The organism is Nocardia sp. NPDC055165, assembly GCF_053606985.1.
Genome location: NZ_JBSGSS010000005.1, coordinates 224,848 through 280,412, shown reverse-complemented (window position 1 = coordinate 280,412; position 55,565 = coordinate 224,848). Strand labels below are relative to the sequence as shown.

Sequence of the window (55,565 nt, the reverse complement as noted above, 5' to 3'; positions counted from 1 at the left end):
CCTGGTAGTAGGTGGCGCTGGTGTCGGGCCCGGCCATCGTGTGTACCGGCGTCCAGGAGAACCCGTCGACATCGGTCGGCACGATGAGCATCGTGATGCCCTTGTGCTTCTTGGCGGCCGGATCGGTGCGCACAGCCAGCCAGATGTAGTCGGCGTAGGCGATGAGGCTGGTCCACATCTTCTGGCCGTTGATGACGAAGTCGTCGCCGTCGCGCACCGCGGTGGTCCGCAGCGAGGCCAGGTCGGTACCGGCGCCCGGCTCGGAGTAGCCGATGGCGAAGTGCAGCTCACCGGAGGCGATCTTGGGCAGGAAGAACTTCTTCTGCTCCTCGGTGCCGTACTGCATGATCGTCGGCGCCACGGAATTGAGCGTCAGGAAGGGAACCGGCGCGCCCGCGATGGCCGCTTCCTCGACGAAGATCAGCTGATCCATCGTGGTGCGGTCCTGGCCGCCGTACTCCTTGGGCCAGCTCAGGGTGAGCCAGCCGTCGCGGCCCATGTCGCGCACGACCTCGCGGTACACGTTGCCGGAGCCGTATTCGCCGGTCGTCATGCTCAGCGCCGCGCGACGTTCCGGTGTCATCAGCTTCGCGAAATATTCGCGCAGCTCGGCGCGCAATTCTTCCTGCTGCGGCGTATACGCGACGCGCATGCTTCCTACCTCGGTGTCGAGCTGAAAGGGCGGGTGGCGGGGCGCAGGGGGTGAGCCCCGCCGAAACCGATCATTGCATATGAACTGGAACATGTTCCAGTATTGATGGTGATTCGGTGCCTGTTCCGCTTCGGGGACCAGGCTGTCTGGGTTAGTGTCGCGAAGACCGTGTGGAAGGAAGTTCTCATGAAGATCATCGTCGATTTCGACCGATGTGAAGCGAACGGCGTCTGTGTAGGAATCGCCCCTGACATGTTCGAACTTGATGACGACGACATGTTGACCGTCGCCGAGGGCGATGTCGCGCCCGATCGCCTCGCCGATGCGGAGGAGGCTGTGGCGCAGTGCCCCAAGGCCGCGCTGAGGTTGGCGTGATCCGCTCTTGTCGGATGGTGGAACACGTTCTAGAGTCGGCCGAATGAGTGTGACGCAGATTTCATTGGAGGGCCGGGTCGCCATCGTGACCGGTGCGGGCGCGGGGCTCGGCAGGGCCGAAGCTCTCGCGCTGGCGTCGGCCGGTGCGGCGGTGGTCGTCAATGACCTGACCGAGGACGCGGCGGCCGAGACCATCGCCGCCATCCGCGAGCTCGGTGGCAAGGCGGAATTCGTCGGCGGCTCCATCGCCGAGCGCTCGACGGCCGACGCGCTCGTCTCGACCGCGCAGGAATCGCTGGGCGGGCTCGACATCGTCGTCAACAACGCGGGCATCACCCGCGACCGCATGCTGTTCAACATGTCCGACGAGGACTGGGACGCGGTGATCGCGGTGCATCTACGCGGACACTTCCTGCTCACCCGCAACGCGGCCGCCTACTGGCGCGCGGCATCCAAGGCGGCGGGCGAGCCGGTCTACGGCCGGCTGGTCAACACCTCCTCGGAGGCGGGCCTGCTCGGACCGGAAGGCCAGGCGAACTACGGTGCGGCCAAGGCCGGCATCACCGCCCTCACGCTCACCGCGTCGCGCGTGCTGTCCAGGTACGGCGTGCGCGCCAACGCGATCTGCCCCCGGGCCAGGACCGCGATGACCGAGGCGGTCTTCGCCGACGCGCCCGAAGGCGCGGTCGACCCGCTGGCGCCCGAACATGTGGCCAAGCTCGTGGCCTACCTCGCCTCGCCCGCGGCCGATGCCGTGAACGGTCAGGTCTTCGTCGTCTACGGACCGATGGTGGCGCTGATGGCGGCGCCGACGGTCGAGCGGCGATTCGATGCCGCGGGTGCCGAATGGTCCGAGGCCGACCTGGCCGCCACCCTCGGTGGCTACTTCGCAGAGCGCCCTGCGGATCACACCTTTTCGGCGCGCGACCTCCGCGATCTGGGCTGAGCAGTCCAGTCCACGGTTTGCCTGATGTTGGCTGACCGCATACCCCGCCGGATTTGTCTCGCCTGTCGTGTTGATCACCAGTCCAGGTATTGGTAGACATGACCGTCGGGGTGTGTGCCGCCTCACAGGAAGGTCGCCGAATTGAATAAGTATCCGTTTCAGTTTTGACAGCGTTTTACGAGAAAAAGTCCTGCTCTGAGTCTACGAATATGGCAGACATTAGTAGGAACATGTTCTAGTCTTTGGGCAGTCTTCAGATCGGGGTGGCGGTGAAGTACGGGTACGCGGACACATCGGTCCGCCCGTCGAAAGAGGAGGATTCGGTATGAACAACCTCCTTGCTGTCCCGTTGCGGGCGGTCGGCGGATTCTTCGAACTTGGCGCGGAAGTGGCACGCGCCACCGTCCGTAAGCCATTTCAATGGCGCGAATTCATCGACCAGGCCTGGTTCGTGGCTCGCGTCTCGATCGTGCCGACGCTGTTGGTCGCCATCCCGTTCACGGTGCTGGTGGTCTTCACGCTCAACATCCTGCTGCGCGAGATCGGCGCCGCCGACCTCAGCGGCGCGGCCGCCGCGTTCGGCGCCGTCACCCAGGTGGGACCGATCGTCACGGTGCTGATCGTGGCGGGCGCGGGCGCCACCGCGATCTGCGCCGACCTGGGCGCACGCACGATTCGCGAAGAGATCGACGCGATGAAGGTGCTCGGCATCGACCCGGTCAGCCGACTGGTCGTGCCGCGCGTGTTCGCCTCGATGTTCGTGGCACTGATGCTCAACAGCCTGGTGTGCACCATCGGCATCGCCGGCGGCTTCGTGTTCTCGGTCTTCCTCCAGGGCGTGAACCCCGGCGCGTTCGTCAACGGGATTCCGCTGCTGACGAATCTGTCCGAGCTGATCATCTCCGAAATCAAGGCGGGCCTGTTCGGCTTGATCGCCGGAATGGTCGCCTGTTATCTCGGGCTCCAGGTCAAAGGCGGACCCAAGAGCGTCGGTGACGCGGTGAACCAAACAGTGGTATTCGCGTTCATGGCGCTGTTCGTGGTGAATGTCGTTGTCACCGCGATCGGCCTGAAATTCACGGTGCGGTGACCACGATGGCATTCATAGTTCGCAGTAAGTTCCCGCGCACGGTCCGCCGTTTCGACCGAATGTCGAAATCGGTGGATTCCCTGGGCGATCAGGCCATCTTCTACATCAAGGCGCTCGGCTCGGTGCCGCGCGCGCTGGTGCACTACCGCACCGAGACCATCCGCCTCATCGCCGAGATCAGCATGGGCAGCGGCGCTTTGGCCGTGATCGGCGGCACCGTGGTGATCGTCGGCTTCCTGACTCTCATGGCAGGCGGCACCATCGCGGTGCAGGGCTACAGCTCGCTCGGCAATATCGGTGTCGAGGCCCTGACCGGCTTCTTCGCCGCCCTCATCAATGTGCGCATCGCGGCACCGGTGATCTCCGGCATCGGTCTGGCCGCCACGATCGGCGCCGGCGCGACAGCGCAGCTGGGCGCGATGCGTGTGGCCGAGGAGATCGACGCGCTGGAATCCATGGCGATCCGGCCGATTCCGTTCCTGGTCGGTACCAGGGTGCTGGCGGGCATGATCGCGATCGTGCCGCTCTACGCGCTCGCGGTGATCGCCTCGTTCATCGCCAGCCGGTTCGCGACCGTCGTGATCTACGGGCAGTCGGCAGGCGTCTACGACCACTACTTCTCGACCTTCCTCATCCCGAGCGACATCCTGTGGTCGTTCGCGCAGGCGATCGTGATGGCACTGGCCGTGATGCTCATCCACACCTACTACGGTTTCCACGCCGCGGGTGGTCCGGTCGGCGTCGGCATCGCGGTCGGTAACGCGGTGCGGTCGTCGCTGATCGCTGTCGTCACAGTGACGCTGCTGATCTCACTGGCGATCTACGGCACCTCCGGCAACTTCCACCTCTCGGGATAGCGTGATGGACACTTCACGGATCGTTGCCGCATTGCAGGGCGGGCTCGGGCGCAAGCTCGCCGCGCTCACGATGGTCGGCTTGCTCGTCGGGCTCGCGGCCTTCGCGTTCGCCCTCTTCCAAGGCGCGTTCACCACCACCGCCAAGGTGCTGGTCGACGCTCCCCGCTCGGGCCTCGTGCTCGACCCCGACGCCAAGGTGAAGGTGCGCGGCGTCGAGATCGGCCGGGTCGCCGAGATCAACCTGCGCGACGACGGCGCGCAGATCCTGCTCGAGGTCGACCCCGAACAGCTGAAGCTGGTGCCGTCGAACGCGGGCGTCGACATTCGCTCGACCACGGTGTTCGGCGCCAAGTACGTGAACTTCGTTGTCCCCGAACAGCCGTCGTCCAGCCCGCTGAAGCCGGGCAGCACGGTCGCGGCGACGTCGGTGACGGTGGAGTTCAACACGCTGTTCCAGCACCTGTCCGATGTGCTCGCCCAGGTGGAACCGGAGAAGCTCAACGCCACGCTGACCGCGCTCGGCACCGCACTGCAGGGCCGCGGCGACAAGTTCGGCGACCTGCTCGTCCGCTCGGATCGCTATCTGCGCGAGATCAACCCCTATCTGCCCACGCTGCAACAGGATCTGGACAAGACGGCCCAGGTGACCAATATCTACGCCGATGCCTCCGGCGCGCTGCTGCGCACCGTGGACAACGCCACGGTCACCGCGAAGACGCTGTCGGAGATGCAAGCCGAGCTCGACAATGTGCTGGTGAACGTGATCGGGCTGTCCGATACCACCGGTTCGGTGCTGCGGGAGAACGAATCCGACCTCGTCACCGCGCTCGACCTGCTGCGGCCGACGACCAACCTGCTGTTCGAGTACGCCCCTGCGCTGAGCTGCATCATCAACGGCCTCGGTCCGCTGATGCCGTTGGCCGAGGAGGTATTCGGCGGCGTGCTGCCCGGCGTCGGTATGAACGCCTCGCTCATGCCCGGCTCCAAGCCCTACACCTACCCCAAGGACCTGCCCAAGGTGAACGCCACCGGCGGACCGCATTGTGAGGGCGTGGTCACCCGCGCACCGGACAGCCACTCGAACTATGTGGTGACCGATACCAGTCAGGGCACGGTGTACACACCCAGTACCGCGCCGCTCGCGTTGAACGACAGCGCACCAAAGGTTTTCCAGCTCTTGCTGGAAGGACTGCCGGGAGTGACACGGTGAGAAACACGGCGACGACAGTCAAGCTCGCGATCTTCACCGTGGTGATGACGCTGGTGTTCGCCGGCTTGGCGATCGTGCTGAGTCAGGCACGGTTCTCCAGCGAGAACGGGTACAAGGCGGTGTTCACCAACTCCTCGGGCATGCTGCCGGGGTCGAAGGTGCGGATCGCGGGTGTGCCGGTCGGCTCGGTGACCTCGGTGAAGGTCGGCGACGACGATCTCGCCCATGTCGAGTTCGACGTGGACACCAAGTACTCGGTGCTCTCCAGCACCCGACTGGCGATCAAGTACGAGAACCTGGTCGGTGACCGGTACCTGGAGCTGAAGGAAGGCCCGGGCTCGGCCCGCGAGCTGCCCGCCGGCGCCACCATCGGCAAGGAGCAGACCACGCCCGCACTGGATCTGGACCTGCTGCTCGGCGGCTTCAAGCCGCTGCTGCGTGGGCTCGATCCCGGTCAGGTCAACGACCTGACCTCGGCGCTGCTGCAGATCTTCCAGGGCCAGGGCGGCACCCTGGTCTCGCTGCTCAACAGCGGTGGCAGCTTCGCCAAGACCCTCGCCGACCGCGATGCCCTGATCGGCAGCGTGATCGACAACCTGAACACCGTGCTGGCCACCATCGACGATCGCGACGAGCAGTTCGCCACCACGATCGACGAATTGCAGCGCCTGGTCAGCGGATTGGCCGCCGAACGCGACCCGATCGGCGCCGCGCTACCGCGGATCGCCGGTGCGACAAAGGAACTCAACGACCTGCTGACCACCGCCCGCCCCGACCTGCGCAACACGATCGAGCAGACCGGCAGGCTGGCCACCAACCTCGACAACGGCTCCGACCACCTCCAGTGGGTGCTCGAGAAGCTGCCGCAGACCTACAAGCAACTCGTCCGCGTCGGCGCCTACGGTTCGTTCCTGCAGCTGTACATCTGCGGCACCAACTTCGTTGTCGACGGCCCGAACGGTCAGCCGATGGAAGTGAAGGCGCCGGGCCTGCAGGCGACCGGAAGGTGTACGCCCAATGAGTGAGAAGAAGTCGTCGGCCGTCACCATCGGCATCGTCGGCATTGTGCTGGTGGTGACGATCTCGCTCGCCACCCTGCAGTACACCAAGCTGCCGTTCATCCGCTCCGGCGCGACCTTCACCGCGTTCTTCGTCGACGCGGGCGGGCTGGTGCCGGGCGACCCGGTGCACGTGGCCGGCGTGCGTTCCGGTGAAGTCGGCCAGGTCTCGCTCGACGGTCCCAAGGTGCTGGTGAAGTTCACCCTCGACGAGTCGATCGTGCTGGGCCAGAAGACATCCGCCGCGATCAAGACCAACACGGTCCTCGGTCGCAAGTCCCTGGATGTGGTGCCGACCGGACAGGGCGCGCTGCGTACCTCCGACACCATCCCGCTCGACCGGACCACCTCGCCGTACTCGCTCAACGAGGCACTCAGCGACCTCGGCGCGACCGTCCGCGATCTCGACATGGATCAGGTCGACAAGACCCTGGATGTGCTCTCGGCCGCCTTCGCCGATACACCGGGCCCGTTGCGCAACGCCCTCGACAGCGTCACCGCACTCTCGCGCAGCATCAATACGCGCGACCAGGCGCTCACCGATCTGCTCGGCCGGGCGCAGAACGTCACCAAGGTGCTGGCCGACCGTAGTTCGCAGCTCAACGCGCTCCTGCTCGACGGCAACAACCTGCTCGGCGAACTCGACAACCGCCGTGCCGCCATCAACCAGCTGATCGTTTACGTCGACTCGGTCGCCAAGCAGCTCTCCGGGCTGGTCGCCGACAACGAGGCGCAGATGAAACCGACACTGGACCGGCTCAATTCGGTGCTCGGCCTGTTGCAGCGCAACAAGGAGAACCTGTCGGAGGCGCTGGAGGGTATCGGCCCCTACGCCTCGGCACTCGGCGAGCAGGTCGGCAACGGTCCGTGGTTCAACGCCTACGTGGTGAACGCGACGAGTACCGAGCTGCGTCCACTGGTGGACGCGCTGGTCTGGCCCGAGCACCTGCCGCAGGACCTGATCGACATCTTCACGCACCCGGCGCCGCCGAGCATCGTGCCGACCGAGGAGGATCCGCCGCGATGAGTGGTATCGCATCGAAAGTCCGTGGCGTGCCGCGTTGGACGCTCGCGGTCGCCGTGGTGGTGATCGTCGCGCTGGTCGCGGTCGGGGTCTACACCACCCTCGGCATCGGCAAGACCAAGATCACCGCCGCCTTCACCTCGACCACCGGCCTGTACGCGGGCGACGAGGTGCGGATGCTCGGAGTCAAGATCGGCAAGATCGACTCGATCGAGCCCGGCGAGGGCCGGGTACAGGTGCGGATGTCCGTCGACCGCGGCATCGACCTGCCGGCCGACGCCCGCGCCGTGCTGATCGCACCTTCGCTGGTGTCGGCCAGGTTCATCCAGCTCGCGCCCGCCTACGACGGTGGCCCGAAGATGGCCGACGGCGCACAGATCCCGATCGAGCGCACCGCGGTCCCGGTGGAGTGGGACGACATCAAAGCCGAACTCTCCAATCTCGCCACCGCTCTCGGTCCGGTCGGCGACGACCAGCAGGGCTCGTTCGGGCGTTTCGTCGACACTGCTGCGAACAACCTCGACGGCAACGGACAGAAGTTCCGTGACACCCTGCACGAACTGTCGGCGACGCTGAATACCTTGTCCGACGGGCGAACCGACCTGTTCGGCACCATCCGCAACCTGCAGAAGTTCGTCGAGGTGCTCTCGGCGAGCAACGAGCAGATCGTGCAGTTCGGCGGCCGCCTGGCCTCGGTGGCCTCGGTACTCGCGGGTGCGTCGGAGGAGCTGGGTGCGGGACTGGACAGTCTGGATGTGGCGCTCGCCGATGTGAAGCGCTTCCTCGAAGGCAGTGGCGCCGAGCTCACCGACGGTGTCGAGCGGCTCGCCGATGTCACCCAGACGCTGGTCGACAAGCGGCCGGAGATCGAACGGCTGCTGCATTCCGCGCCGACCGCGCTGGTGAACTTCTACCAGATCTACAAGCCGGCTCAGGGCTCGCTCAGCGGCTCTGTGTCACTGAACAATACGTCCAGCCCGCTGACCTTCCTCTGCGGTTCCATCCGCGCGCTCGAGCACAACGACTCGGACCGGTCGGCGGATCTGTGCGCGGAATTCATCGCTCCGGTGATCAGTTCGCTGGCGATGAACTACGTGCCGATCATGCTCAACCCGGTCGGCGGCACGCAGGCCCTGCCCGGCCAGTTGACGTACAGCCCGCCGAGTTTGGCCGCGGAGGTGCCGTCCGCGCCTGCGTCCCCGGCGACGGCTCCGATCACCGTGCCGAACGGTCTCGCCGGACTCGCGGTTCCAGGAGGACAACGATGACGCCCCAACGCATGCTCGCCGGGTTGGCGGTGGGCGTCGCCGTGACGCTCGGCGCGACCGGCTGTCAGTGGGACGGGCTGAACTCGCTACCCATGCCCGGCTCCGAGGGCTCCGGCCCCGGTTCGTACACGGTGCGGATCCAGATGCCCAATGTCACCACGCTGACCCGGAATTCGCCGGTGCGCGTGGACGACGTCGAGGTCGGCAATGTCACCGGGATCGACGTCGAGGGCTGGCACGCGCTGGTCACGGTGTCGCTGAATCCCGAGGTGAAACTGCCCGCCAACGCGATCGCCAAGATCGGGCAGACCAGCCTGCTCGGCAGCAATCACGTCGAACTGTCCGCCCCCACCAATACGCCCGCCGTGGGGCAACTGCGAAATAACGACGTGATCCCACTCGAGCGGGCAGGCGCCTACCCGACCACCGAGCAGGTGCTGTCTTCGCTGTCGGTCGTGCTCAACGGCGGCGGCATCGCCCAGCTCGAGACCATCACCAGGGAGATGAACGCGGCGCTCAACGGTCGCGAGGCCGAGATCGCGGACCTGCTGCCGCAGCTCAACGAGCTGACCACCGGCCTGGACAGGCAGACCGGCAACATCATCGCCGCGATGGAGGGCCTCGACCGGCTGGCGGGCAACTTCGCCGACCAGAAGGACGTGCTGGCCCGCGCGATCGACGACATCCACCCGGCACTGACCGCGCTCGCCGACCGCACCGCCAACATCACCAGGGCGGTCACCGCGCTGGGTGAGCTCAGCGATGTCACCGAGCGGATCATCCAGACCAGCGGTGACGATCTGAAGGCCAACCTGGCCAGCCTCGGCCCGGTGCTGGAGACCCTGGCGAACACCGGCACCAACCTCGTCGACGCGATGGGCATCATTCCCTCCTTCCCGTTCCCGATCAAGAACATCGGCAACGCGATCAAGGGTGACTACCTCAATCTCTACATCACCTTCGACCTGACCGGTAAGCGCTTGGACAGCAACTGGCTCACCGGTACTCCGCTCGGCGGCCGCTTCGGTGGGGTCGAGGGCGTGCTCGGTAGTTTCGCGCCTACGACGGCGACCGACGCGGGCGATCCGACGAAGCTCCCGCAGGCACCCGCACCCAGTGCGGCGCCGACGCCGACCCTGCCCGGACTGCCGTCCATTCCCGGCCTGCCCTCCATCCCCGGAATCACCGTGCCGTTGCCCGGCCAGGAAGGGGCGGGACGATGAAACTCACCAGGTTCGTCCACGTTCAGCTCGTGATCTTCGCGGTACTCACCGTGGTTGGTCTCGTCGTGATGGGCGGGACATACATCCAGCTACCCGCGATGTTCGGGATCGGCCGCTACGGGGTGACGGTCCAGCTCGCCGCCACCGGCGGGCTGTATCCCACCGCCAATGTCTCCTACCGCGGCACCAATATCGGCAAGGTCGAGGCGGTGCGGCTCACCACGGCGGGGGTCGAGGCGGACCTGTCGATCGACAGCGATTACAAGGTGCCGTCGGACTCGATCGCCTGGGTGCGCAGTGTTTCGGCGATCGGCGAGCAGTACGTCGACCTGGTGCCGGAGGCGAATTCCACCTCGGGCGACCTGCGCGACGGTTCGGTGATCCCGGTGCAGCGCACCAAGCTGCCTCAGGACGTGGGCTCGCTGCTCGACCAGACCGACAAGCTGCTCTCGACCGTCGCCGATACCCGGCTGCGCCAGGTGATCGACGAGGCGTTCCTGGCGTTCAACGGCGCGGGCCCCGACCTGCAGCGGTTCATCGACTCGGCGGCGCTGCTGGTGCAGCAGGCCGAAACCGATGTGGAACCGACGAAGAAACTGCTCGATCAGATCGGTCCGCTGCTCGACACCCAGGTCCAGTCCGATGCCAATATTCGTTCCTGGACAACAGATCTCGCGACCCTCACCGATCAGCTCCGCGAGTCCGACCCGACCTTGCGGAACCTGTTGCGCGACAGCCCGTCCGCGATGCAAAAGGTGACCGAGCAGTTCCAGAGTCTGCGTCCGACGCTGCCGCTGCTGGCGGGCAATCTGGTGAGCCTCGGCCAGGTGGGGGTGACCTATCACGCTGGTCTCGAACAACTTCTGGTCGTCTTCCCGCCGTTGATCGCGGCGTTGCGGACGGTCCTGCGCGGACCCACCAAGTACGGCGCGATGGTCGACTTCATGACCGTGGTCCACGACCCGCCCGCCTGCACCACCGGCTTCCTGCCCGCCGACCAGTGGCGTGAGCCGAGTGATTTCAGCCCGATCGACACTCCGGAAGGGCTGTACTGCAAGGTAGCTCAGGATTCTCCGATCGAAGTGCGCGGTATTCGCAACAGTCCGTGCATGGAGTATCCCGGCGTCCGGGCGCCCACTCCCGAACTGTGCCGGACGGGGTACGTGCCGCAGGGCACGAACCCGCCGTTCGGCGCGCCGCAGCCGGTAGCCCCGGCCTCGGCCCCCACCGGCGCGTCCACCGGCGGAGTCACCCCCGCCGCCGCGCGCCCCTATGATCCGTCCACGGGCAGCTATCTTGGCCCGGACGGACGCATGTACCGCCAAGGTGATATCGCCTCCGATGGCTCGGGCACTGTCCCGGCCAGCTGGCAGGCGATGTTGGAGGAGCAGCAGAGATGAGTGAAAGCAGCAACGGCCGGCCGCGTAGGCGGGCAGCTAGGTCGGCGGGTCCGCCGGTGGAGGATGTGCAGGTCGTCGACGTGACAGTCGACGCGGGTGCGGTCGAATCGGCCGAGGTGGCCGATGCCGAGGTGGCTACGGCCGAGGAAGCCACCGTAGTCGCGGCTCCTGTCGAGTTGACGAAGGCCGCGGTGGTGGACGAGGAGGCCGACGATGATTCGGCCGAGCTAGACGAAGAAGATGCGAAGCTGACGCGGCTCGGGCAGATCATCGGGCTCGCCGCCGCCGCGGTGCTGGTGTTGGCGCTGGTCGTCGGTGCCACGTTCACTGCGCTCGCGGCACGGTCGGGCAATCAGGACGAGGATCTGCGCGCGCAATACACCCAGACCGCCCGGCAGGCGGTCATCAACCTGACCACCATCCGCGCCGACTCCGCCAAGGAGGACATCGACCGGATTCTGGCGGTGGCCTCGGGCGAGTTCAAGAACGAGTTCGACGGTCGCGTCGACCCGTTCATGGATGTGGTGAAGCAGGCGAAGGTGGTCTCCACCGGCGAGGTCGTCGAGTCGGGGATCGAGTCCGTCGACGAGAACTCGGCCAAGGTGCTGGTGGCCGCGAAGCAGATGGTGAGCAACACCGGGTCGGCCGAACCGCAGTCGCGCCAGTATCGATTCCGGATCACCGTGTCGAAGGGCGATTCCGGGATGACCGTGTCGAAAGTGGAGTTCGTGGGATGAGCAAGCGAATCAAGATCGTCTTCGGCGCCCTCGCGGCGGCTGGTGTGATCGCGGCCGTCATCCTGGGCGTCAGCGGGTATCAGCTGTGGCAGCAGGACAAGACCGAGCAGGCGCGCACCGACGCGATGAGCACCGCGAGCCGGACGGTGAGCGCGATGTTCACCTATGAGCCCGCCACCGTCGACACCGAGTTGCCGAGGGCGGCCGACAATCTCACCGAGTCGTTCCGGGCCGACTACCTGAAGCTGATCGAGCAGGCCATCGCGCCGGGCGCCAAGGAGAAGCAGCTCACCGTCAAGGCCACCACCCAGGCCGAGGGCGTGGTCTCGGCGGATCCGGAACACGCCGTCGTCCTGCTGTACCTGAACCAGCTGACCACCAGCAAGGACTCACCTGAGGGCGCCACCTCGGGCAGCCGGGTGCGGGTCACCCTGGACAAGGCGGACAACCGCTGGCTGGTCGCTCAGGTCACGCCGGTCTGATCGATGCACGCCGCGACCAGCCGGCTCGGTGCTCACGCTGAGCCGGCCTGGTCGCCGCGTGGCAGCCGCACGGCGAAGGTCGCGCCACCACCCGGAGTGTCCTCGACCTGAACGGTGCCGCCGTGGGCCGCGACGAGTGCCGCCACGATCGACAGGCCGAGTCCGCTGCCGCTCGTCATGGTGGCGTTGCTGTCGCTCGTGCCGCGGCGCGTACGGGAGATATCCGCACGGTAGAAGCGTTCGAAGACGTGGTTCGCGTCTTCGGTGGTGAGGCCGGGGCCGGTGTCGACGACCTCGAGGCCGACTTCGTCGGTGGCTGGGGTCAGGCGGACGGTGATCGAGGTGCCGTCGGGGGTGTGGGTGCGGGCGTTGTCGAGGAGGTTGGTGAGGACCTGGCGCAGGCGGTGTTCGTCGCCGCGGACTTCCAGGGTGCCGGTACCTTCGGCGATGTCGAGGGTGATCGGATGGTGTCGGCCCGCGGCGGCTTCGACCGCGCGGGCGCTGTGCACCGCGTCGCCTGCCACGGCCAGCAGGTCCACCGGGCCCAGTTCCACGGGCCGCTGGGCATCGAGTCGGGCGAGCATGAGCAGGTCTTCGACCAGCAGGCCCATGCGCTGTGCCTCGTGTTCGATGCGGTTCATGAACATCGCGGGGTCGGTGGTCGCGCCCTGACGGTACAGCTCGGCGAAGCCGCGGATCGTGGTGAGCGGGGTGCGCAGTTCGTGACTGGCGTCGGCGACGAAACGGCGCATCTTCGCCTCGGAAACGCGCGCGGCGGTCTCGGAGGCCTCGGTGGCGGCGAAGGCCTGCTGGATCTGGGTCAGCATGCTGTTCAACGACTGTGACAGTCGATCGACCTCGGTGACGTTGCCGTGCACCGGGATTCGATGATGCAGCTCGCCACCGGCGATCGCCGCCGCTGTCGCCTCGACCCGGTGCAGCGGTCGCAGACTGCCGCGCACCACGAAATAGGCCGCGATGGCCAGCGCGATCAGCACGATCGCGCCGACGATCAATTGCAGCACAACGAGATTGCGCACCGTCTCGATGTTCTCGGCCAGCGGCCACGCGACCGTCGCCGTGGCGCGATGACCGTTGACAGTGAGCACCCGCCACTGATCGCCCGAATCGTCCGTCGAGCCGACCGTAATCGGCTGTAGCGCGGGCGGATCGGGTAGGTCGGGCTGGGAATCGGTACCGAAGACGTTGTCGAGGCGCACTTTTCGGGTGCCGTCCGTGCTCTCGGCCGTCACGAAGTATCGCCCGGGCGGCTGTCCGGACTCCGACGAGGGCGGCGGCAGATTCGGCGCGGGCAGCCCCACCCGCCGCTCCCACTCCATCGCCGCGTCCTGCAACTGCTGATCGGTGCGGTTCTGCAGCGAGTTCTCCATCGCCTTGGTCACCACGAAACTCGAAGCGACCAAACCGAATCCGGCCAGCGCGACCAGCATCAACACCAGCGTCACCCGCAGGGGAAGTCTGCTCACCGCGTCGGCTCACGCATCACATAGCCGACACCGCGCAGCGTGTGGATCAGCCGCTGCTCGCCGGTGTCGACCTTCTTGCGCAGGTAGGACACGTAGGTCTCCACCACGCCCACCTCGCCGCCGAAGTCGTAGCGCCACACGTGATCCAGGATCCGGGGCTTGCTCAGCACGCTGCCCGCGTTCACCATGAAATAGCGCAACAGCGTGAACTCGGTGGGGGACAAGGCCACCGGCTCGCCGGCCTTCCACACCTCGTGCGTGTCGTCGTCGAGTTCGATATCGGCGAAGCGCAACCGGGTGCTCGCCTTCTCGGGTTCGGCATGGCCCGCGCGACGCAGGATCACCCGCAGCCGCGCCACCACCTCCTCCAGGCTGAACGGCTTGGTGACGTAGTCGTCGGCGCCGAGGGTGAGCCCGGTGATCTTGTCGTCCACCTCGTCGCGCGCGGTCAGGAACAGCACCGGCGCGTCGATCCCGTCGGCGCGCAACCGGCGCAGCAGGCCGAAGCCGTCCATGCCGGGCATCATCACGTCGACGATCAGCGCCTGCGGGCGGAACGTGCGCGCCCGATCCAGCGCCTCGGCGCCGTCGGCCGCCGTCGCCACCTCGAACCCCTGGTAGCGCAGGCTCACCGCCAGCAGCTCGACGATCATCGGTTCGTCGTCGACGACGAGTACCCGCGCCTCGGGCACATCAGGCACACCGCTCATGCCCCTATGCTCCACCACCCCGCTGGGAAGTGGCTGGACCGACGCTGTGAGGTCGCTGTGTGCCGCTAGCGTTGGTCGGCGGGGTAGGTCTGCTCGTCGCTCATCAGCGCCGAACCCGCCACATTGCCCTGCGACAGCGCGTCGAGGAACGCGCGCGCCCAGCGTTCGACATCGTGGGTGAGCACCTGGCGACGCAGGGACCGCATCCGGCGGCGCTTGGTGTCGCGATCGTCGTCGAGGGCGCCGATGATCGCGTCCTTCACGCTGTCCAGGTCGTGCGGGTTGCACAGGTAGGACTGACGCAGCTCGGCCGCGGCGCCGGTGAACTCGCTCAGCACCAGGGCGCCGTTGAGGTCGCTGTGGCAGGCCACGTACTCCTTCGCCACCAGGTTCATGCCGTCGCGCAGGGGCGTCACCAGCATGGCGTCGGCGGCGATGAAGAATGCGATCAACTCGTCGCGGGGGATCGGGCGGTGCAGGTAGTGCACGACCGGGTAGCCGACGCGGGCGAATTCACCGTTGATCCGGCCCACCTGACGTTCGATGTCGCCGCGCATCTTGATGTAGCTCTGCACGCGTTCGCGGCTGGGGGTGGCCAGCTGCACCATCACCGTCTCGGTCGGATCGACGCGGCCCTCCTCGAGGAGTTCCTGGAGCGCGTTGAGCCGGATGTCGATGCCCTTGGTGTAGTCGAGGCGGTCGACGCCGAGCATGATGTTCTTGGGATTGCCCAGCTCCGCACGGATTTTCGCGGCTCGCTCGCGCACCGAACGACGCCGCGACGACTCGTCGAGTTCGGCCGAATCGATCGAGATGGGGAACGCGCCGACGCGTACCGTGCGGAAACCGACCTGCACGACACCCAGTTTCGAGCGAACCCCGATCGTGCCGCGGGAGGTGGGCTGACCGGCCAGTCTGCGGGCCAGGTAGAGGAAGTTCTGCGCGCCGCCGGGCAGGTGGAAGCCGATCAGGTCGGCGCCGAGCAGGCCCTCGACGATCTCGGTGCGCCACGGCATCTGCATGAACAGCTCGACCGGCGGGAACGGGATGTGCAGGAAGAAGCCGATGGTCAGATCGGGGCGCAGCATGCGCAGCATCTTGGGAACCAGCTGCAGCTGGTAGTCCTGCACCCACACCGTGGCGCCCTCGGCGGCCACCTTCGCGGTCTCCTCGGCGAAGCGCCGGTTGACCTCGACATAGGCCGCCCACCACGCCCTGTCGTACACCGGGCGCACGATCACGTCGTGGTACAGCGGCCAGAGCGTGCCGTTGGAGAACCCCTCGTAGTAGTCCTCCACCTCCTGCGCCGTGAGCGGCACCGGATACAGCTCGAGCCCGTCTTCGATGATCGGCTCGACCTCGACATCGGGCACACCTGCCCAGCCGACCCAGGCGCCTTTGTTGCTGCGCAGCACCGGTTCCAGCGCGGTCACCAGCCCGCCGGGGCTGCGCTTCCACCTGGTGGTGCCGTCGGGCAGGCGCTCGAGGTCGACCGGGAGCCGGTTGGCGACGACAACGAATCCCGAACCAGCGCCGTTCGGCACGAGGGTTTCACTGTTTTCGGACGGACGGTCGTTGGACGGTTGATCGATCATTTGGTCCACTCACGCATCCTTATGCGTCGCAGGGGTGCGCTGTGTCAGGCGGGGGCGATGCCGAGCATCGACAGCAGCATGCGGCATTCGTCGGCGTCTTCGGCGTGTGCCGCGACGACCTTCTGTGCCTGGCGGGCGGTCTCGTCGGCAAGCGGCTCGAGTTCGTCGTCGGCGATGTCGTTGGCGGTGCTCTTCGCGGCCATAATGGGTTCGTCCTCCCGGTTTCCCTGCGCTCTACCTGCGAGTGATCAATACTATCGGGCGCCGGCGCACGGCCGATGAAGTAGCGACGCGTAACACCCCGCCCCGGTGCCGTGTCGTGGCGGTCCCGTTACCGTGGGGCAGTACACGATCGACCCCGCAGAGAGGTTTCTTTCATGCCACTTGCCACGGTGAACGGCATCGCACTGAACTATCAGGTCAAGGGCGACCGTACCAAGGGCACCGACGTCAAGGGCGGTGGTCCGCTGGTGGTGTTGATCATGGGAACGGGCTCGCCGGGCCGGGTGTGGGAGCTGCATCAGGTTCCCGCGCTGGTCGCGGCCGGTTACCGGGTCTGCGTGTTCGACAACCGTGGGATCGCGCCGTCGTTCGAGGCCCCGGGCGGGATGCGGATCGAGGAGTTGGTCGCCGATACCGCCGCGCTCATCGAGTTCCTCGACGAAGGCCCCGCGCTGGTCGCGGGCACGTCGATGGGTGCGCGGGTGGCGCAGGAGCTGGCGCTTGCCCGGCCCGATCTGGTGCGCAAGGCCGTGTTCATGGCCGGACACGGCAGGCTGGATCAGTTCCAGAAGACGTTGTCGGTGGGTGAGCAGGAGCTCGACGCCTCGGCGGTGAAGCTGCCCGCGAAATTCGAGGCGGCGTTGAGCGCGGTGATGAATCTGTCGCCCGCGACGATGGCCGACACCAACTCCGCGCGCGACTGGCTCGATCTGTTCGAGTTCAGCGTGGGGACGCCCTCGGCCGGTGTCCGGGCCCAGCGAGCGATGGATCACGAATTCGATCGGGTCGCCGCGTATCGTTCGATTACGGTGCCCTGCTTGGCAATTGGGTTCGCCGATGATCGGATGATTCCGCCGTACCTCTCGCGTGAGGTCGCCGAGGCCATTCCCGGCGCCCGCTACCAGGAGGTCCCGGATACCGGTCACTACGGCTACCTGGAGCAACCCGAGGCGATCAACAAGATCTTGCTCGACTTCTTCGCCGCCTGACCGCCGTGACCGGGGCAGCATCGGGTAACTCCCTACCAGTAACGTATGCCTTGCTAGGGTCGACACAACGCTCGTGGCTTCGCGGCCGCGCAGTGATCCTGTACACAGCGCCAGTATCCAGTGAGGTGAAATGAGCACCAACCCCTTCGACGACGAGGACGGCCGCTTCTTCGTTCTGGTCAACGATGAAGAGCAGCACTCCCTGTGGCCCGCGTTCGCGGAGGTCCCGGCGGGCTGGCGTGTCGTGTTCGGCGAAGAAAGCCGGGCAGCGTGCGTCGAGTACGTCGAGAAGAACTGGACCGACATGCGGCCCAAGAGCCTGCGTGACGCGATGGCCGCCGACGACGCAGCCCGCGCCCAGTCCTGATCTCCTCCGCCACCGCGTGACACCCATCCGGTGTCGCGCGGTTGGCGTGCGCGGCTAAGATAGTCGCGCACCACCCGCCTCCTTAGCTCAGTGGTAGAGCACCGCTCTTGTAAAGCGAAGGTCGTCAGTTCAATCCTGACAGGGGGCTCATCTCGCAAGAATGGCTCTGGCCCAGGTCAGAGCCATTCTTGCGCGCTGGACGCCTTCGGATCGAGGGCGTTTGGACTCACTCTGGACGCACTCTGTTCCAGCCGTTCGGCCACGGCGTTCAAATCGTCATCGAACAAGTCGGCGTAGACATCCAGCGACATCGCTGCCGACTTGTGCCCTAGCATCTTCTGGACGGCCTTCACGTTCGCCCGGCCGACCCGGCCAGTGGGCGGCGGTGTGCCGCAAGGCGTGGGGGTGACGCGCGGAAACGTCTCGTCGGTCTTCATGCGCCGGGCCACCGCGCCGGACATCCATGAATCCTTGGACGCGGGCGGGCCGAGGTGTTCGCACTCGCTTTTCGACCAGAGCAAGTCGTCACGGCCCTTGCGCACTGCCAATTCATCGGCCGCGGATTTCGGAATCGGAACGGTGCGATTGGTGTGGCCCTTCAATGAGCCGATGACAACGGCGGTGCCTACAATGGGCGCATTCTCGATGAGCGTCATTCGGCGGCGCAGGAAATCAATGTCGCGCACCCGCATCGCTGCCAGCTCGCCTCAGCGCAGCCTGCAATAGGTGAGCAGCACGAGGATGGCCGAGTACCCCGGAAGCGCACTGGGTCACCGCACGGGAGGCCCGGGCCGTCATGCAATCCGGTCGGCGACCGTTCGCAAGTGTCTCGCGGCTGCCTGCAAAAAGGTTGGGCATCGCGGGCGGGAAGCGCTCGACGACAGGGCCGATCTCGAAGAGTTCATTGGCGGACACACGCCCGAACAAACACATCACCGGCCTGGCCCGAGCTCGACGTGCCGCCACACTATTACCGCCGATTGATCGCCACCACCGAAGCCACCAGGCTTCTCAGCGGCGATGCAGGTGGTCATTAGCGATTCCACGGAGTCGCTAGCTCGATCGACTGTGCGCAGCTGGGTCACGCGAGGCCATCCATGCCGCCGACGCCCGCCGAAGCCGCCTTTTCACCGTCGGTAGCGTGCTCGCAGCTGGACTACGGAATGTCTGCGGCTCGTCATGACGAGGTGTGGCGTAGGTGGCGAGCGGGGGAATCGTCCAGTGCGATAGCGCGATCCCTTGGGATGCCGCCGCAGCACGTCAGGCGATTCCTCGCCTAAACACCGAAGAACGCCGACCTTCGCCGCTTCACCCAGAACGATCTCGACGTCATAGCCCTCGAACTCAACCACCGGCCCCGCAAGATCCACGGGTACTGCAGCCCTGCCGAGGTCTACGCTGAGCATCTGACAGTGGTGACGCACTTACTGCTTGAGCATCGTTCTCGTCACTAGGCCACTGAGGGCGTCGGCACCGGTCGACCAGACGTCTCCTCTGTCCAAGAAGCGTGTCGTGAAGTCGGCGGCGTACTCCAGGGATCGGCCAGCTTGATCCTGCAGTCGGTGGTGAAATTCTGTGTAGGGTCGAGGTTCTGGCTGGCGTCTAGGTACCGGTGTCTAGTGGAAGGTTCGACGGGGTGGATCCGAGCATTGTTGTCGCGGCAGTAGCTGCGGCTGTATCAACAGGTGCGGTAGCGGGTTTGACCGACAGCGCTAAGCAGGCCGTCGCTGATGCCTACGCCGCGTTGAAGGGTGTGCTGATCCGTAAGTACGCAGCGATCGATGTCGCGATGGTGGAAGCCAAACCGGATTCAGCGGCGCGCCAGGACGTGCTCGAAGCCGAACTCGTCGAGGCCGGCGCCCATGGTGACAGTGAGTTGCGGGATGCCGCCGAGCAGGTTTTGTGGATCGTGCACGAGTACGCACCGCAGGCCGCGGAGGTGGTGGGCGTAAAGCTGACCCACGTCTCGGCCGGCGAGCTCGAGGTCTCCAAGATCCGAGTCAAGGGTGCGGTCGGAGTCGTTGCCCAGGATGTGCAGGTCACGGGCCGATTTGTGATCAGCGATGTCGAGGTTGAGCAGCTCCCGACCCACCCTCGATAGGCGCGGACCGGCCGCCGCGAGCACTGGAGCAGCCGGTCTCCGCGCCTACCAGCTATGCCGGGGTTCGGGCTGAACGCGACCTGAACCACACCACGGTCTTAGGCCACCAGTACATCAATACGGTCGCACCGAACTCGCTGGCGTTGATCGATCTGGTCGAGGTGCGAGGCGCTAGTGATGAGCTGCCGGTAGTCGGCGAGCTGGATCCGTACCGGTTGAAGGCCACGCCCTCGGAGTTCGGTGAGCGCCGCACCTACGGGATCGATGATCCCTATGTGGCGCGCACTCACGCCGACGTCGACGACCGGGTGGGCGACGCGTTGGGTGAAGACCGGTTGGTGTTGTTGATCGGCCCGTCGAAGGCAGGCAAGACCCGCACCCTGTTCGAGGCGGTCCGCCGTGAACTACCCACTGCGCGGGTTGTGGTTCCTGAGCCCAGGACACTGGCTGACTTGCCCAAGTGCGAGGAGTACCGGAACCATCCCGACACCGTGGTGGTGTGGTTGGAAGACCTCGACGAATTCACCCGTGCTGAGCGGTCGTTGACACCGAAGCTGCTCTCAGCGCTCACCGCCCGGCGGGCCCGCACGGTGGTAGTAGCGACACTGCGTACCGAGAAGTACGACGAACTGCTCGCCGGTGGTGAGCTCGCCCGCGACATCCGCAGCGTGTTCGAGCAGGCAGAACGGATCAAGCTGGAACCCACCAGCGCCGATTCGGTCGAGCAGGCCGTCGCCGCGAGAATGTATCCGTCACTGGATCTGACCCGTTACGGGCTCGCCGAGATGCTTGTCGGTGCACCGGCGTTGTTGGCACACTATCGCCGCGCCCGGACCGCGGGCCGAGTCTCCACATCGGTCGCGGCGTTCAGCACGGTGGTCGAAGTCGTCATCGATTGGGCACGGATCGGCCGTTTGGACCGGATGCCGCAGGACCGGGTGCTCGAGCTGGCCCGCGAGGTGGCAGATACTCGATTCAGTGCCTACGACATCACCGAGGACGACCTCATTACTGCGGTGGCCGCCGCTCGACTGCCTTATGCCGGTGCTGGTGACACCGCTGCGCTGGACACGGAATGGCTCACTGATCCCAGGATGCGAGGATACCGTCCGTTCGATTACCTGGTTTCCGCCGACGATATCGCCGGGCGACAGATACCGGCCGCGTACTGGTATCGGGCTACCGTCGATGCCGGTGACAACATCCTTACCCAGGTAGGTCTGGGCGCCTATTACCGTGAGTTGTTCGGAGTAGCCGAATCCCTCTTCCGCCGCGCCGCCGATACCGGCCACACCCTCGCGATGAACAATCTCGGGGCTCTGTTCGAACAGCGCGGCGAAATCAGCGAGGCCGAAATCTGGTATCGCAAAGCCGCCGAGGTCGGCCACACCCTCGCGATGAATAATCTCGGGGCACTGCTCCTTCAGCGCGGTGAAACCGCTGAGGCCGAAGCCTTCTTGCGCCGCGCAGCGGACACCGGTCATGCCGATGCGATATACAATCTCGGGACTCTGTTCCAGCAGCGCGGCGAAATCACTGAGGCCGAAACCTGGTATCGCAAAGCCGCCGAGGTCGGCCACACCACCGCGATGAACAATCTCGGGACCCTGTTCGAACAGCGCGGCGAAATCAGCGAGGCCGAAACCTGGTACCGCAAAGCCGCCGACGTAGGCCACACCCTCGCTATACACAATCTCGGCGCCCTGCACTAAAGTGTTCAACGCGGCGAGGCCGGGGCCGAAATCTGGTGGCGCAAAGCTGCGGACACCGAAGATGACTGAGGGGTAGTCTCCCGTCTGGTTGCCTTCAGTCCTGTCCGCTTCTCCCGAAAACCTCGAGCCGTTTTATGGAGGCAGCCGAGGCTCCCTCGGCCTGGGATCTCGTTTCAGCGAGGTAGTGGTGCAGCGTCGCCTTGAGACACCGAACGCTTCGGCGACCTGCTCGGCCCGCTGTCCCCCTGAGCGCGACTCTCGCCGTCGACAGAGCTATCGACCGCAGCGCGGGCCGTTCGGTCAGCTCATCGAGCCGAGGTTTGATCGCGTCGCTTATCGGCCCCCCTGGTTGGTGTCTGGCCGGTGCGCCCAGTAAAGCTGCTATTCAGAAGGTCGCAAGCCTCGTGGATCGATGCGCCTGTTTCGGAGAAAATCGAGGAATCTCGTCGAGAGTTGTCGTATCCGGGTCGGTCCGTTCGTGGTGTGGGTAGAGGCGGCCGACCGGCAGCCACCGAGGAAGGGAAATCGCCATGACTCAGTACCTGCTTTCCGTTGTTGTCGAGCCGAGTGTTTATGACATTCCGCAGGAGGAGGCGCAGCCGCAGTACGAGGCGACGGGGAGGTTCAACGACGAGCTCAGGGCCGAAGGGGCGTGGGTCTTCGCGGGTGGGCTCGGACGGATCGATGAGGCCACCACGGTCGACAACACCGGTGCTGACGTGGTTGTCACCGACGGGCCGTATGCCGAGACCAAGGAATGCCTCGGTGGGTTCTGGGTCGTGGAGGCGCCCGACCTCGATGCCGCGCTGAAGATCGCCGCCAGGGCGTCGAAGGTCTGCGAGCAGAAGATCGAGATCAGGACGTTCGACGGCGCATGAGCGACGACACTCGCGCCCGGATCGATCGGATCTACCGCGAGGAGTACGGCCGGGTGGTCGCCTCGCTCGCTCGACGGTTCGGCGATCTCGACATAGCCGAGGACGCCGCGGGCGAGGCTTTGCTCACCGCCATCGAACGGTGGCCGGTCGACGGCATACCGCCCAACCCGGGCGGCTGGCTGACGAAGACCGCGGGCAACCGCGCGATCGACCGGATCCGCCGTGAATCACTGCGCGACGCGAAACACCAGGCAGCCATGATCATCGACGATCACACACCGCACGAACCGACCGGACCGATCAACGACGATCGTCTCCGGCTCGTCTTCACTTGTTGCCATCCGGCATTGGCGCCGGAGGCGCGAGTCGCGCTGACACTGCGCCTGCTCGGCGGGCTCACCGTCGGCGAGATCGCTCGTGCGTTTCTCGTTGCCGAAACGACCATGGCGCAACGCATCACCCGCGCCAAGGCCAAGATCAAAGCCGCGCACATCCCGTTCCGCGTGCCCGATCGCGAGGACGTCACCGATCGGCTCGGCGGTGTGCTCGAGGTCATCTACCTCATTTTCAACGAGGGGTATCTGGCAGGCGCGCAATCTGTTCGGGCCGACCTGACGGCCGAGGCCGTTCGGCTCGGCCGCATCATGCGCGATCTGCTGCCCGAGGACGGCGAGGTTGCCGGGTTGCTCGCGCTGATGTTGCTCATCGACGCCCGCAGCGCGGCACGTTTCGCGGGCGGGGAGCTGGTGACGCTCGACGAGCAGGACCGCGGCGGCTGGGACCACACCCTCATCGCCGAGGGGCACGCGCTGGTACGCGAATGCCTGCGCCGAGTCGCGGCAGGCGGCGACCCACCTGGTCGCTATCAGATCATGGCGGCGATCAATGCGGTCCACACCGACGCGGCCGACCCCCGCGACACCGACTGGAACCAGATCGTCGCCCTCTACGACCAGCTCTACACCGTCACCCCGACCGCGATCGTCGCCCTCAACCGAGCCGTCGCCATCGCCGAACTGGACGGCCCCAATGTGGCGCTGGCACAGATAGATTCACTGCCACTCGACGGCTATCATGCCTGGTACGCCGCCCGCGCCGACCTGCTGCGCCGGTTGGGGCGCAGCGCCGAGGCGAGATCGGCCTACGACGCCGCGATTGCCGCCACGCAGAACCCCGCCGAGCGCGCGTACCTGAGCAGGAGGCGTGAGCATCTTGTGTAGAACTGCTGTGACTTCCGGCATGGACTCGCTTGGTCAGCGCGGCCCGTTCGTGTTGAGGTAGAGGACCGGGCCGTCGCCGAATGCGCCCTGCTCGTTCATCGCCAGCAGCGCCGCCATGGCCTTGGCGGTGTAGACCGGTTCGAGGTGCAGGTGCTCGCGGTCGCCTGACAAGGTTTGGGCGCGTTCGCCTTCCGACGTGGGGTGGCCGTAGCCGCTGCCGAGCCAGTCGGTGACGATATCGATGTCCTCGACTCGCGGTTCGAGATCGGACAGGTCCGCGCCTCGCTGACGCAGCAGGCGCGCGGTACGGCGGGCGAGCCGGGTGATCGTCGCCGGGTCCAGCCGCAGCGTGTCGTTGACGACGACACCGACTGCCCGGGTCGTCAAGCCCGCCATCCGCAATCCGAGCTGCAGCCCCGCGATCGTGCCGCCGGATCCGACGGCGGTCACGAGGTGGGTGGGCTCGGGTAGCTCGCCGCGGTCTACTTGTCCGGCCAGTTCGAGCGCGGCCTCGACGTAACCGAGGACACCGACCGGCGAGGACCCGCCGGGCGGCAGGAAGTAGGGCAGATGCCACCCACTGGTGTGCCGGGCGAGCAGCATCGGCGCGGTGAGGACGGTCCGCGTCTTCGAATGCGTGAAATACAGCGCGGCGCCACAGTTCTCGAGACGGCTCAGCTGGGCACGAACGTGCTCGTCCACGGGCTGGTCGACGAGGGCGAGCGCGGTGCCGAGCCCGTGATCGCGTGCGTACAGGGCGACGGCCAGTCCCCAGTTCGTCCCCAATCCGCCGACGGTCAGGATGGTCCGGGAGCCGCGCCGGTGCGCGTCGGGCAGGATCCATTCCAGCTTGCGGACTTTGTTGCCACCCCACCCGCCGTCACCGAACGCGCCGTCGTCCTTGAGCCAGACCGGCGCGCCACCGGTAGGCAGCGCATCGAGCCTACGGACCGGTGTCGGGCCGGAGCTCAGTCCGATATGCGGCAGGGATTCGCGCAGGCGTGGAAAGCGTTGGTGCAGAAGCGGAGTATTCATCGGCCGGTGTCGCGGAACCAGTCGCCGATTCGTGGGCGCGGCACATTTTCCTCCTCGGATTCGCTATTGCCTACCGTATCGAATCTGCTCCGCGCGCTCACCGAAATCGCCGCCGTCCATGCCGTGACCGAGCGAGCCGGCTCGCTACGAAATCCTGCTGCCCGTGGCGCGAACGGCGGTGTCGCCGCTCGATGATCCGCCCGGCTGACGAGCGCTACGGCACGTAGAGGTCTGCGCCGGAGCACTGCATGGTCTGGCCCGCGGACAGACCGGAGGTGCCTACCGCGCCGGTCAGGCGGACCGTGCCCCAGCCGGTGTTCACGTCGAAGCTCGGCATGTCGGCGCCGACGGTGCCGTCCTGGGCGACGACGCCGGATTCGCCGGTGTCGAGATTGGTCCAGTTCACGGTCGCGTGATAGCCGAAGGGACCGAAGTTAGAATCGCCGCGGGGCTGAATCGAAATGGTGCCGGGTCGGTCGTCCGATGAGGTCGCCACCAGCGACAGATAGAACGGGTACAGGTGGAAGTTCGCGTTCGAACCGAGGCACTGAATCTTCGCCTCGCGTACCTCCGCCGACGCTGTGCCTGCCCCGAGTAGGGATATCGCGACGACGGTGGTGAGCCCAACGGTCAAACGCATCTGCGAAACCTTCCGATAGGAACGAACCGGAGCTCAGTACATCGTTTCCTGGGCGAAAGAGCAAGGGTCGCTCGCATCCCGGTACCGAACCGTACTGTCGCTCCCCTTACTCACTCGGATTCCGGGCAACCGTGCTGGCCGACGGAAATCCATGAGGGTAAAGTCGAATAGAATAACTGGTGCATGCAACCAAACTGTCCACATCGCCAGATTTCAACGCCAGGCACTTGATTCGACCCCATTTAGATTCATCCACCTCCGAAATCTGGAGTATCTCCATGGACTGAGATCGGTCGGCCAGGTCGATCGTCATCGTGTTGAACAACGTCTTCATTTTCATAGCGAATACGCTGAAGAATCTAATAGATATGAAAGTCGGATCCGGAGAACTGTCGAAGCTGCGTAGCTCCAATTCCGACAGAGAAAGGTTGTAGCGCCACGGCCTGAACTTGAATCCGAAGTGGATCGGAAGATCGCCATCAATTCTCGTATACTCGCGATCAGGTGAAGGGGTTGTCATATCGGCGCTTCAGTGAAATCAATGGTGATCCGGTGGCCCTCCGGGTTGTGTTGGCTACCAGGCTGATTGGCGGGTGCCGGCTGTGGCTTTCTCGATCAGGTGTTGGAGGTGGGCTTCGATTCGGTCGGGGGTGGTGGGGGTTACTTCTACTTGTTCGCCTTCTTGGATGAGGTAGCGGCCGTCGTCGGTGTAGTCGACCAGTTGGAGAGTGGTGCCGCCTTCCTGCCAGCCGTCCAGGGCAGGGCCGGTGGCTACGCGGAATTCCGCATAGGTGGTGAAGGGGCGTTTGAGGAATTTGAGGGCTTGTTCGGCGGGGGTGCGGTGGCGGGCGTAGGGGTCGGGGGTGGTGGTGAAGTCGTCGCGGTGGACGTTGAAGCCGCCGGTGGTGCCCGCGGGAGTTTTCGGGAGGATGGACAGCAGGCGGGTGACGATGGCGTGGGCCGGGCGCAGGGTGATCAGGATGTTGCCGCCCTGGCCGTATTCGGGACCGGGGAGCTGGGCGGCGACTACGCCGTTGCTCGCCTCGGTGGTCGCGCAGGCGCGGACCATCCGGGTGCGGCCGTCGAAGCGGTGCCCGAACAGTTCCACCCGGATTTCGGGGTGCGCGAGGGCGTGCAAGGCGTGGTACAGCGATTCGTCGGTGCCCATTTTGGCGATCAGCGAATCCGCGGCACGACGGCATTCCCGGTCGAACTCGACCTGCGTTTCGACACCTGCCGTGAAGGTGAGGGGCCAGGGCATACGATCGCGGCCGAGCGTTTCCCAGGCGACCCAGAACTCGAACGGGGTCAGCTCCCAGGTGTCGGTCATGCGTCGCCGCCGATCACCGGCGGGACGTGCAAGCGTTCGGGGCCGAGCAGTTCTTCGTGGACGCCGCGCAAGTAGTCGGGGGCCTGGTGCTCGTTCTCGTCGTCCTTGCCGCCGCCGCGCGCGCCGGGGGCGCCCATTCCGCCCATGCCGGACATGCCGGAGCGGCCCGACGACGTACCGGAACCCGCGCCCGCTCCCGCACCGGCGCCCTGCTTCTGACCGGCGGTACCGGGGACTGCCGCACCGGGTGTGCCCGCGCCTGCTCCGGCGCCCGCGCCCGCGCCTGCTCCGCCACCGGAGCCGAGTCCGCCGGGGGACGTGCCGGCTGGGGTCGTGCCAGGGCTGCCTGACGGGGTAGTGGTGGTGGGGGTTTCCGGAGTTGTCGTGGCCGCGGTGGTCTCGTCGCCGGTGGTGTCGTCAGTGGTGCTGTCGTCGGTGGTGTCGTCGTCACCGGGGTCGGTGGTGGTGGGGGTTTCCGGCTCCGTGGTGGACGGGGTGGTGTCGTCGGTGCTCGGCTTGGTGGTGGTGCCGGTGGGTTTGTCGGTAGTGGTGCCGGTCGGCTTGTCCTTGTTGGTGTCGCCGGTCGGCTTGTCGGACTGGGGTTTCGCTGGCGTCGGGACCTTCGGGACCTGCGTGTCGGACTGTTCGGCGACCGGCTTGTAGACGGTCGTCATCACTTCGCGGGCCGCGGCCTGGGCGGCTTCGGAACGGCCTGCGCTGGCGCTGTCCATGACGAAGTTGGTTGCGGTGCCGAGCCCGGGCACGGCAACGCTGGCAAGTGTGTTTACGACCTTCCCGGCGAGAGTGCTGCTCTGTTGGTCGGACTCGTGGGGGACCGAGTATTTCACCTGCTGGAGGCCGGAACGAGCCTCCTCCATCTTGTTGGCAATCATCTGGGCAGCCTGCTCGACTTTGTCTACGTCTCCGAGGTAGCTCTTCGTAGTAGCCAATGCTTGGCTGGCGGCGCTGCCCGACCAGCCCCGTTCCATTTCCTTCTGAATATCGTCGTGGTATGCGGTCGCTTTGGTCGAAGTGTCCGTAGCGAGTGTGGTCCAACCCTGAACGCTCGTATGTAGTTCCTCGATCTTGATGGACTCGACGAATTCCATTATTCGCGAGTGCGACATGTCAGTAAAACTCTCCATCACCCCCGGTACAACTTGTGGGGCGTACTCGCCGGAGAAACCAGCACTCAGGGCCTTGTTGGTGTCATAGATCCGAGCCCGATCCTTGTTGCCATCGGCCTGTGCATCCAACTCCGACTGTGTCGCCGAAATATCGGAGTCGAATAGTGAGCCAACGCGGTCGACAATAGTTGGAACCGTGGTGCTCGTATTGGTTAGGCCGATTAGAAAATCTCCGAACGACATGTGTCCCCCCGTTATCAGTCGAGCTTGTTGGTCTGCTGCTTGATGGCAAGTTGAGTTGCCTCATCGCAGTTCCTGTAGGCGGTACCGGCTTTGCGGTACATATCGGCCATATTAGTGAGTATCTCGATATGCTGGCGGACGGCCTCGGCGTAAGAACCGTGCCCGTCTGTGCCTTCTGCTAGATCAGCAAATTTCTGGCCGAGAGTCGTTGCGGACTTGAGGTTTCCGAACGAGTCCGCAGTGACCATCCTCCTGGTGCGCGCAGACAGTCCTTGTAGATCTTTGATGTAGTCCTCACATCGCTGCGCGCAGCGATCGGCGGCTCCGGACTCGATTATCAATTCTCCTGCAGCTGCCTTGCCGGCAAGAGTTTGAAATTCCTTTGCAAGTGCGTTGGTGTCTGCCATGACTGTCTCCCCGTGTGTCGAGTGCGGCTATTGTGGAATGGAGCCCACGAAACTTGGGGCAGCATTGTTTGCCAGCAGACACGGGTCTGTTTGGGATTTACTATCCACAAATTTGCTTGCGTTTACGAGAACTCTTCCATGTCCGGTATCAAATGCAATTTCGCATTCCACCGGTGGATTTTCCTTGCCGATATAGTATTGCAGCGCTTTTCTGTCGCTGACCGATATATCCTTGAAATCGTGGAAGCGGTTGTTAGCCCGAATCTCGTCGACGGTGTAGATGGTGGACATGAAAGCAATGAAGTAGCCATCGGCACGCCAGTTGCAACCCTTCCACTCCGCACGCGGGACCGACCACAGGTTGTCGTCCTTCGACGCCGGGTCGAGACCCGCCGCCCGCAACACACTGTCCGACACCGTGCAGGGATCGAACAGCTGCTCCTTGGTCAGCGGAGCCCCGCTGGCCTCAGGCTGCCCGTCGACCGCTGTGGAACATCCGGCGAGCGCCACTACAGCGCACACCCCGGCGGCAAAGCCAACCACTCGCATCGTCTCTCCTCTTTCGCACACAACGACCACTCGATGTCTTAGACGCGCGCCCGGTCGTTTCGGTTCCATCCAGGGCAGAACTCAGGCTGGGACGTTCGCTCCGTGGCCGAGGTCGCGGAGGGCGGCCTTGATCTTGGTCTGGGCTTCGTCGAGGGATTCGGGGGTGGGGTCGGTGTTCGCGCCCGAGATGTCGAAGTCGCCCATGGTGTAGGCGGGGAAGACGTGGGTGTGCAGGTGGGGGACCTCGAGGCCGGCGATGAGCAGGCCGGCGCGGGGGGCGTCGAAGGCGACGCGGACGGCCTGGCCGATCTTCTGGGCCACGCCCATCATCCGGGCCATCACGGCGGGATCCACGTCTTGCCACTGGTCGATCTCCGCGCGCGGGACGACGAGGGTGTGGCCCTGGGTGACGGGGCCGATGGTGAGGAAGCCGACGAACTCGTCGTCTTCCCAGACGAAGCGGCCGGGGATCTGACCTGCGATGATCGCGCTGAAGACGGATGCCATACCGGTGAGCGTAGCTAGATCGACACGAAATGCGACAGGATGCCCTGCACCTCGTAGATGTCGACCTGACGGTTGAAACGCTGCTTGACCGGCTCGTCGCCGCTGCCGATCCAGATGTAGAGCTCCGCGTCGAGGTCGAAGGTGCCCGCGGTTTCGACGGCGAAGTGACTGATCGACCGGTAGGGGATGCTGTGGTAGCTGACCTTGCGGCCGGTGACGCCCTGTTTGTCGACCATGATCAGGCGGCGATTGGTGAACAGCATCGCGTCGCGGACCAGGATGAACGCGGCGTACACCTGCTCGCCCTGCCCGAACAGCTTCGCGTATTCCTGCTGGGCGGCGGCCGGATCTATGCGACCGGCATTGCCCATCATCCCGTCGAGCAGGCCCATGGCATTCCCCCGTTTCGGTGGCGGCTGCCGCGCCACGCCTGGTCCCATTGTGGCGCAATCGAACCCGAGCCGCGAGGGCCGAGCCGCATCGCGACGGCCCGATCGCCGGCCCGAAGCGCCCTCGCGGGGGTGACGATCGCGCTATCCGATCGCGGACCTTGTATCGGAACGGGGCGTGCGAAGTACGCGCGAAGTACGCGACTAATCTAAGGCCGTGCGCGTACTCGTCATCGGTTCCGGAGCCCGTGAACATGCCCTCGTCCTGGCGCTGCGCCGGGATCCGTCCGTGACGGCGGTGATCGCTGCCCCGGGCAACCCCGGCATCGGCCAGCACGCCGAGCTACGCCCGGTCGATCCCTGCTCCGCCGACGATGTCGCCGCGCTGGCCGGTGAAGTGGCCGCCGACCTGGTGGTGATCGGCCCCGAGGTGCCGCTGGTGCTCGGCGTCGCCGACGTCGTGCGCGCGGCCGGATTCCCCGTGTTCGGCCCGTCGGCCGACGCGGCGCGGATCGAGGGGTCGAAGGCGTTCGCGAAAGATGTGATGGCGGTGGCCGGGGTGCGCACCGCGCACAGCGAGATCGTCGACAGCCCGGCCGAGCTGGACGCGGCGCTCGACCGCTTCGGCCCGACCTGGGTGGTCAAGGACGACGGGCTCGCCGCGGGCAAGGGCGTGGTGGTGACCGCCGACCGGCGCGCGGCCCGCGATCACGGCGCCGAACTGCTCGAGCAGGGACATCCGGTGCTGCTGGAGTCGTTCCTCGACGGTCCGGAGGTGTCGCTGTTCTGCCTGGTCGACGGTGAGACCGTGATCCCGTTGCTGCCCGCACAGGACCACAAGCGGGTCGGCGACGGCGATTCCGGCCCGAACACCGGCGGCATGGGCGCTTACACGCCGCTGCCGTGGCTGCCCGCGGAGACGCTGAACGAGATCGTCGACGACGTGGTGAAGCCCGTCGCCGCCGAGCTGGTCGCGCGGGGCAGCTCGTTCTCGGGCCTGCTGTACGCGGGTCTGGCGATCGGTACGAACGGCCCGGCTGTCGTCGAATTCAATTGCCGCTTCGGTGATCCCGAGACCCAGGCGGTGCTCGCGCTGCTGGACAGCCCGTTCGCCGAACTGCTGCACGCCACCGCGACCGGGCGCCTCGCCGAGGTCGACGCACCGCGCTGGAAAGACGGTTCCGCGATCACCGTCGTGCTCGCCGCCGAGAACTACCCGGCGCGACCGCGCACCGGCGATGTGATCACCGGTGCCGATGACGGTGCGCTGGAGGGCGAAACGCTGGTGCTGCACGCCGGTACGGATCAGCGCGCCGACAAGGCGCTGGTGTCGGCGGGCGGGCGTGTGCTGAACGTGGTCGGTGTCGGCGCGGACCTCGCGCAGGCGCGGGAGCGGGCCTACGCGCGACTCGCGGGAATCAAGCTCACCGGCAGTCATTTCCGGACTGATATCGGCGCGACCGAAGTTGTGGTTCCGGAACGTAACAGCGTCGCAGGGTAATTCGCGCGATCGGTGATCAGCGGTGCGCGACCGCTGATCACGATCGAGCGGGAAACGGTGGCGCAGCACGTTGCGCGGCTGCGCCGATCAGGCGGTGAGGTCGAGGACCTGGGCGTTCGGAGCATTCGTCTGGATGGAGGCGATCCCCTTCTTGGCGCCTTCCTTGCTTTCGTATCCCTGACTTTCGAGGACGATTTCGCCGTTGCCGGCCTTGAGGTGGAAACGGAACTTTCCCGCCTTGTCCTTGAATACCTCGAACTTGCCTGCCATGGTTGCCTCGCTTCGGTTCGGAGGAAAACACTCGACAGGTCTCACATTAACGTTCCCGTGATGTCGGTGGTCTCGACGCGATGTCAATCGAGACGCAATCCATGCACAGCGAGCCAGGCCTGCGGATCCACATGCTGACCGTTTTGTACGATTTCGAAATGTAGGTGGGGGCCGGTGGAATCGCCACGGTTGCCGATGCGCGCGATCTGCATTCCGGCGGGGACGCGCTCGCCCTGGGAGACGAAGAAGTCGTACATGTGGCCGTAGATGCTGATGGTGCCGTCGTCGTGGCGGATGCGGACCCAGAGGCCGAAGCCCTGCGCCGGGCCCGCCTCGACCACGGTGCCGTCGGCGACGGCGTAGATGGGGCTGCCGATGGGGCCCGCGATATCGATGCCGCGGTGCATGGTGCCCCAGCGGGAGCCGAAACCGGAGGTGAACGCACCCTTCGCGGGCAGGCTGAACCCGCCGACGGATGGGGTCGAGCCGGGCACCGGCACCATCGCGCCGGGGACCACCGGGGCGCGCTGGCCCATCCAGTCCTGCCATTCACCCGATGCCGCGGCCGCCGCCTCCGCTTTCGCGCGTTCGAGCGTGGAACGGGCCGCCGCGGCGACCACTTGTGCCTCGCGGCGCTTCTCACCTGCGTCGATGGCAGCGAGCATGCGGGTCGCCGACTGGGGGTTGGGGAGCAGTTGCGGGGGATAAGCGACGGCCACGTGGATCGCTTCGCCGGGTGCGAGCGGGGCACCGTCGACGACGGCGCCGAACTGTCCGTCGGCTGCCACGAACACCGCCACCGCGGCCATCGCGGCGATGAGTACGCGCCGTTCGACCAGCACCTGACGCACCCGATCGCGACTCGGCCGCCGTGCCCACAGGTCTTCGGCTTGCGCCTTCGGCCGCCGCCAGAAGACCTTGCGCATCTCACCGCTACGCAGCTCACCGGCGATCTCCTCGACCACCGGGTACCGTGCGGCCCACTCCGTCATACGGTCGCGCGCCGCTCCCTTCGACGGCAACTGCTCCCGCCAGTTCGCCTGCAAGATACGGCCATTGACGCTGACAGCCCGACGGCTCGCACCAGTTCTCGATCGCGTCGACTCGGCTGACCCGCTCGCCGCCGCAGTGTCTCCCGCCGACCCGCCCGCCGCCGTCGATTCAGAGTCCCCGCCGGCCGCGCGAATGTCGGCGGTGAGCTGTCCGGATTCGGTGTCCACGCTCTCCTCGGGGGTGCCCGCCCGCACGTCCCGTGCCGTCCCTGTCCGCTTCATCCCGCCCCCGCGCCCCGGCCCCGACGTGACCACAGAGGTCGCGTCGGTGGCTGCGTATTCGCTGTCGGAGCCATTGTGCCGACCATATCTGTGAACGCCCGCAATCGGGTGCTCTACCGTCTCTCGGGTGTCCAGAGAATCGCGCCGGTCGGCCATCGCCCCTTTCTACGTCATGGATGTGTGGAAAGCGGCCGCTGAACGCGCCAGGTCGCACGGCGATGTGCTGGTGCTCGCGGCGGGGCAGCCGTCCACACAGGCGCCCGCGCCGGTGTTGCGGGCCACCAGGGCGGCGATCGATCACGAATTGCTGGGCTACACCGAGACATTCGGCATTCTGCCGCTGCGCGAGGCCATCGCGGGGCACCACAGCGAGACCTACGGCTACGACGTGCACCCGGACGAGGTGGTGGTGACGACCGGGTCGTCGGGCGCGTTCACGCTGATCTTCCTGGCCGCCTTCGACGTGGGCGACACGGTGGTGGTGGCGCGTCCGGGCTATCCCGCCTACCGCAACACGCTGTCCGCGCTCGGCTGCGAGGTCGTCGAACTGGACTGCGGCCCGCAGACCAGATTCCAGCCGACCGTGGCGATGCTCGAAGCGCTGCCGGAGCCGCCGAAGGGTCTGGTGGTGGCCAGCCCGGCCAACCCGACCGGCACCATGATCGACCCCGCCGAACTCGCCGCGCTGGCCCGCTGGTGCGAACAGCACGGCACGCTGCTGATCTCCGACGAGATCTATCACGGCATCACCTACGCGGGCGCGAGCACGCCGACCTCCTCGGCGTGGGAGTTCTCCCGTGAGTCGGTGGTGATCGGTTCGGTGTCGAAGTACTTCTCGATGACCGGCTGGCGGCTGGGCTGGATGCTGGCCCCGGCCGACCTGCGCCCGGCGCTGCAGCGGCTGGCGTCGAATATGACGGTGTGCCCGCCCGCCATCTCCCAGTACGCGGCCGTGCACGCCTTCGGGCCGGAAGCCAAGGATGAGCTGGACGGGCATGTGCGCCGGTACGCGCGCAACCGGGCGCTGCTCCTGGAGGGTCTGCCCGCGATCGGAATCACCGATCTCGCGCCCGCCGACGGCGCCTTCTACGCCTACGCTGATATTGGTCATTTGACCGATAATTCGCGCGCCTGGTGCGCCGAGGTGCTCACCGAAACCGGCGTCGCGCTGGCGCCCGGACTCGATTTCGACACCACAAATGGAAACCACACGGTCCGTTTTTCCTTCGCGGGTGCCACCGACGACATCGCCGCAGCACTGGAGCGTCTGGGACGGTTCCTGAAGGGCTGATCTGGACACTTGTCAACAGTGATGTGCGACAACAACTTTGCGTAGTACGAACACATCTGTGCCGGGATACGGTAAAACTCAGTTATCCCGAATTCCCAGTGTTTCCCCGATGACGATTGCGCACGGTTGAACTGATGATGACTGGCACGTTGGCACGGTGACCACCGCAACGACCCCGAAAGGCGAACGACGTCGGCAGGCTCTGGTGGCTGCGGCGGCTGAGCTGTTGCTCGAAGGCGGCTTCGACGCCGTGCGACATCGTTCGGTGGCCTCGCGAGCCGATCTTCCACTTGCGTCGACCACCTACTACTTCGAATCGCTGGAGGATCTGATCGCCCGCGCCGTCGAGTTCAGCGGCGCGATCGAACTCGACGCGATGCGCCGCCGGGTCGGTGAGGTCAGTCATCGCAGGCGCGGCACCGAGGCGACGGTCGAGCTCGTGCTCGACGTGCTCGTCGGCCCCGACGACGGCGACCTCGACGCCCGCGGCCAGCTCATCGCCCGCTACGAGCGGTCCGTGGCGTCGGCCCGTCACCCCGAGTTACGTGAGGTCCAGCTCCGACTACGCACCCAGCTCGAAGAACTGCTCGCCGACGTGCTGCGCCGCTCCGACCGAGTGGTGCGCCCCGAGCAGTTACGCAGGATGGTGGCCGTCGTCGACGGTGCGGTGGTCGCCGCGCTGATCGAAGGCCACCCCGAACCTCGCCGACCCGCCAGGGCCGGTCTGCTCGAAATGATCGACATCGTCGCCCCGCCCGTGGTCCCCAACATGATGCCCCAGCAGGCCGAACGGGTGCGGCAATTAGACTGAGTGCTCGTGAGCCTCGTCCCGAATGTCCTCGCCACCCGATACGCCAGCCCGGAGCTCGTCGCGCTCTGGTCGCCCGAGAACAAGATCGTGCTCGAGCGCCGGCTGTGGCTGGAGGTGCTGCGTGCGCAGGCCGAACTCGGAATCGATGTCCCCGCAGGGGTTGTCGATGATTATGAACGCGTCATCGACCACGTCGACCTGGCCTCGATCGCCGAGCGTGAGCGGGTCACCCGCCACGACGTGAAGGCGCGGATCGAGGAATTCAACGCGCTCGCCGGGCACGAGCACGTGCACAAGGGCATGACCAGCCGCGACCTCACCGAGAACGTCGAGCAGCTGCAGATCCGGCTCTCGCTCGAGCACGTGTACCGCCACGGCATCGCCATCGCGGCGCGCCTGGCCGAGCGGGCCGCCGAGTATCAGACCCTGGTGATGGCCGGGCGCTCGCACAATGTCGCCGCGCAGGCCACCACGCTGGGCAAACGCTTCGCCTCCGCCGCCGACGAGATGCTGGTCGGGCTGGCGCGCGTGCGCGAGCTGATCGACCGCTACCCGCTGCGCGGGATCAAGGGCCCGATGGGCACCGCCCAGGACATGCTCGACCTGCTCGACGGTGACGCGAACAAGCTCGCTGCCCTCGAACAGCAGGTGGCCACTCACCTCGGCTTCGCGAACGTGTTCACCAGCGTGGGTCAGGTGTACCCGCGCTCGCTCGATCACGATGTGCTGTCCGCGCTGGTACAGCTGGGCGCGGGGCCGTCGTCGTTCGCGCACACGATCCGGCTGATGGCCGGTCACGAGCTGGTCACCGAGGGTTTCCAGCCGGGCCAGGTCGGTTCGTCGGCGATGCCGCACAAGATGAACACGCGCTCGTGTGAGCGGGTGAACGGCCTGCAGGTGATCCTGCGCGGCTACGGCTCGATGGCCGCCGAGCTGGCCGGTGCCCAGTGGAACGAGGGCGACGTGTTCTGCTCGGTGGTGCGCCGCGTCGCGCTGCCCGACGCGTTCTTCGCCATCGACGGGCAGATGGAGACCTTCCTGACCGTGCTCGCCGAGTTCGGCGCCTACCCGGCGGTGGTCTCGCGTGAGCTCGACCGGTACCTGCCGTTCCTGGCGACCACCCGCATCCTGATGGCGGCGGTGCGCGCGGGCGTCGGCCGCGAGACCGCGCACGAGGTCATCAAGGAGCACGCGGTGGCGGTGGCGCTGGCCATGCGCGAGCAGGGCCGCGAACCCGATCTGCTGGATCGTCTCGCCGCCGATGCGCGGATGCCGCTGGACCGGGCCGGACTCGACGCGGCGCTGGCCGACAAGGCGGCGTTCATCGGCGCAGCATCGGACCAGGTCGCCGAGGTCGTCGCGCAGGTGCAGAAGCTGGTCGAGGCGAATCCGGACGCCGCGCGCTACACGCCGTCGCCGATTCTGTAGTCCCGTGCGAATCAGCCCGCCACTGCCGCCTTTTCGGCGCCGGTGGCGGGCTTTCGTGCGTCGGGGTCGATACCGTGGTCGGGTGAATCCGTACACGATCTTCGCCGATATCATCGCCGGGGCCGCCCCGTCCTCGAAGGTGTACGAGGACGACGAAGTCCTCGCCTTCATGGATATTCGTCCTGTGACGCCGGGGCATGTGCTCGTGGTGCCGAAGGTGCCCGCACCGAGTCTGGCCGATCTCGATCCCGCGTTGGGCGGCAAGCTCTTTCAGGTCGGACAGCGGATCGCCGCCGCGTTGCGCAGCAGTGAAGTGGCGGCCGACGGGGTGAATTTCTTTCTCGCCGACGGGGTTACGGCGGGGCAGGAGGTCTTCCATGTGCACCTGCATGTGATCCCGCGAAGGCCCGGTGACGGCTTCGGTCTGCGTGCGCGGCCCACGTCGCCCGCGCGGGCGGATCTCGACTATCTGGCCGGTTCGATCCGGGGCGCCCTCACCCGCTGACCCGGAATTCCGGCGAAGCGGTCATTGCAAACCGGAGAGTTTGCTGAAGAAACGCCGAACTGCCGAATGCTTCCGATTTGTTCACCTGTGGGTTATTTTGGACTGTCATTGGCATGCGGTTATGGAGGGTAGATCGTGCGTCGTACAGGTGTTGCTGCTGCAGTGCTGGCCCTTGCCCTCGGTGTCATCGGACCGGCGGTGGTTCACCCCACGACGGCGTCCGCCGCGCAGATCATCGGAGTCAACGAACTGACTCCGCACCGGACGGCGATCACCGTCACCTCGCCCGCGATGGGCCGCAACGTCGATCTCCAGGTCCTGCACCCCGCGGGCGGTGGCGCGCGGGGCACGTACTACCTGCTCGACGGCCTCGACCCCGGCATCGGCCAGAGCACCTGGACCAACGCCACCGACGCCGAAGCCTTCTTCCGCGACAAGAATGTCAACGTGGTGCTGCCGATGGGCGGCCAGGCCAGCTACTACACCGACTGGGTCACCGACGATCCGCGTTTCGGCCGGTACAAGTGGGAAACGTTCCTCACCCAGGAACTGCCCGGCCTGATCGACGGTCAGTTCAACGGCACCGGCGTGAACGGCATCGGTGGACTGTCGATGGGCGGCAACGCGGCCTACATTTTGGCCGCCCGCCACCCCGGCCTCTACCGGGCCGTCGCCGGTTACAGCGCCTGTCCGGACATCGCGATGGCGGCGGGCGCGATGATGTTCTCCATCGTCAACCGGGGCGGCAATCCCGGCAACATGTGGGGCGCGCCCGGCAGCCCCGAGTGGGCGGCGCACGACCCGGCCCTGATGATCGATGGGCTGCGCGGCAAGGCGCTGTACATGTCGACCGGCACCGGCATCCCCGGACCGCACGAGGCCGAACTCAAGCCCACGCTGGCCGAGAACATCTTCCTCGGCGGACCCATCGAGCTCGGCGTCAACACCTGCATGGTGGCCTTCGACCAGCGCCTGCGCGCCGCGGGCATCGGCGCCAGGATCGACTACCACCCGGTGGGCACGCACTCCTGGTCCTACTGGCAGGACGCCCTGCACGCTTCGTGGCCGGTCATCGGACCCGCGCTCGGGGCCTGAGAATTCCCACAGGCGACCCGGTTCGACGGCGGTGACCGCCGAAGAGCCGGGTCGCGGTGCGTTCGGACTACCTCGTGGACCGTCGACGCAGGACCACGCTCGCGATCACGCCGATCAGTGACAGCCCGGCGACGATCAAGACGTAACCCGCGGGCAGACCGAGGATCTCGACGTATTCCTTGCTCACCACTCGGTCACGCACGGGGACGTTCTCGGCGGCGGGACCCAGAAGGAAATCGCTGGTGATCGTCGCCGGGTGGGGGATGTAGATCGAGAGTTCGGTGAGGTAGTTGCCGCTCGCGGCAAGCGCTTTCAGGTCCGGATCGCTGGGTTCGCCGACCGGAGAGGCGAATTCGGTGGTGATGACGTGGGGTTCGGTATCGGGATCGATGCGTGCCACCCGGTGGTCGCTGAAGACGTACAGGTGGACCGACTGCGGTGTGGTCGCGGCGGCCGACATGCGCATCGGGTACACGAGGCGGTCGGAGTCGAAGGTGAGGCGGACCGGGTCCAGGGCGCCGGCGAGGGGCTTCGCGCTGGTGAGGCGCATCGCGACGAAGGACCAGCCCTCGCGGAGATAGGGGTCGAGCGTGGCGCTCACCTCGGGCCGGAGCTGATAGCCGTTGGTGTCGAGCCACTCGCGCACACCGGTGAGATCGCCGCCGCGCAAGGTGGTCGCCTCCAGCGGGCCCAACTGCACTTGGCTCAGCACGTCGGGACCCGAACCCGGAGCGGCGCCGGATGCGTCGCCGCCGAGCGAACCGCTGCCGAACCAGTCGTATTCGGTGACCCGCTCGGGTGCGGTCATGCGCGACAGCTCCCTGAACGAGTCCGGACTGCCCGCCGAGACGGTCGCCGGCGTCGGCGTCGGCACGATCAGGGCCGCGTCGGCACCGGTGAACTGCATTCCCAACCTCATCAGCACGGTCTCGCGCCGCCCGTCCCAGCCCACGACCGCGGACTCGTTGTTCACCCGCGCCGAACTGTCCGCGCTCACCACGCCGCCGCAGGCGCACGCGTTCGCCGGCATCACCGCTCCCGATCCCGCGGCCAAAGCCACCCCGGCAGTCACGACCAACGAACGCATTGCGTACCGCATCCCCATGCGGGTCAGGCTACGCACAACGGGCCTGCGGCAGATGCGCAGAAATACTCACTCGGCCGGCGCGAGCCCGCTGCCGCCGGCCGCCGACGGCCGAGTTGGCGGGCCCGGTGGGAGCGGGGCGGCTACGGTGGACCAATGGCTGGCGAGAATGAGACCGTGTCGGCGCCGATCGCGAAGAGGGCGCCCGTCGAGCGGGTCCACCACGGTGACACGTTCGTCGACGACTACGAGTGGCTGCGGGACAAGGAAGACCCCGAGGTCATCGCGTACCTGGAGGCGGAGAACGCCTTCACCGCGGCGCAGACCGACCAGCTGCAGCCCCTGCGGGACAAGATCTTCGACGAGATCAAGGCCAGGACGCAGGAAACCGATCTCTCGGTCCCGACGCGGCTGGGCGACTACTGGTACTACTCGCGCAGTTTCGAGGGCAAACAGTACGGCGTGCACTGCCGCTGTCCCGTCGACGCGAAAGCCGAGGGTATCGACGCCTGGACGCCGCCCCAGCTGGAGGTCGGCTCGGCGATCGAGGGCGAGCAGGTGCTGCTCGACAGCAATATCCTCGCCGAGGGGCTGGACTTCTTCGCGCTCGGCGCGTTCTCGCTGAGCCACGACGGCAACCTGCTCGCCTACTCCGTGGACAGCTCCGGCGACGAGCGCTACACGCTGCGGATCAAGGATCTGCGCACCGGTGAACTGCTGGCCGACGAGGTGGCGGGCGCGGCGCCGGGGGCGACCTGGTCGCTGGACGGCACGCACATCTTCTATCAGACGGTCGACGAGTCGTGGCGGCCCGACACCGTGTGGCGCCACCGCGTCGGCACCGGTTCCGACGCCGATGTGACGGTGTTCCACGAGCCCGACGAGCGCTACTGGGTGAGTGTCGGCGCGACCCGCTCCGAGAAGTACCTGATGGTCTGGCTCGGTTCCAAGATCACCACCGAGGGCTGGGTCCTGGAGTCGGACAATCCCGAGGGCGAGTTCCGGGTGCTGCTGGCGCGTCGCGAAGGCGTGGAGTACTCAGCCGAGCACGCGGTGATCGCGGGCGAGGACAAGTTCCTGATCCTGCACAACGACGTGGTCGACGGCGTGAAGGCGGAGAACTTCGTGCTCGCCGTCGCACCCGCCACCGACCCGTCGGACATGACGACCCTGATCGGGCATCGCGAGGACGTGCGGCTCGAGGACATCGACGCCTTCGCCACCCATCTGGTACTCGGTTACCGGCGCGACGCGCTGCCGCGCCTGTCGGTGTGGCCGCTCACCCCGGAGGGCTTCGGCGAACTGACAGAGCTCGACTTCGGCCTCGAGTTGTTCTCCGCCGGTGCGGGTTCGAGCCCGGAGTGGGAGCAGCCCACCTTGCGCGTGGGGGTCGCCTCGTTCATCACGCCGATGCAGGTGTTCGACTATGTGCCCGCCACCGGCGAGCTGCTGCTGCGCAAGGAACAGCCGGTGCTCGGCGGGTACGACGCCGATGACTATGAGCAGCACCGCGATTGGGCCGTCGCCGCCGACGGCACCCGCATTCCGATCTCGATCATCAAGCGCAAGGGTCTGGCCGACGGGCCGAAACCCACCCTGCTGTACGGATACGGCTCCTACGAGGCCAGCATCGATCCGTCGTTCTCGGTGTCGCGGCTGTCGTTGCTCGATCGCGGCATGGTGTTCGCCGTGGCGCATGTGCGCGGCGGCGGGGAGATGGGCAGGCTCTGGTACGAGCACGGCAAGACGCTGCTGAAGAAGAACACCTTCACCGACTTCGTCGCCTGCGCGAGTCATCTCATCGATACCGGTGCCACCGCACCCGACCGCTTGATCGCCGACGGCGGCAGCGCGGGCGGGCTGCTGATGGGCGCGGTCGCCAACCTGGCGCCGGAACTGTTCAACGGCATCCTCGCCAATGTGCCCTTCGTCGACCCGCTCACCTCCATCCTCGATCCGTCGCTGCCGCTGACGGTGATCGAATGGGACGAGTGGGGAAACCCCTTGGCGGACAAGGACGTCTACGAGTACATGAAGTCGTACTCGCCCTACGAGAACGTCGAGGCCAAGGACTACCCGGCCATTCTGGCGATCACCAGCCTCAACGACACCCGTGTCCTCTACGTGGAACCGGCCAAGTGGGTCGCCAAGCTGCGCGCCACCAAGACCGGCGACAACGAGGTGCTGCTCAAGACGGAGATGACCGCGGGTCACGGCGGTGTGAGCGGCCGCTACGAGAAGTGGAAGGAAGTCGGCTTCGAGTACGCCTGGGTCCTCGACCGAGTGGGTCTCGCGGACGCCTGATGCGGTGGGCCCCGGCTTCGGCCGGGGCCCATTTTTTTTGTGTCAGCGCCGGGGTTCGGTGATGAGTAGCTTGCCGAGCAATGTGGTGAGTTGGGTGCGTTCGCTGGGGGTCAGCGCGGCGAAGGTGTCGTCGAGGAAGGCGGGAGTAGCGGCTTCGGCGCCGCGTAGGCGGTCGCTGCCCGCCGGGGTCAGGGTGACGGCGTAGGAGCGGCGGTCGAGCGGGTTGCGTTCGCGCCGAACATATCCGGATGACTCGAGGTCGTCGCAGACCGTCACCATCACGCTGCGGTCGATGCGCAGTTCCTCGGCCAGTGCCTGCTGGGAGCAGGCGCCGACCTCGGCGAGCATCTTCAGGACCAGGTGCTGGCCGACGCCCAGGCCCTGCGCGTTCGCGTGTGCTTCCGCCGCGCGGGCGACCGCTGCCGAGGCCCGGCACAGGGCGATGTCGGGTCGTTCGGCGGCGAGCTGGGGGAAGTAGGTGGGCTTGGGCGGCATGCGACTCCTCGGGTCCGAGCCTCCATTAAATCATCTGTGCACAGATTGTTTGACGGCAGATGGTTGGCGCTCTAACGTCATAATCGTCTGAGCACAGATTGTCCGGTGCCAGACGATTCCTGCGTGGCACGAGGAGCGCCCATGACTCTCGATCTGACCCCGGACCAGTTGCTGTCGACCACCCGCGCGGTTCGCAAGCGGCTCGACTTCGATCGGCCGGTGCCCCGGTCGCTCATCGAGGAGTGCGTCGATCTGGCCACGCAGGCGCCGACCGGGCGCAATCGGCAGCGCTGGCACTTCCTGGTCGTCACCGACAAGGCCCGCCGTGGCGAGCTGGCCGACATCTTCCGGCGGTCGCTGCCGCTGAGTCAGGGGACGCCGCTGACCGCGCGCGACGCGGAGCGGATGAACGTCTCCCCACGCTCCACCGAGCGGGTTTTCGACGGCTTGCGCTATCTGACGGCCAATATCCACCGGGTGCCCGCGTTCGTGATCCCCGCCGTGGAAGGCCGTACCGACCGCGCCTCGGTGGAAGTCCAGGCGGGCACGTGGGGCTCGATCCTGCCGTCGGTGTGGAGCTTCATGCTGGCCGCGCGAGCCCGCGGACTCGGCACCGTATGGACCACCGCGCAGGCGCCCCTGGAACGGGAACTCGCTGCGGTACTGGGTGTTCCGTACGACAAGGTCATGCTGGCGGCCTTCCTGCCGCTGGCGTTCACGATCGGCACCGACTTCAAACCCGCGGTGCGGGTGCCGCGCGAACAGGTATTGCACTGGCAGGGATGGTGAGAAGTGCGGCGGAATTCGTCGTGGCGTCATCGGGGTAGCACGCCGGCGTCACCTCGAGCTGTCACCGTAGGTGCATGAACGCTGAGTTGATCGTTTCGGTGTCGGGGATCCGGGATACGACTCGCGATGCCGCGATCGAGTTCGCCGGAGAGATGGACGCGCGAGGTGTGCGCCTGTCGCTGCTGGTCGCGCCGCGATTGAAGGGCAAGTACCGGTTGGTCGACGATCCGGCGACGCAGTCGTGGCTGCGCGGGCGGCGCCTCGAAGGCGACGCGATCGTGCTGCACGGCTACGACCAGGCCGCCACCAAGGCGCGGCGCGCGGAGTTCGCCGATCTGCCCCGGCACGAGGCGACGCTGCGGCTCAAGGCCGCCGATCGGGTGATGGAGCGGGTGCAACTGCGCACCCGGCTGTTCGCCGCGCCGCGCTGGGACGCCTCGAACGGTGCGCTGGCGGCGTTGCCCGACGTGGGCTTCCGCATGGCATTCGGGCTCACCACCATGCTCGACCTGGAACGCGATGTCGCCCAGCGCGCTCGGGTGTACGGGATCGGCGAGGGCTTCCGGGCCGAGCCATGGTGGTGCCGGGCGCTGGTGATGGGCGCCGCGCGCACCGCTCGACGCGGCGGCGTGCTGCGGTTGGCGGTGTCGGCGGCGCAGTTGCAGCGGTCGGGTCCGCGCCAAGCCGTGCTGGACGCGGTCGACCTCGCGCTCTATCACGGCGCCCACAGCGACGTATACCGCTGGGAGCCCTACCCGTCTGTCCGAGCCGCCTGACCGCCACCGCCGCGCGCGTAACCGGCGATCAGCGCGCGGCGGTGGCCCCGATAGCTTCCTGCGCGATTTATCATTCATCAGTTGATCGAGTGGTTTCCGCTAGTTGTGTGAACACAGCAGGAGGCAGCGCTGATGACGGGCACTTCGACGAAAGTCGCGACGACGACGAAATATATGTCCTGGGTGACCTTGGCGCTGATGACCACGAGTTCGGTGGCGAGTCTGCGATCAGCGCCCACCATGGCCGTATACGGATTGGCCTGCGTATTCCTCTATGTCATTCCCGCGATTCTGTTTCTGATGCCGACCTCGCTGGTCGCCGCGGAACTCGCGTCGGGATGGCAGGGCGGCGTATATCAATGGGTCAGTCAGGGGTTGAGTAAGCCGCTCGGATTTCTTGCCGTCTGGTGCCAGTTCGCCATGACGATCTTTTACTATCCGAGCCTGCTCGCTTATGTGGCAAGCACTTTCGCGTACATCATTCATCCGTCGCTGGCCTCCAACGGCCTGTATGTGGCGATCGTGATCATCACCGTCTACTGGGCGGGTGTGTACGTGTCCTCGCAGGGCACCAAGACCGTGGCCGGGCTGTCGAGTATGGGCCTGATCATCGGCACGCTGATCCCGGGCACCTTGCTGGTCGTGCTCGGCCTGGTCTTCCTGGCGCAGGGCAATCCGTCCGCGGCGCCGATGGATTCGTCGCACCTGCTGCCGGCCTGGGCGGGGTTGGCGAGCCTGGTGCTGATCGTGAACAACTTCCTGTCCTACGCGGGCATGGAGATGAACGCGGTGCACGTGTCGTCGCTGAAGAACCCGGCCAAGGAATTCCCGAAGGCGATGTTCCTGGCCATGGCCCTGGTGCTGGTGATCTTCATCCTGCCCGCGCTGGCGATCAGCTGGGTCGTCCCCGCGGCGAGCCTCAGCCTCACCGCGGGTGTGATGCAGGCCTTCGACGCCTTCTTCGCGCACTTCGGAATCGGCTTCCTCACCCCGATCGTCGGCATCGCGTTGGTGGCCGCGGCCGTCGGCGGCATGCTGACCTGGCTGGCCGGACCGTCGAAGGGGCTGTTGCTGATCGGGCGCAGCGAGGGGTATCTGCCGCCGTTCCTGACCCGGCTCAACAAACACGGCGTGCAACAGAACATGCTGGTGGCGCAGGGCGTGTTCACCACATTCATCGCGTTGCTCTACGCCTTCATCCCCGATGTCTCGAGCGCGTACTGGATTCTGTCGGTGATCACCACGCAGGTGTATCTGATCATGTACGTGCTGATGTTCGCCGCGGCCGCCAAGCTGCGTCGCGACGATCCGGACCACCCGCGCGGCTACCGGGCGCCCGCGCTGATGGCGCTGTGCGCGCTCGGCGCGGCCTCCTCGATCGCCGCGTTCACGATCGGCTTCGTGCCGCCGTCACAGTTCGGCTCGGGCAGTCCGTGGGTGTACGTGCTCATCGTGGGTGGCGGCCTCGGCATCGTCGGGCTGCTCATTCCGTATCTGTTCTACCGAAATCGCAGGGACAGCTGGAAATTCGCCGTACCGGAAGGGCAGCAGGCATGACGACCGGAGACGCCCCCGACCACAAGCGACGCTGGATCTACATCACGTCAGGTGTGCTGCTCGCGGTGTTCGCCCTGATCGGGCTGTTCACCTTCACCGCGATCCGCGAGAACACCCAGGCGAGCGCGAAAGCCGAACAGCTGCACAACAGTCTGGTCGCAGCCGGTCTGCCCGCACCGGAGGCGAACGTGATCGCCGACGCGCTCGGCGACGACGGCGGGTCGGTCTGCCAGGACCCGAGTTCGCCGATGATCAAGGCGAAATACCAGGCCTCGATCACCAACGGTGCGGCCGGACCCGGACAGCGTCCGGTGATCGGCCCGCGCGCCACCGCCGAGGCGGTGGCGCTCACGATCGCCACCTACTGCCCGGATCGCCTGCAGGACTATCTTTCTCATCTCGAGAACCTGAAGCTCGACGACACGACGAAGTGAGGCGTGAAGAGATGACCGACGACGTGACGGCGCTGCGCGGCAAGGTTTCCGGGCTGATGGGCCAGGCGAAAAAGGATCTGGCCCAGCTTGTTTCGTTCAAATCCGTCGCCGATCCGCGTCAGTTCCCGCCGGAAGGGTGTGCGCAGACCGCGCAGTGGGTGGCCGACGCGTTCGCCGCAGCGGGGTTGACCGAGGTGGGCCTGCACGAGACGCCCGACGGCAGCAAAGCCGTCATCGCGTCGAAGCCGGGGCCGCCCGGCACGCCGACGGTGCTGCTGTACTGCCACTACGACGTACAGCCCCCGCTCGACGACGCCGCGTGGAAGACACCGGTCTGGACGCTGACCGACAAGGACGGGCGGTGGTACGGGCGTGGTGCGGCCGACTGCAAGGGCAATATCGTCACGCATCTGACCGCCCTGCGCGCGATCGGACCCGACTTCCCGATCGGGATCACGGTGGTGGCGGAGGGATCGGAGGAACAGGGCACCGGCGGCCTGGAGAAGTTCGTCGTCGCCAATCCCGCTCTGCTGCAATCGGATGCGATCCTGGTCGCCGACTGCGGCAATTTCGCGGTCGGGGTGCCGACGTTCACCCAGACCCTGCGCGGGATGGTGAATGTGGTGCTGACGGTGACAACGCTGGAAGGGCCGATGCATTCGGGAATGTTCGGTGGACCCGCGCCCGATGCGCTCGCCGCGATGATCCAGCTGCTGTCGTCGTTGCGCGATGCCGAGGGCAACACCACGATCGACGGACTCACCGGCGATCAGAAGTGGACCGGCGCGCAGTATCCGCCGGCGGACTTCCGGTCGGACGCGGGTGTGCTCGACGGTGTCGGCCTGCTCGGCAACGGAACCGTGTCCGACATGCTGTGGGCGCGGCCCGCGCTGACCGTGCTGGGGATGGACGTGCCCGCGGTGGTCGGGTCGTCGGCGGCGATCCAGCCGAGCACCAGGGCCAGGCTCAACCTGCGCATCCCACCGGGCACCGACCCCAAGCAGGCCTACGACCTGCTGGAGAAGCACCTGCGCGCGCACGTGCCGTGGAACGCCGAACTCGACATCGAGGTCGAGGCGCTCGGCGAACCGTTCGTCGCGTCCACGCAGGGCCCCGCCCGCTCGGCCATGGAAAAGGCGATGGCGACCTCCTACGGCCGCGACGTGACCACCGAGGGGCAGGGCGGGTCGATCCCGCTGTGCAATGTCTTCGCCGATACCTACCCGAAGGCCGAGATCATGCTGATCGGCGTCGAAGAGCCGAAATGCTTGATCCACGCGCCCAACGAGAGCGTCGACCCCAGCGAGATCGAGCACATGGCACTGGCCGAGGCGCTGTTCCTGACCAGCTACCGCTGATCAGAACTGGCCCTGGTCCTCGGGTTCGAGTACGCGGAACTCGGTGCCTGCCGGGGCCATCTCGGTCAGCCTGCCGAAGTAGATGCCCTGGGCCGAGGGGGTGATGATGCCGTGGTGGATGGGCACCGCGGTGCGGGGGTTGACGGCGCGTAGATAGTCGACGGCCTCGGCGATGCGCATCCACGGGGCGACGGCCGGGATGGCGAGCACGCCGACCGGGACCGGCGGCACCCACAGCGAGTCGCCGGGGTGGACCAGCTGGGCGGGGTCGGCCTCGGTGCCGAGCTGGAAGACGGTGTTGTCGATCACCGGGATCTCCGGGTGGATCACCGCGTGCCTGCCGCCGCCGCCGGTGATCTGTAAGTCACCGATATCGAGCACCTGACCGGCCGACACCGGCTCCCAGCCCTCGCTGCGCTGCTGTGCGGTCTGCGGATCCGACAGCAGCCGGGCGGTGGGGTTGTTCTCGATGAGATCGCCGATCCGATTCGGATCGATGTGGTCGGGGTGCTGGTGGGTCACCGCGATCGCGTCCAAGCCGGTGATGCCCTCGAACCCGTGCGCGAAGGTTCCGGGGTCGAACAGCACTTTCACGCCGTGCAGTTCCACGAGGATGCAGGAATGACCGAAGTGGGCGATGCGCATACCCGATGCTAAGCCGCCGTGACCCCGGAACGCGGGCACGACGGCCCGGTCAACTAAGATTTCCGAGGTAACCCCCACATCACTTGAGGAGCAACGCGTGGCACGAGTCGTGGTCGAGGTCATGCCGAAGGCCGAGATTCTGGACCCCCAGGGACAGGCCGTGGTCGGCGCGCTCCCGCGTCTGGGATTCGCCGGAATCTCGGATGTGCGGCAGGGCAAGCGATTCGAGCTCGAGGTGGACGACAGTGTGTCGGACGCCCAGCTCGAGCAGATCGCCGAGGCGCTGCTGGCGAACACGGTGATCGAGGACTGGAAGGTCGTTCGGGTCTCGTGAGCGCACGTATTGGCGTTATTACCTTCCCCGGCACGCTCGACGATGTCGACGCCGCTCGCGCGGTGCGGTTGGCCGGCGCCGAGGCCGTGAGCCTGTGGCATGCCGATGCCGATATCAAGGGTGTCGACGCGGTGATCGTGCCCGGTGGGTTCTCCTACGGGGACTACTTGCGGTGTGGCGCGATCGCACGGTTCGCGCCGGTGATGGGCGAGGTCGTTCGCGCCGCCGGGCAGGGTCTGCCGGTGCTCGGTATCTGCAACGGATTCCAGGTGCTGTGTGAGGCCGGGCTGCTGCCGGGTGCGCTGACCCGCAACGAGGGACTGCACTTCATCTGCCGCGACGAGTGGTTGAAGGTCGAGGCGACCGATACCGCGTGGAGTTCGCGGTACGAGCCGGGCGCCCAGATTCTTGTCCCGCTGAAGTCGGGCGAGGGGCGTTTCCAGGCTTCGGAGAAGGTGCTCGACGAGCTCGAAGGCGAAGGTCGCGTGGTGTTCCGGTACGCCGGCGACAACCCGAACGGTTCGCAGCGCGGGATCGCCGGGATTTCCTCGGCCAACGGGCGGGTTGTCGGTTTGATGCCGCACCCCGAGCACGCGACCGAGGCATTGACCGGACCCAGCGACGACGGTCTCGGCATGTTCTTCTCGGTGATCGATAGTTTCGTCAAGGCCTGACAGCCCCGCATCGGCACTAGAGCGTGTCGATGATGTCGAAGTCGACCCCGTTCGCCGTTGCCAGGTGGGCGGGGCCTACTGCTTGATTGCCCAGGAAACCCCGGCGGGTGGCCGGGCCGTCCAGCACCAGGCCCGTTTCCGCCGCCGCGATGATCGTTTTCACGTCGAGGGTGCCGGTGGTCTCGGCCAGGGTGTTCAGCAGGTGGATCGCCTCGTAGGTGGAGTTGCTGAAAGTGGTCAGCGCGGGGGCGAATCGACCCTGATGCCGGTGATAGCGGGCGCGGCGAGCACGACCTTCGGCGCTGTGGTTGTCGATGAAGAAACTCGACGCCACATAGAGGTTGGCGTTCGCTGATGGCCCCGCGCTGAGCAAAACGTTCTCGTCGACCGCCGGGCTGAGCCGGGGCATCATGGCGGGCAGGCCGGTGGCGGCGAACTGGCGATTGAAGCGGGCGGTGTCGGCGCCGACCATCAGGATCAGGACCGCGTCGGCCAGCAGCAGCGTCGGGTTGCCGAGGAAGTCGCCGAAATCGGCGGTGCCGAGCGGCACGTAGTGCTCGACGATGATGTCGTACGGATTCGGCAGGGATCGGCGCAGGGCTCGAGCGGTTCGGCGGGGCCAGATGTAGTCGTTGCCGATAACGGCCCAGCGGCGCACTCCCAGTTCGCGGGCCATCCACGCGGCCGCGGGAACTGTCTGGTGGTCGGGATGTTCGCCCACCAGCAGGACGCCGGGGCGTTCGTCGGGCAGGCCCTCGTGGTCGGTGGCGTAGAGATAGGGAACGCGGGCGTCCACGGCCTCGGCGACTGCTCGACGTACCGCGGAGGTGTGCCAACCGGTGATCGCGCCGACCATTCCGGTGGCCAGGAAGGCCGCTACTTCGGCGGCGACTTCGTGTGGTTCGCGGCCGCCGTCGAGGGTCGTGAGACGAATTTCACGGCCCAGAATTCCTGTGTCGCTATTGATTTCGTCTACTGCCAGGGAAATGGCCGCGGTACACGATGGCGCGATGATGCCGCCAGGGCCTTGTGTGGGCACGATCGAGAGAATCTCGATCGTTTCATCCCGGCTCTGGTCCAACGAGGGCATTCTGTACTCTATCGCCTAGCGCGAACAGGATTGTTCGAATGAATTTCTCGGCAGGTGGGAATGCAATCGGTGTCCATCATAAGTGGGTATTCCACGCTGCACGGCGCCCTGCGCTCCGCGGAGCGCAACTGGGTAGGCCGGCTCGAATCGGCGCTGTCGGCTGACAATCTCACGGCCGACCACTGGGCGATCCTGTCGCAGCTGTCCACCGACGACGGGATGACGATGTCGGAACTGGCCGCCCAGGCGCGGCTGGCCCCGTCGTCGGCCACCCGGCACGCGGACAATCTCGCCGAACGCGGATTGATCTTCCGGGTCGCGGCCACCGACGATCGTCGCCGGATCCTGATCGGGTTGAGCAGTCTCGGGGCCAAACTGGCCGCCAGGATCCGCGCGCAGGAAAAGCTCGCGGAGGAAGAATTACGCTGCCGCCTGGGGAATCGCCGCTACGGCGAATTACTGGCCGCGCTCGCGGTGATCGCCGAACGCGACGACTGATCCGAGCGCGGTATTCCGGGGCGGGGTGCCGGGGCACGGCATCGTGCCTAGGATCGCAGGATGCCGGTTTCCTTGACAGCGGCCACGGCCAGCGGATTGTGTGCCTTCATCGATGCGTCACCCTCGCCCTTCCATGTGTGCGCGACGGTGGCGGCCGAGCTGGACGGCAACGGTTTCACGCCGTTGACGGAGGCGTCGGCGTGGGACGACGCGGGCGGCAAACACTATGTGGTGCGCGGTGGTTCGCTGATCGCGTGGGCTGACTACGACGCCGTCCCCGCTGCTCCGTTCCGGGTGGTCGGCGCGCACACCGACAGCCCCAACCTGCGCGTGAAGCAGCATCCCGATCTGGCAGGGGCGGGGTGGCAGCTCGTCGGGCTCGAGCCGTACGGCGGGGCTTGGCTGAACTCCTGGCTGGACCGCGAGCTCGGTCTGTCGGGGCGGCTCAGTGTGCGCGAGGGCGCGCGGATGCGCGATGTGCTGGTGCGGATCGACGAGCCGATCCTGCGGGTGCCGCAGTTGGCCATCCACCTGTCCGAGGACCGGCGCGGGGTCACCCTCGACCCGCAGCGGCACGTAAACGCGATCTGGGGGATCGGCGACGCGCCCGCCTCGTTCCTCGACTTCGTCGCCGAGCGGGCCGAGGTCGACGGTGCCGATGTGCTCGGCTGGGAACTGATGACCCATGACCTCGCGTCGAGCACGATCGTCGGTCGCGACCTCGACCTGGTGAGCGCGCCGCGGCTCGACAACCAGGGCACCTGCTACGCCGGACTGCAGGCCTTCCTCGCGGCCGCCGACGAGCCGGGTGCGGCGACGGCGGTGCTGGTGATGTTCGACCACGAGGAGGTCGGGAGCCAGTCCGATCGTGGGGCGCAATCGGATCTGCTGCCCGCCGTACTGGAGCGGATCGTGCTGGCCCGTGGCGGTGGGCGCGCGGATTACCTTGCCGCGCTTGCCGGTTCGGTGGTCGCCTCCGGTGATATGGCGCACGCGACGCACCCGAACTACCCGGACCGGCATGAGCCCGCGCATCGCATCGAGGTCGGCGGGGGGCCGGTGCTCAAGGTGAATCAGAACCTGCGCTACGCCACCGACGCGGCGGGCGCGGGCGCGTTCGCCCTGGCGTGTGCGCAGGCCGGCGTGCCGCTGCAACGGTATGTCCACCGGGCCGACCTGCCCTGTGGCTCGACCATCGGCCCGATGACGGCGGCTCGCACCGGCATGTCGACCGTCGACGTGGGCGCACCCCAGCTCGCCATGCACTCGTGCCGCGAACTCATGGGTGCCGCCGACGTGCCCGCCTACGCCTCGGCCCTCGCGGCCTTCCTCACCCCGGAAGCGACGGACTGACGGCGGCGGGGGATCGGCTCGGCCTCGGTGGCCGCCGAGGTCAGGCCGACGCGAGTTCCGGTGCGGCCGCCGACTTTCGGCTGGGATGGTAGGTGAGCACCGCGTAGACGATCACGGCGAACGTGGTCCACACATAGCTGCTGCCGATGATCTGCTGCCACCAGGCCCAGGCCAGTTCCTTGTCGCCCGAATGTGGCAACACCCACTGCGGGCCCACGATGAACATCACTGTGAACAGGGCGACGAGGGTGGTGAAGCCGCGAGAGCGGCGAGACACGGCCAGGCTGACCGCGACGACCAGCGCGGGCGCGACCCAGACCCAGTGATGCGACCACGACACCGGTGAGACCAACAGCACCGCCGCCGCGTTCACCAGCAGCGCGCCGACCTCGTTGCCCACGCCGATCAGGCGGTACATCCACACCGCGGCCAGCGCGATGGTGACCGCCGACAGACCGAGCCACAGGCCCGTCGCCAGCGATTCGTTCATACCGAGGCGGAACAGCGTGCCCTTGATCGACTGGTTGCCCGCGAAGTAGGGCGTGCCGATGCGGCCGGTGTCGGAGACGGTGTGGAACCAGTATTCGACCGAGTCCTTGGGGAACAGCAGGAAACCGACGCCCACCGCGCCCGCGGCCGAGACGACCATGGTGGCCGCGGCCTTCCAATCCCGGCGCAGCAGGAAGTACAGCAGATAGCCCGCCGGAATCAGCTTGATCGACACCGCGATGCCGATCAGCATCCCGCGCGGCCAGAACGGCTTGCGCACGAGAATGTCGAGGGCGACCGCGGCCATCAGGATCAGGTTGATCTGGCCGAAGTTGAACGTCTGGCGGACCGGTTCGAGGTACTGGGCGAGGCCGAGCCCGGCGATCAGCACGGTGAGCACCGAGATCCGGTCGAGTTCGGGGCGCACGCGAACCAGCACCAGCCACAACACGATTCCCAGGCTCGCCAGCGAGGTCAGCAGCACGACGACCTCGGCGACCACCAGCGGCATCAGCGCCAGCGGCACGAAGAACATCGCGGCCAGCGGGGGGTAGGTGAACGGCAGGCCCAGCCCGTACACCGGCGGCATCGGGCCGTAGAGGTCGCCGCCGTCGAGCCACACCCGCGCGCCGTTGCGGTAGACCTGCAGGTCGATGAACCCGTGCCACCAGTGCGCCAGCAGTGCGACGGCGGCGGAGACCACGAACAAACCGATGGCGGCGGTCAGCCAGCGTCGTTGGCGGTCCGGGTTGTCGGAATCGGGAATACGCGGCTCGACCTGCTCGGCAACCCCCGGACTTTCGTTCACAGCGCCAGAGTAATGGGTACCCCAATGGCCCAACCGCAAGTGTGACCAGACCGAATCCGGCCGCCTCCCCAGCGTGAGGGCAGGACGGGCGGCAGGCGGTTACCCCGCAACCATTAGACTCTGCAGATCAAGTTCCCCCCGGCCGAAAGGACCCTGGTCTCCCGTGACACTGCAGGTCGACACCGTCGCTACCGCCGCAGCCACCCCGGATGCTCCGCAGCCGTACAAGGAACTCGGTCTCAAAGACGACGAGTACGCCCGCATCAAGGAGATTCTGGGCCGTCGGCCCACCGATGCCGAGCTGGCGATGTACTCGGTGATGTGGAGCGAGCACTGCTCCTACAAGTCCTCCAAGGTGCATCTTCGCTACTTCGGTGAAACCACCACCGACGAGATGAAGGCCTCGATGCTGGCCGGGATCGGCGAGAACGCCGGCGTGGTCGACATCGGCGACGGCTGGGCCGTCACCTTCAAGGTGGAAAGCCACAACCACCCCTCCTACGTGGAGCCCTACCAGGGCGCGGCCACCGGCGTCGGCGGCATCGTGCGCGACATCATGGCCATGGGCGCGCGCCCGATCGCGGTGATGGACCAGCTGCGCTTCGGTGCGGCGGACGCCCCCGACACCCGTCGCGTGGTCGACGGCGTGGTGCGCGGTGTCGGCGGCTACGGCAACTCGCTCGGCCTGCCCAATGTCGGCGGCGAGACCGTGTTCGACGCCTCCTACCAGGGCAACCCCCTCGTGAACGCGCTGTGCGCGGGCGCGATGCGCGTGGAAGACCTGCACCTGGCCTTCGCCTCGGGCAACGGCAACCGGATCATCCTGTTCGGCGCGCGGACCGGCCTCGACGGCATCGGCGGCGTGTCCGTGCTCGCCTCGGACTCCTTCTCCGGTGACGAGTCCGGCACCGGCCGCAAGAAGCTGCCCGCCGTGCAGGTGGGCGACCCGTTCACCGAGAAGGTACTCATCGAGTGCTGTCTCGACCTGTACGCGGCCGGGCTGGTCGTCGGCATCCAGGACCTCGGCGGCGCCGGTCTGTCCTGCGCCACGTCCGAACTCGCCGCGGCGGGCGACGGCGGCATGCACATCGACCTGACCAAGGTCCCGCTGCGCGCCGCGCACATGACCCCCGCCGAGATCCTGTCGAGCGAATCGCAGGAGCGCATGTGCGCGGTCGTCACGCCGGAGAACGTGGAAGCGTTCATGGCCGTCTGCAAGAAGTGGGACGTGCTGGCCACCGACATCGGTGAGGTCACCGACGGCGACCACCTCGTCATCACCTGGCACGGCGAGACCGTGGTGGACGTGCCGCCGCGCACCGTCGCCCACGAGGGCCCGGTGTACGAGCGTCCCGTGCAGCGCCCCGACACCCAGGACGCGCTGATCGCCGACACCACCGCCACCCTGACCCGGCCCAAGACCGGCGACGAGCTGCGCGAGACCTTGCTCACGATGATCGCCAGCCCGCAGCTGTGCAGCCGCAAGTGGATCACCGAGCAGTACGACCGTTACGTGCGCGGCAACACCGTGCTGGCCGAGCACGCCGACGCGGGCGTCGTCCGCATCGACGAGTCCTCGGGCCGCGGCATCGCCCTGGCCACCGACGCGTCGGGCCGCTACACCAAGCTCGACCCGTACACCGGCGCGCAGCTGGCGCTGGCCGAGGCGTTCCGCAACGTCGCCACCACCGGCGCCACCCCCAAGGCCGTCACCAACTGCCTGAACTTCGGTTCGCCGGAGGATCCGGGCGTGATGTGGCAGTTCCAGCAGGCCGTGCGCGGCCTCGCGGATGGTTGTGCGGCACTGGGCATTCCGGTGACCGGCGGCAACGTGAGCTTCTACAACCAGACCGGTAAGGACGCCATCCTGCCCACCCCGGTGGTCGGCGTGCTCGGCGTGATCGACGATGTGCACCGCCGCATCCCGACCGGCCTCGGCCTCGAGCCGGGCGAGTCGCTGATCCTGCTCGGCGAGACCCACGACGAGCTGGACGGCTCGATCTGGTCGCAGGTCACCCACGACCACCTCGGTGGCGTGCCGCCGCGCGTCGACTTCGCCCGCGAGCAGCTGCTCTCGGAGGTGCTCACCTCGGGTTCGCGCGACGGCATGATCTCCGCCGCGCACGACCTGTCCGAGGGTGGCCTGGCACAGACCGTCATCGAAGCGGCGCTGGCAGGCGAAACCGGTTGCCGCATCGTGCTCCCCGAGGGCTCTGACCCGTTCGTGCAGCTGTTCTCCGAGTCGGCCGGACGGGTGCTCGTCGCCGTGCCGCGTTCGGAGGAGACCCGGTTCACCAAGATGTGTGACGCGCGGCAGCTGCCGTGGGTGCGCATCGGCGTGGTCGACCAGGGCTCGGATTCGGTCGAGGTGCAGGGGCAGTTCTCCGTGACACTCGCCGAATTGCGCGAGGCATTCGAAGGCACGCTGCCTAAGCTGTTCGGAGCGCACACCGCCTGATCGGACAGAGGAGTCGAGCTTGTGACCACTGAGGATACGAGCTCGGCTTCTCCACCGGCCGTTCGCGAGAACCTCTTCATCAGGGTAATTCACCTGGTGGAGAGGTTTTTTCATCCCAACTACGCCGGCCTGATCGTGGCGACGTTGTTCTTCGGGTTGTCGCTGACACCCTCGCTGCTGCCGCGTGACTGGTTCTTCCAGGGGCTGGTCAGCGGCATCAACGCGACGATCGGCTATGGGCTCGGTTGCTTGCTGGCGTGGGCCTGGTGCAAATGGGTGGCGCCGCGGATCACCTGGCCCGAGCAGGTGCGCACGGCATGGTCTCGGCGGCCGAGCTGGCTGGTGGTGGCGCTGCAGAGCGCGATCGTGACGGCGTGCCTGATCTTCGCGGTGCTGATGAGCATCCAGTCCTCG

The 55,565-nt window shown here is 66.6% G+C and carries 57 protein-coding genes and 1 tRNA gene (2 of these 58 only partly in view); 37 read left to right on the top strand and 21 right to left on the bottom strand.

Annotation, left to right across the window (positions count from 1 at the left end):
• Positions 1-652, bottom strand: partial view of an acyl-CoA dehydrogenase family protein gene (locus ACWFRF_RS13260; RefSeq protein WP_378990639.1) — the 5' portion only. 542 nt of this gene lie to the left of the window's left edge; 652 of the gene's 1,194 nt are visible here — the first part of the coding sequence; it begins with the start codon at positions 650-652; its stop codon lies off the left edge, out of view.
• A 186-nt stretch (positions 653-838) separates the two neighbouring features.
• On the opposite strand from ACWFRF_RS13260, the gene ACWFRF_RS13255 reads away from it, so the two are divergent.
• From ACWFRF_RS13255 to ACWFRF_RS13200, 12 genes are all read left to right on the top strand, one after another.
• Entirely contained in the window at positions 839-1,027 is a 189-nt protein-coding gene (locus tag ACWFRF_RS13255) for a ferredoxin (RefSeq protein WP_056819344.1), read from the top strand.
• 43 nt (positions 1,028-1,070) lie between these two features.
• Positions 1,071-1,973, top strand: a complete 903-nt coding sequence (locus tag ACWFRF_RS13250) for a 3-oxoacyl-ACP reductase (RefSeq protein ID WP_378990638.1) — start codon at positions 1,071-1,073, stop codon at positions 1,971-1,973.
• A 325-nt stretch (positions 1,974-2,298) separates the two neighbouring features.
• On the top strand, positions 2,299-3,063 hold the full coding sequence (locus ACWFRF_RS13245; protein WP_358180900.1) for an MlaE family ABC transporter permease: 765 nt from the start codon (positions 2,299-2,301) through the stop codon (positions 3,061-3,063).
• 5 nt (positions 3,064-3,068) lie between these two features.
• Positions 3,069-3,920, top strand: a complete 852-nt coding sequence (locus tag ACWFRF_RS13240; RefSeq protein WP_056819342.1) for an MlaE family ABC transporter permease — start codon at positions 3,069-3,071, stop codon at positions 3,918-3,920.
• 4 nt (positions 3,921-3,924) lie between these two features.
• Positions 3,925-5,130 (top strand): MCE family protein, encoded by a 1,206-nt coding sequence (locus ACWFRF_RS13235; RefSeq protein WP_387446281.1) that lies wholly within the window; start codon positions 3,925-3,927, stop codon positions 5,128-5,130.
• Positions 5,127-6,155 carry an MCE family protein gene (locus tag ACWFRF_RS13230; protein WP_378990635.1) on the top strand — a complete coding sequence of 343 codons (1,029 nt, stop codon included), beginning with the start codon at positions 5,127-5,129 and terminating at the stop codon, positions 6,153-6,155. The genes ACWFRF_RS13235 and ACWFRF_RS13230 overlap by 4 nt, the downstream gene beginning before the upstream one ends.
• Entirely contained in the window at positions 6,148-7,215 is a 1,068-nt protein-coding gene (locus ACWFRF_RS13225) for an MCE family protein (protein WP_452450123.1), read from the top strand. The genes ACWFRF_RS13230 and ACWFRF_RS13225 overlap by 8 nt, the downstream gene beginning before the upstream one ends.
• Positions 7,212-8,480, top strand: a complete 1,269-nt coding sequence (locus tag ACWFRF_RS13220; RefSeq protein ID WP_387446282.1) for an MCE family protein — start codon at positions 7,212-7,214, stop codon at positions 8,478-8,480. The genes ACWFRF_RS13225 and ACWFRF_RS13220 overlap by 4 nt, the downstream gene beginning before the upstream one ends.
• On the top strand, positions 8,477-9,703 hold the full coding sequence (locus ACWFRF_RS13215) for an MCE family protein (RefSeq protein ID WP_378990632.1): 1,227 nt from the start codon (positions 8,477-8,479) through the stop codon (positions 9,701-9,703). The genes ACWFRF_RS13220 and ACWFRF_RS13215 overlap by 4 nt, the downstream gene beginning before the upstream one ends.
• Positions 9,700-11,103, top strand: coding sequence for an MCE family protein (locus tag ACWFRF_RS13210; RefSeq protein WP_378990631.1), 1,404 nt, complete (start codon positions 9,700-9,702; stop codon positions 11,101-11,103). The genes ACWFRF_RS13215 and ACWFRF_RS13210 overlap by 4 nt, the downstream gene beginning before the upstream one ends.
• Complete coding sequence (locus tag ACWFRF_RS13205; protein WP_452450121.1) at positions 11,100-11,840, top strand: hypothetical protein; 741 nt, start codon at positions 11,100-11,102, stop codon at positions 11,838-11,840. Before ACWFRF_RS13210 ends, ACWFRF_RS13205 begins: the two co-directional genes overlap by 4 nt.
• A complete protein-coding gene (locus ACWFRF_RS13200) occupies positions 11,837-12,322 on the top strand; it encodes a h domain protein (protein ID WP_378631700.1) in 486 nt (161 codons plus the stop codon). The genes ACWFRF_RS13205 and ACWFRF_RS13200 overlap by 4 nt, the downstream gene beginning before the upstream one ends.
• 32 nt (positions 12,323-12,354) lie before the next feature.
• On the opposite strand, the gene ACWFRF_RS13195 is transcribed toward ACWFRF_RS13200, so the two are convergent.
• The 4 genes from ACWFRF_RS13195 to ACWFRF_RS13180 form a co-directional block, all read right to left on the bottom strand.
• Positions 12,355-13,809 (bottom strand): sensor histidine kinase, encoded by a 1,455-nt coding sequence (locus ACWFRF_RS13195; RefSeq protein WP_452450120.1) that lies wholly within the window; start codon positions 13,807-13,809, stop codon positions 12,355-12,357.
• Entirely contained in the window at positions 13,806-14,519 is a 714-nt protein-coding gene (locus tag ACWFRF_RS13190; protein ID WP_378990627.1) for a response regulator transcription factor, read from the bottom strand. The genes ACWFRF_RS13195 and ACWFRF_RS13190 overlap by 4 nt, the downstream gene beginning before the upstream one ends.
• 65 nt (positions 14,520-14,584) lie before the next feature.
• Positions 14,585-16,114 carry an alpha,alpha-trehalose-phosphate synthase (UDP-forming) gene (locus ACWFRF_RS13185; protein WP_378990802.1) on the bottom strand — a complete coding sequence of 510 codons (1,530 nt, stop codon included), beginning with the start codon at positions 16,112-16,114 and terminating at the stop codon, positions 14,585-14,587.
• A 44-nt stretch (positions 16,115-16,158) separates the two neighbouring features.
• Positions 16,159-16,317 carry a hypothetical protein gene (locus ACWFRF_RS13180; RefSeq protein WP_165610244.1) on the bottom strand — a complete coding sequence of 53 codons (159 nt, stop codon included), beginning with the start codon at positions 16,315-16,317 and terminating at the stop codon, positions 16,159-16,161.
• Positions 16,318-16,491: 174 nt separating this feature from the next.
• Here ACWFRF_RS13180 and ACWFRF_RS13175 point away from each other — a divergent pair, with 174 nt between their 5' ends.
• The 3 genes from ACWFRF_RS13175 to ACWFRF_RS13165 all read left to right on the top strand — a co-directional run bounded on the left by ACWFRF_RS13175 (position 16,492) and on the right by ACWFRF_RS13165 (position 17,840).
• The gene (locus ACWFRF_RS13175) at positions 16,492-17,325 is read left to right on the top strand and encodes an alpha/beta fold hydrolase (protein ID WP_379314840.1); all 834 of its coding nucleotides are present in this window, start codon (positions 16,492-16,494) and stop codon (positions 17,323-17,325) included.
• Positions 17,326-17,455: 130 nt separating this feature from the next.
• The gene (locus ACWFRF_RS13170) at positions 17,456-17,692 is read left to right on the top strand and encodes an MbtH family protein (RefSeq protein WP_022565839.1); all 237 of its coding nucleotides are present in this window, start codon (positions 17,456-17,458) and stop codon (positions 17,690-17,692) included.
• A 76-nt stretch (positions 17,693-17,768) separates the two neighbouring features.
• Positions 17,769-17,840, top strand: a tRNA-Thr gene (locus ACWFRF_RS13165).
• A gap of 28 nt (positions 17,841-17,868) precedes the next feature.
• Here the strand turns inward: ACWFRF_RS13165 and ACWFRF_RS13160 are convergent.
• Entirely contained in the window at positions 17,869-18,384 is a 516-nt protein-coding gene (locus ACWFRF_RS13160; RefSeq protein ID WP_452450117.1) for a hypothetical protein, read from the bottom strand.
• Between the two features lie 944 nt (positions 18,385-19,328).
• On the opposite strand from ACWFRF_RS13160, the gene ACWFRF_RS13155 reads away from it, so the two are divergent.
• The 4 genes from ACWFRF_RS13155 (at position 19,329) to ACWFRF_RS13140 (ending at position 23,603) form a co-directional block, all read left to right on the top strand.
• On the top strand, positions 19,329-19,793 hold the full coding sequence (locus tag ACWFRF_RS13155; protein ID WP_452450115.1) for a hypothetical protein: 465 nt from the start codon (positions 19,329-19,331) through the stop codon (positions 19,791-19,793).
• Between the two features lie 161 nt (positions 19,794-19,954).
• The gene (locus tag ACWFRF_RS13150) at positions 19,955-21,505 is read left to right on the top strand and encodes a tetratricopeptide repeat protein (protein WP_452450114.1); all 1,551 of its coding nucleotides are present in this window, start codon (positions 19,955-19,957) and stop codon (positions 21,503-21,505) included.
• A 530-nt stretch (positions 21,506-22,035) separates the two neighbouring features.
• Positions 22,036-22,383: a YciI family protein gene (locus tag ACWFRF_RS13145; protein WP_387446296.1), complete on the top strand. Its 348-nt coding sequence runs from the start codon at positions 22,036-22,038 to the stop codon at positions 22,381-22,383.
• Positions 22,380-23,603, top strand: a complete 1,224-nt coding sequence (locus ACWFRF_RS13140; RefSeq protein WP_452450113.1) for an RNA polymerase sigma factor — start codon at positions 22,380-22,382, stop codon at positions 23,601-23,603. The genes ACWFRF_RS13145 and ACWFRF_RS13140 overlap by 4 nt, the downstream gene beginning before the upstream one ends.
• Positions 23,604-23,636: 33 nt before the next feature.
• Here the strand turns inward: ACWFRF_RS13140 and ACWFRF_RS13135 are convergent, their stop codons facing one another.
• The 8 genes from ACWFRF_RS13135 to ACWFRF_RS13100 form a co-directional block, all read right to left on the bottom strand.
• Positions 23,637-24,638: a 1-aminocyclopropane-1-carboxylate deaminase/D-cysteine desulfhydrase gene (locus ACWFRF_RS13135; RefSeq protein WP_452450111.1), complete on the bottom strand. Its 1,002-nt coding sequence runs from the start codon at positions 24,636-24,638 to the stop codon at positions 23,637-23,639.
• A 214-nt stretch (positions 24,639-24,852) separates the two neighbouring features.
• Positions 24,853-25,278: a hypothetical protein gene (locus ACWFRF_RS13130; RefSeq protein WP_379312201.1), complete on the bottom strand. Its 426-nt coding sequence runs from the start codon at positions 25,276-25,278 to the stop codon at positions 24,853-24,855.
• A gap of 574 nt (positions 25,279-25,852) precedes the next feature.
• The gene (locus ACWFRF_RS13125; RefSeq protein WP_452450109.1) at positions 25,853-26,608 is read right to left on the bottom strand and encodes an ESX secretion-associated protein EspG; all 756 of its coding nucleotides are present in this window, start codon (positions 26,606-26,608) and stop codon (positions 25,853-25,855) included.
• A complete protein-coding gene (locus ACWFRF_RS13120) occupies positions 26,605-27,501 on the bottom strand; it encodes a hypothetical protein (RefSeq protein ID WP_452450107.1) in 897 nt (298 codons plus the stop codon). Before ACWFRF_RS13120 ends, ACWFRF_RS13125 begins: the two co-directional genes overlap by 4 nt.
• A 491-nt stretch (positions 27,502-27,992) precedes the next feature.
• Positions 27,993-28,385, bottom strand: coding sequence for a hypothetical protein (locus ACWFRF_RS13115; RefSeq protein ID WP_452450105.1), 393 nt, complete (start codon positions 28,383-28,385; stop codon positions 27,993-27,995).
• Positions 28,386-28,412: 27 nt separating this feature from the next.
• On the bottom strand, positions 28,413-28,934 hold the full coding sequence (locus tag ACWFRF_RS13110) for a DUF3558 domain-containing protein (RefSeq protein ID WP_452450103.1): 522 nt from the start codon (positions 28,932-28,934) through the stop codon (positions 28,413-28,415).
• Between the two features lie 81 nt (positions 28,935-29,015).
• The gene (locus ACWFRF_RS13105) at positions 29,016-29,441 is read right to left on the bottom strand and encodes an HIT family protein (RefSeq protein WP_101464615.1); all 426 of its coding nucleotides are present in this window, start codon (positions 29,439-29,441) and stop codon (positions 29,016-29,018) included.
• A gap of 14 nt (positions 29,442-29,455) precedes the next feature.
• Positions 29,456-29,833 (bottom strand): PH domain-containing protein, encoded by a 378-nt coding sequence (locus ACWFRF_RS13100; protein WP_378966914.1) that lies wholly within the window; start codon positions 29,831-29,833, stop codon positions 29,456-29,458.
• 214 nt (positions 29,834-30,047) lie between these two features.
• On the opposite strand from ACWFRF_RS13100, the gene purD reads away from it, so the two are divergent.
• Positions 30,048-31,331 carry a phosphoribosylamine--glycine ligase gene (gene purD / locus ACWFRF_RS13095; protein ID WP_378990613.1) on the top strand — a complete coding sequence of 428 codons (1,284 nt, stop codon included), beginning with the start codon at positions 30,048-30,050 and terminating at the stop codon, positions 31,329-31,331.
• A gap of 87 nt (positions 31,332-31,418) precedes the next feature.
• On the opposite strand, the gene ACWFRF_RS13090 is transcribed toward purD, so the two are convergent.
• Together ACWFRF_RS13090 and ACWFRF_RS13085 are read right to left on the bottom strand one after the other, a co-directional pair.
• Entirely contained in the window at positions 31,419-31,601 is a 183-nt protein-coding gene (locus ACWFRF_RS13090) for a YegP family protein (RefSeq protein WP_194825705.1), read from the bottom strand.
• 83 nt (positions 31,602-31,684) lie between these two features.
• The gene (locus ACWFRF_RS13085) at positions 31,685-32,593 is read right to left on the bottom strand and encodes a M23 family metallopeptidase (RefSeq protein WP_452450102.1); all 909 of its coding nucleotides are present in this window, start codon (positions 32,591-32,593) and stop codon (positions 31,685-31,687) included.
• A 409-nt stretch (positions 32,594-33,002) separates the two neighbouring features.
• Between ACWFRF_RS13085 and ACWFRF_RS13080 the strand changes: the two genes are divergently transcribed.
• The 5 genes from ACWFRF_RS13080 to ACWFRF_RS13060 all read left to right on the top strand — a co-directional run bounded on the left by ACWFRF_RS13080 (position 33,003) and on the right by ACWFRF_RS13060 (position 38,005).
• The gene (locus ACWFRF_RS13080) at positions 33,003-34,166 is read left to right on the top strand and encodes a pyridoxal phosphate-dependent aminotransferase (protein WP_378990610.1); all 1,164 of its coding nucleotides are present in this window, start codon (positions 33,003-33,005) and stop codon (positions 34,164-34,166) included.
• A 157-nt stretch (positions 34,167-34,323) separates the two neighbouring features.
• Positions 34,324-34,977, top strand: coding sequence for a TetR/AcrR family transcriptional regulator (locus ACWFRF_RS13075; RefSeq protein WP_101464611.1), 654 nt, complete (start codon positions 34,324-34,326; stop codon positions 34,975-34,977).
• A gap of 6 nt (positions 34,978-34,983) precedes the next feature.
• Positions 34,984-36,405 (top strand): adenylosuccinate lyase, encoded by a 1,422-nt coding sequence (gene purB, locus ACWFRF_RS13070; protein WP_378990608.1) that lies wholly within the window; start codon positions 34,984-34,986, stop codon positions 36,403-36,405.
• Positions 36,406-36,487: 82 nt separating this feature from the next.
• On the top strand, positions 36,488-36,910 hold the full coding sequence (locus ACWFRF_RS13065) for an HIT family protein (protein ID WP_378990607.1): 423 nt from the start codon (positions 36,488-36,490) through the stop codon (positions 36,908-36,910).
• 135 nt (positions 36,911-37,045) lie between these two features.
• Entirely contained in the window at positions 37,046-38,005 is a 960-nt protein-coding gene (locus tag ACWFRF_RS13060) for an alpha/beta hydrolase (RefSeq protein WP_452450099.1), read from the top strand.
• Positions 38,006-38,072: 67 nt separating this feature from the next.
• On the opposite strand, the gene ACWFRF_RS13055 is transcribed toward ACWFRF_RS13060, so the two are convergent.
• On the bottom strand, positions 38,073-39,092 hold the full coding sequence (locus ACWFRF_RS13055) for a DUF2330 domain-containing protein (RefSeq protein ID WP_452450097.1): 1,020 nt from the start codon (positions 39,090-39,092) through the stop codon (positions 38,073-38,075).
• Positions 39,093-39,245: 153 nt separating this feature from the next.
• Here ACWFRF_RS13055 and ACWFRF_RS13050 point away from each other — a divergent pair, with 153 nt between their 5' ends.
• Positions 39,246-41,393, top strand: a complete 2,148-nt coding sequence (locus tag ACWFRF_RS13050; protein ID WP_452450095.1) for a S9 family peptidase — start codon at positions 39,246-39,248, stop codon at positions 41,391-41,393.
• Between the two features lie 42 nt (positions 41,394-41,435).
• Here ACWFRF_RS13050 and ACWFRF_RS13045 read toward each other — a convergent pair whose 3' ends face one another.
• Entirely contained in the window at positions 41,436-41,888 is a 453-nt protein-coding gene (locus ACWFRF_RS13045) for a MarR family winged helix-turn-helix transcriptional regulator (protein ID WP_452450093.1), read from the bottom strand.
• Positions 41,889-42,029: 141 nt separating this feature from the next.
• On the opposite strand from ACWFRF_RS13045, the gene ACWFRF_RS13040 reads away from it, so the two are divergent.
• From ACWFRF_RS13040 to ACWFRF_RS13020, 5 genes are all read left to right on the top strand, one after another.
• Entirely contained in the window at positions 42,030-42,677 is a 648-nt protein-coding gene (locus ACWFRF_RS13040) for a nitroreductase family protein (RefSeq protein WP_378990602.1), read from the top strand.
• A 74-nt stretch (positions 42,678-42,751) separates the two neighbouring features.
• Complete coding sequence (locus ACWFRF_RS13035; RefSeq protein WP_452450092.1) at positions 42,752-43,453, top strand: DUF2334 domain-containing protein; 702 nt, start codon at positions 42,752-42,754, stop codon at positions 43,451-43,453.
• Between the two features lie 132 nt (positions 43,454-43,585).
• Positions 43,586-45,010 carry an APC family permease gene (locus tag ACWFRF_RS13030; RefSeq protein WP_378990601.1) on the top strand — a complete coding sequence of 475 codons (1,425 nt, stop codon included), beginning with the start codon at positions 43,586-43,588 and terminating at the stop codon, positions 45,008-45,010.
• Complete coding sequence (locus tag ACWFRF_RS13025) at positions 45,007-45,444, top strand: hypothetical protein (protein ID WP_452450089.1); 438 nt, start codon at positions 45,007-45,009, stop codon at positions 45,442-45,444. The genes ACWFRF_RS13030 and ACWFRF_RS13025 overlap by 4 nt, the downstream gene beginning before the upstream one ends.
• Positions 45,445-45,455: 11 nt before the next feature.
• Positions 45,456-46,802 carry a dipeptidase gene (locus ACWFRF_RS13020; RefSeq protein WP_378990598.1) on the top strand — a complete coding sequence of 449 codons (1,347 nt, stop codon included), beginning with the start codon at positions 45,456-45,458 and terminating at the stop codon, positions 46,800-46,802.
• Here the strand turns inward: ACWFRF_RS13020 and ACWFRF_RS13015 are convergent, their stop codons facing one another.
• The gene (locus tag ACWFRF_RS13015; RefSeq protein WP_378990597.1) at positions 46,803-47,447 is read right to left on the bottom strand and encodes an MBL fold metallo-hydrolase; all 645 of its coding nucleotides are present in this window, start codon (positions 47,445-47,447) and stop codon (positions 46,803-46,805) included.
• Positions 47,448-47,544: 97 nt separating this feature from the next.
• Between ACWFRF_RS13015 and purS the strand changes: the two genes are divergently transcribed.
• On the top strand, positions 47,545-47,781 hold the full coding sequence (gene purS / locus ACWFRF_RS13010) for a phosphoribosylformylglycinamidine synthase subunit PurS (protein WP_056818769.1): 237 nt from the start codon (positions 47,545-47,547) through the stop codon (positions 47,779-47,781).
• Complete coding sequence (purQ, locus tag ACWFRF_RS13005) at positions 47,778-48,455, top strand: phosphoribosylformylglycinamidine synthase subunit PurQ (protein ID WP_378631755.1); 678 nt, start codon at positions 47,778-47,780, stop codon at positions 48,453-48,455. The genes purS and purQ overlap by 4 nt, the downstream gene beginning before the upstream one ends.
• Before the next feature lie 16 nt (positions 48,456-48,471).
• Here purQ and ACWFRF_RS13000 read toward each other — a convergent pair whose 3' ends face one another.
• Complete coding sequence (locus ACWFRF_RS13000; RefSeq protein WP_452450086.1) at positions 48,472-49,545, bottom strand: substrate-binding domain-containing protein; 1,074 nt, start codon at positions 49,543-49,545, stop codon at positions 48,472-48,474.
• 60 nt (positions 49,546-49,605) lie between these two features.
• Between ACWFRF_RS13000 and ACWFRF_RS12995 the strand changes: the two genes are divergently transcribed.
• The gene (locus tag ACWFRF_RS12995; RefSeq protein ID WP_378631758.1) at positions 49,606-50,043 is read left to right on the top strand and encodes a MarR family winged helix-turn-helix transcriptional regulator; all 438 of its coding nucleotides are present in this window, start codon (positions 49,606-49,608) and stop codon (positions 50,041-50,043) included.
• A 60-nt stretch (positions 50,044-50,103) separates the two neighbouring features.
• A complete protein-coding gene (locus ACWFRF_RS12990) occupies positions 50,104-51,396 on the top strand; it encodes a M18 family aminopeptidase (RefSeq protein ID WP_378658054.1) in 1,293 nt (430 codons plus the stop codon).
• A 40-nt stretch (positions 51,397-51,436) separates the two neighbouring features.
• Here ACWFRF_RS12990 and ACWFRF_RS12985 read toward each other — a convergent pair whose 3' ends face one another.
• Positions 51,437-52,693: a glycosyltransferase 87 family protein gene (locus ACWFRF_RS12985; protein WP_452450084.1), complete on the bottom strand. Its 1,257-nt coding sequence runs from the start codon at positions 52,691-52,693 to the stop codon at positions 51,437-51,439.
• A 163-nt stretch (positions 52,694-52,856) separates the two neighbouring features.
• Between ACWFRF_RS12985 and purL the strand changes: the two genes are divergently transcribed.
• Positions 52,857-55,151: a phosphoribosylformylglycinamidine synthase subunit PurL gene (gene purL / locus ACWFRF_RS12980; RefSeq protein WP_452450082.1), complete on the top strand. Its 2,295-nt coding sequence runs from the start codon at positions 52,857-52,859 to the stop codon at positions 55,149-55,151.
• A 21-nt stretch (positions 55,152-55,172) separates the two neighbouring features.
• On the top strand, positions 55,173-55,565 hold the 5' end (the start) of the coding sequence (locus tag ACWFRF_RS12975; RefSeq protein ID WP_452450080.1) for an alpha/beta hydrolase. It continues 1,377 nt past the right edge of the window; the window shows 393 of its 1,770 coding nt (coding positions 1-393); it begins with the start codon at positions 55,173-55,175; its stop codon lies beyond the right edge, outside the window.

Bases quoted from the DNA above. Each gene is read 5' to 3' on its own strand.
- ACWFRF_RS13185 (WP_378990802.1), bottom strand. From the start codon at position 16,114: ATGATCGATCAACCGTCCAACGACCGTCCGTCCGAAAACAGTGAAACC.
- ACWFRF_RS13055 (WP_452450097.1), bottom strand. From the start codon at position 39,092: ATGCGTTCGTTGGTCGTGACTGCCGGGGTGGCTTTGGCCGCGGGATCG.
- ACWFRF_RS13205 (WP_452450121.1), top strand. From the start codon at position 11,100: ATGAGTGAAAGCAGCAACGGCCGGCCGCGTAGGCGGGCAGCTAGGTCG.
- ACWFRF_RS13140 (WP_452450113.1), top strand. From the start codon at position 22,380: ATGAGCGACGACACTCGCGCCCGGATCGATCGGATCTACCGCGAGGAG.
- ACWFRF_RS13040 (WP_378990602.1), top strand. From the start codon at position 42,030: ATGACTCTCGATCTGACCCCGGACCAGTTGCTGTCGACCACCCGCGCG.
- ACWFRF_RS13020 (WP_378990598.1), top strand. From the start codon at position 45,456: ATGACCGACGACGTGACGGCGCTGCGCGGCAAGGTTTCCGGGCTGATG.
- ACWFRF_RS13105 (WP_101464615.1), bottom strand. From the start codon at position 29,441: ATGGCATCCGTCTTCAGCGCGATCATCGCAGGTCAGATCCCCGGCCGC.
- ACWFRF_RS13210 (WP_378990631.1), top strand. From the start codon at position 9,700: ATGAAACTCACCAGGTTCGTCCACGTTCAGCTCGTGATCTTCGCGGTA.
- ACWFRF_RS12995 (WP_378631758.1), top strand. From the start codon at position 49,606: ATGCAATCGGTGTCCATCATAAGTGGGTATTCCACGCTGCACGGCGCC.
- ACWFRF_RS13145 (WP_387446296.1), top strand. From the start codon at position 22,036: ATGACTCAGTACCTGCTTTCCGTTGTTGTCGAGCCGAGTGTTTATGAC.
- ACWFRF_RS13090 (WP_194825705.1), bottom strand. From the start codon at position 31,601: ATGGCAGGCAAGTTCGAGGTATTCAAGGACAAGGCGGGAAAGTTCCGT.
- ACWFRF_RS13085 (WP_452450102.1), bottom strand. From the start codon at position 32,593: ATGACGGAGTGGGCCGCACGGTACCCGGTGGTCGAGGAGATCGCCGGT.
- ACWFRF_RS13130 (WP_379312201.1), bottom strand. From the start codon at position 25,278: ATGCGTTTGACCGTTGGGCTCACCACCGTCGTCGCGATATCCCTACTC.
- ACWFRF_RS13175 (WP_379314840.1), top strand. From the start codon at position 16,492: ATGCCACTTGCCACGGTGAACGGCATCGCACTGAACTATCAGGTCAAG.
- ACWFRF_RS13245 (WP_358180900.1), top strand. From the start codon at position 2,299: ATGAACAACCTCCTTGCTGTCCCGTTGCGGGCGGTCGGCGGATTCTTC.
- ACWFRF_RS13115 (WP_452450105.1), bottom strand. From the start codon at position 28,385: ATGGCAGACACCAACGCACTTGCAAAGGAATTTCAAACTCTTGCCGGC.
- ACWFRF_RS13000 (WP_452450086.1), bottom strand. From the start codon at position 49,545: ATGCCCTCGTTGGACCAGAGCCGGGATGAAACGATCGAGATTCTCTCG.
- ACWFRF_RS13025 (WP_452450089.1), top strand. From the start codon at position 45,007: ATGACGACCGGAGACGCCCCCGACCACAAGCGACGCTGGATCTACATC.
- ACWFRF_RS13110 (WP_452450103.1), bottom strand. From the start codon at position 28,934: ATGCGAGTGGTTGGCTTTGCCGCCGGGGTGTGCGCTGTAGTGGCGCTC.
- ACWFRF_RS13180 (WP_165610244.1), bottom strand. From the start codon at position 16,317: ATGGCCGCGAAGAGCACCGCCAACGACATCGCCGACGACGAACTCGAG.
- ACWFRF_RS13045 (WP_452450093.1), bottom strand. From the start codon at position 41,888: ATGCCGCCCAAGCCCACCTACTTCCCCCAGCTCGCCGCCGAACGACCC.
- ACWFRF_RS13035 (WP_452450092.1), top strand. From the start codon at position 42,752: ATGAACGCTGAGTTGATCGTTTCGGTGTCGGGGATCCGGGATACGACT.
- ACWFRF_RS13190 (WP_378990627.1), bottom strand. From the start codon at position 14,519: ATGAGCGGTGTGCCTGATGTGCCCGAGGCGCGGGTACTCGTCGTCGAC.
- ACWFRF_RS13225 (WP_452450123.1), top strand. From the start codon at position 6,148: ATGAGTGAGAAGAAGTCGTCGGCCGTCACCATCGGCATCGTCGGCATT.
- ACWFRF_RS13100 (WP_378966914.1), bottom strand. From the start codon at position 29,833: ATGGGCCTGCTCGACGGGATGATGGGCAATGCCGGTCGCATAGATCCG.
- ACWFRF_RS13015 (WP_378990597.1), bottom strand. From the start codon at position 47,447: ATGCGCATCGCCCACTTCGGTCATTCCTGCATCCTCGTGGAACTGCAC.
- ACWFRF_RS13200 (WP_378631700.1), top strand. From the start codon at position 11,837: ATGAGCAAGCGAATCAAGATCGTCTTCGGCGCCCTCGCGGCGGCTGGT.
- ACWFRF_RS13050 (WP_452450095.1), top strand. From the start codon at position 39,246: ATGGCTGGCGAGAATGAGACCGTGTCGGCGCCGATCGCGAAGAGGGCG.
- ACWFRF_RS13255 (WP_056819344.1), top strand. From the start codon at position 839: ATGAAGATCATCGTCGATTTCGACCGATGTGAAGCGAACGGCGTCTGT.
- ACWFRF_RS13215 (WP_378990632.1), top strand. From the start codon at position 8,477: ATGACGCCCCAACGCATGCTCGCCGGGTTGGCGGTGGGCGTCGCCGTG.
- ACWFRF_RS13170 (WP_022565839.1), top strand. From the start codon at position 17,456: ATGAGCACCAACCCCTTCGACGACGAGGACGGCCGCTTCTTCGTTCTG.
- ACWFRF_RS13030 (WP_378990601.1), top strand. From the start codon at position 43,586: ATGACGGGCACTTCGACGAAAGTCGCGACGACGACGAAATATATGTCC.
- ACWFRF_RS13220 (WP_387446282.1), top strand. From the start codon at position 7,212: ATGAGTGGTATCGCATCGAAAGTCCGTGGCGTGCCGCGTTGGACGCTC.
- ACWFRF_RS12990 (WP_378658054.1), top strand. From the start codon at position 50,104: ATGCCGGTTTCCTTGACAGCGGCCACGGCCAGCGGATTGTGTGCCTTC.
- ACWFRF_RS13120 (WP_452450107.1), bottom strand. From the start codon at position 27,501: ATGATTGCCAACAAGATGGAGGAGGCTCGTTCCGGCCTCCAGCAGGTG.
- ACWFRF_RS13135 (WP_452450111.1), bottom strand. From the start codon at position 24,638: ATGAATACTCCGCTTCTGCACCAACGCTTTCCACGCCTGCGCGAATCC.
- ACWFRF_RS13235 (WP_387446281.1), top strand. From the start codon at position 3,925: ATGGACACTTCACGGATCGTTGCCGCATTGCAGGGCGGGCTCGGGCGC.
- ACWFRF_RS13240 (WP_056819342.1), top strand. From the start codon at position 3,069: ATGGCATTCATAGTTCGCAGTAAGTTCCCGCGCACGGTCCGCCGTTTC.
- ACWFRF_RS13250 (WP_378990638.1), top strand. From the start codon at position 1,071: ATGAGTGTGACGCAGATTTCATTGGAGGGCCGGGTCGCCATCGTGACC.
- ACWFRF_RS13125 (WP_452450109.1), bottom strand. From the start codon at position 26,608: ATGACCGACACCTGGGAGCTGACCCCGTTCGAGTTCTGGGTCGCCTGG.
- ACWFRF_RS13160 (WP_452450117.1), bottom strand. From the start codon at position 18,384: ATGCGGGTGCGCGACATTGATTTCCTGCGCCGCCGAATGACGCTCATC.